The organism is Kitasatospora sp. NE20-6 (assembly GCF_045862635.1).
The window spans coordinates 56,436-109,727 of the sequence record NZ_BPRL01000039.1 but is presented as its reverse complement, the minus strand read 5'-3'; the positions used below and the strand labels follow the sequence as shown (position 1 = coordinate 109,727).

General features: G+C 75.9%; 49 protein-coding genes, 3 tRNA genes, 1 pseudogene and 1 riboswitch (1 of these 54 cut by a window edge). Of the genes and pseudogenes, 26 read left to right on the top strand and 27 right to left on the bottom strand.

Features of this window, described 5'->3' with window-relative positions; translation table 11 throughout:
* Nucleotides 1-291: 291 nt before the first annotated feature.
* Nucleotides 292-1,563: pseudogene (locus SNE206_RS25360) on the bottom strand (PP2C family protein-serine/threonine phosphatase); the annotation flags it as partial.
* Nucleotides 1,564-1,745: 182 nt separating this feature from the next.
* Nucleotides 1,746-3,155 carry an NAD(P)/FAD-dependent oxidoreductase gene (locus tag SNE206_RS25355; RefSeq protein WP_407915795.1) on the bottom strand — a complete coding sequence of 470 codons (1,410 nt, stop codon included), beginning with the start codon at nucleotides 3,153-3,155 and terminating at the stop codon, nucleotides 1,746-1,748.
* A gap of 409 nt (nucleotides 3,156-3,564) precedes the next feature.
* Here SNE206_RS25355 and SNE206_RS25350 point away from each other — a divergent pair, with 409 nt between their 5' ends.
* Nucleotides 3,565-4,422 carry a TetR/AcrR family transcriptional regulator gene (locus SNE206_RS25350; protein ID WP_407915800.1) on the top strand — a complete coding sequence of 286 codons (858 nt, stop codon included), beginning with the start codon at nucleotides 3,565-3,567 and terminating at the stop codon, nucleotides 4,420-4,422.
* 301 nt (nucleotides 4,423-4,723) lie between these two features.
* Nucleotides 4,724-6,679 carry a sigma-70 family RNA polymerase sigma factor gene (locus SNE206_RS25345; protein ID WP_407915794.1) on the top strand — a complete coding sequence of 652 codons (1,956 nt, stop codon included), beginning with the start codon at nucleotides 4,724-4,726 and terminating at the stop codon, nucleotides 6,677-6,679.
* A 37-nt stretch (nucleotides 6,680-6,716) separates the two neighbouring features.
* Here SNE206_RS25345 and SNE206_RS25340 read toward each other — a convergent pair whose 3' ends face one another.
* The 3 genes from SNE206_RS25340 to SNE206_RS25330 form a co-directional block, all read right to left on the bottom strand.
* On the bottom strand, nucleotides 6,717-7,415 hold the full coding sequence (locus SNE206_RS25340; RefSeq protein WP_407915793.1) for a DsbA family oxidoreductase: 699 nt from the start codon (nucleotides 7,413-7,415) through the stop codon (nucleotides 6,717-6,719).
* Nucleotides 7,416-7,609: 194 nt separating this feature from the next.
* Nucleotides 7,610-8,113, bottom strand: coding sequence for a universal stress protein (locus SNE206_RS25335; protein WP_407915792.1), 504 nt, complete (start codon nucleotides 8,111-8,113; stop codon nucleotides 7,610-7,612).
* 111 nt (nucleotides 8,114-8,224) lie between these two features.
* Nucleotides 8,225-10,369, bottom strand: a complete 2,145-nt coding sequence (locus SNE206_RS25330; RefSeq protein ID WP_407915791.1) for an asparagine synthase-related protein — start codon at nucleotides 10,367-10,369, stop codon at nucleotides 8,225-8,227.
* A gap of 791 nt (nucleotides 10,370-11,160) precedes the next feature.
* Between SNE206_RS25330 and SNE206_RS25325 the strand changes: the two genes are divergently transcribed.
* The 8 genes from SNE206_RS25325 to SNE206_RS25290 all read left to right on the top strand — a co-directional run bounded on the left by SNE206_RS25325 (nucleotide 11,161) and on the right by SNE206_RS25290 (nucleotide 20,021).
* A complete protein-coding gene (locus SNE206_RS25325; RefSeq protein WP_407915790.1) occupies nucleotides 11,161-12,582 on the top strand; it encodes an MFS transporter in 1,422 nt (473 codons plus the stop codon).
* Between the two features lie 90 nt (nucleotides 12,583-12,672).
* Nucleotides 12,673-12,766 (top strand) — tRNA-OTHER (locus SNE206_RS25320).
* Nucleotides 12,767-13,136: 370 nt separating this feature from the next.
* A complete protein-coding gene (locus tag SNE206_RS25315; RefSeq protein WP_407915789.1) occupies nucleotides 13,137-14,717 on the top strand; it encodes a TROVE domain-containing protein in 1,581 nt (526 codons plus the stop codon).
* 75 nt (nucleotides 14,718-14,792) lie between these two features.
* Nucleotides 14,793-16,028 carry an L-2-hydroxyglutarate oxidase gene (lhgO, locus tag SNE206_RS25310; protein WP_407915788.1) on the top strand — a complete coding sequence of 412 codons (1,236 nt, stop codon included), beginning with the start codon at nucleotides 14,793-14,795 and terminating at the stop codon, nucleotides 16,026-16,028.
* 81 nt (nucleotides 16,029-16,109) lie between these two features.
* Nucleotides 16,110-16,940, top strand: a complete 831-nt coding sequence (trmB, locus tag SNE206_RS25305) for a tRNA (guanosine(46)-N7)-methyltransferase TrmB (protein ID WP_407915787.1) — start codon at nucleotides 16,110-16,112, stop codon at nucleotides 16,938-16,940.
* Between the two features lie 117 nt (nucleotides 16,941-17,057).
* The gene (locus tag SNE206_RS25300; RefSeq protein ID WP_407915786.1) at nucleotides 17,058-18,359 is read left to right on the top strand and encodes a PrsW family intramembrane metalloprotease; all 1,302 of its coding nucleotides are present in this window, start codon (nucleotides 17,058-17,060) and stop codon (nucleotides 18,357-18,359) included.
* A 46-nt stretch (nucleotides 18,360-18,405) separates the two neighbouring features.
* Nucleotides 18,406-18,479, top strand: a tRNA-Met gene (locus SNE206_RS25295).
* 534 nt (nucleotides 18,480-19,013) lie between these two features.
* Complete coding sequence (locus SNE206_RS25290; protein WP_407915785.1) at nucleotides 19,014-20,021, top strand: hypothetical protein; 1,008 nt, start codon at nucleotides 19,014-19,016, stop codon at nucleotides 20,019-20,021.
* Here SNE206_RS25290 and SNE206_RS25285 read toward each other — a convergent pair.
* From SNE206_RS25285 to SNE206_RS25275, 3 genes are all read right to left on the bottom strand, one after another.
* Nucleotides 20,005-20,793, bottom strand: a complete 789-nt coding sequence (locus SNE206_RS25285) for a hypothetical protein (RefSeq protein WP_407915784.1) — start codon at nucleotides 20,791-20,793, stop codon at nucleotides 20,005-20,007. The genes SNE206_RS25290 and SNE206_RS25285 overlap by 17 nt on opposite strands.
* Nucleotides 20,794-20,877: 84 nt before the next feature.
* On the bottom strand, nucleotides 20,878-21,597 hold the full coding sequence (locus SNE206_RS25280) for a sensor domain-containing protein (protein ID WP_407915783.1): 720 nt from the start codon (nucleotides 21,595-21,597) through the stop codon (nucleotides 20,878-20,880).
* A gap of 104 nt (nucleotides 21,598-21,701) precedes the next feature.
* Entirely contained in the window at nucleotides 21,702-22,298 is a 597-nt protein-coding gene (locus SNE206_RS25275; protein ID WP_407915782.1) for a GNAT family N-acetyltransferase, read from the bottom strand.
* 80 nt (nucleotides 22,299-22,378) lie between these two features.
* Here SNE206_RS25275 and SNE206_RS25270 point away from each other — a divergent pair, with 80 nt between their 5' ends.
* Nucleotides 22,379-23,269 (top strand): hypothetical protein, encoded by an 891-nt coding sequence (locus SNE206_RS25270; protein WP_407915781.1) that lies wholly within the window; start codon nucleotides 22,379-22,381, stop codon nucleotides 23,267-23,269.
* A gap of 10 nt (nucleotides 23,270-23,279) precedes the next feature.
* On the opposite strand, the gene SNE206_RS25265 is transcribed toward SNE206_RS25270, so the two are convergent.
* Nucleotides 23,280-24,056, bottom strand: coding sequence for a M23 family metallopeptidase (locus tag SNE206_RS25265; RefSeq protein ID WP_407915780.1), 777 nt, complete (start codon nucleotides 24,054-24,056; stop codon nucleotides 23,280-23,282).
* Between the two features lie 11 nt (nucleotides 24,057-24,067).
* Nucleotides 24,068-24,228: riboswitch (cyclic di-AMP (ydaO/yuaA leader) on the bottom strand.
* Nucleotides 24,229-24,451: 223 nt separating this feature from the next.
* Here SNE206_RS25265 and SNE206_RS25260 point away from each other — a divergent pair.
* The gene (locus tag SNE206_RS25260; protein WP_405012102.1) at nucleotides 24,452-24,742 is read left to right on the top strand and encodes a YiaA/YiaB family inner membrane protein; all 291 of its coding nucleotides are present in this window, start codon (nucleotides 24,452-24,454) and stop codon (nucleotides 24,740-24,742) included.
* Nucleotides 24,743-24,773: 31 nt separating this feature from the next.
* On the opposite strand, the gene SNE206_RS25255 is transcribed toward SNE206_RS25260, so the two are convergent.
* Nucleotides 24,774-24,995, bottom strand: a complete 222-nt coding sequence (locus tag SNE206_RS25255; protein ID WP_407915779.1) for a tautomerase family protein — start codon at nucleotides 24,993-24,995, stop codon at nucleotides 24,774-24,776.
* A 174-nt stretch (nucleotides 24,996-25,169) separates the two neighbouring features.
* On the opposite strand from SNE206_RS25255, the gene SNE206_RS25250 reads away from it, so the two are divergent.
* From SNE206_RS25250 to SNE206_RS25210, 9 genes are all read left to right on the top strand, one after another.
* Nucleotides 25,170-25,355 carry a hypothetical protein gene (locus SNE206_RS25250; protein ID WP_407915778.1) on the top strand — a complete coding sequence of 62 codons (186 nt, stop codon included), beginning with the start codon at nucleotides 25,170-25,172 and terminating at the stop codon, nucleotides 25,353-25,355.
* 192 nt (nucleotides 25,356-25,547) lie between these two features.
* Nucleotides 25,548-25,973, top strand: coding sequence for a PaaI family thioesterase (locus tag SNE206_RS25245; RefSeq protein WP_407915777.1), 426 nt, complete (start codon nucleotides 25,548-25,550; stop codon nucleotides 25,971-25,973).
* Between the two features lie 195 nt (nucleotides 25,974-26,168).
* Nucleotides 26,169-26,384, top strand: a complete 216-nt coding sequence (locus tag SNE206_RS25240) for a hypothetical protein (RefSeq protein ID WP_407915776.1) — start codon at nucleotides 26,169-26,171, stop codon at nucleotides 26,382-26,384.
* 213 nt (nucleotides 26,385-26,597) lie between these two features.
* On the top strand, nucleotides 26,598-27,959 hold the full coding sequence (locus SNE206_RS25235; RefSeq protein ID WP_407915799.1) for a sensor histidine kinase: 1,362 nt from the start codon (nucleotides 26,598-26,600) through the stop codon (nucleotides 27,957-27,959).
* Nucleotides 27,940-28,356, top strand: coding sequence for a roadblock/LC7 domain-containing protein (locus tag SNE206_RS25230; RefSeq protein ID WP_407915775.1), 417 nt, complete (start codon nucleotides 27,940-27,942; stop codon nucleotides 28,354-28,356). The genes SNE206_RS25235 and SNE206_RS25230 overlap by 20 nt, the downstream gene beginning before the upstream one ends.
* Nucleotides 28,353-28,721 carry a DUF742 domain-containing protein gene (locus SNE206_RS25225; RefSeq protein ID WP_407915774.1) on the top strand — a complete coding sequence of 123 codons (369 nt, stop codon included), beginning with the start codon at nucleotides 28,353-28,355 and terminating at the stop codon, nucleotides 28,719-28,721. Before SNE206_RS25230 ends, SNE206_RS25225 begins: the two co-directional genes overlap by 4 nt.
* A complete protein-coding gene (locus SNE206_RS25220; protein ID WP_407915773.1) occupies nucleotides 28,699-29,301 on the top strand; it encodes a GTP-binding protein in 603 nt (200 codons plus the stop codon). Before SNE206_RS25225 ends, SNE206_RS25220 begins: the two co-directional genes overlap by 23 nt.
* On the top strand, nucleotides 29,298-30,716 hold the full coding sequence (locus SNE206_RS25215; RefSeq protein WP_407915772.1) for a cytochrome P450: 1,419 nt from the start codon (nucleotides 29,298-29,300) through the stop codon (nucleotides 30,714-30,716). Before SNE206_RS25220 ends, SNE206_RS25215 begins: the two co-directional genes overlap by 4 nt.
* Nucleotides 30,608-31,789 (top strand): cytochrome P450, encoded by a 1,182-nt coding sequence (locus SNE206_RS25210; protein ID WP_407915798.1) that lies wholly within the window; start codon nucleotides 30,608-30,610, stop codon nucleotides 31,787-31,789. The genes SNE206_RS25215 and SNE206_RS25210 overlap by 109 nt, the downstream gene beginning before the upstream one ends.
* Nucleotides 31,790-31,841: 52 nt before the next feature.
* Here the strand turns inward: SNE206_RS25210 and SNE206_RS25205 are convergent, their stop codons facing one another.
* The 5 genes from SNE206_RS25205 to SNE206_RS25185 all read right to left on the bottom strand — a co-directional run bounded on the left by SNE206_RS25205 (nucleotide 31,842) and on the right by SNE206_RS25185 (nucleotide 37,038).
* A complete protein-coding gene (locus tag SNE206_RS25205; protein ID WP_405012112.1) occupies nucleotides 31,842-32,426 on the bottom strand; it encodes a TetR/AcrR family transcriptional regulator in 585 nt (194 codons plus the stop codon).
* Between the two features lie 94 nt (nucleotides 32,427-32,520).
* Nucleotides 32,521-34,779 (bottom strand): YhgE/Pip family protein, encoded by a 2,259-nt coding sequence (locus SNE206_RS25200; RefSeq protein ID WP_407915771.1) that lies wholly within the window; start codon nucleotides 34,777-34,779, stop codon nucleotides 32,521-32,523.
* Complete coding sequence (locus SNE206_RS25195; RefSeq protein ID WP_407915770.1) at nucleotides 34,766-35,569, bottom strand: ATP-binding cassette domain-containing protein; 804 nt, start codon at nucleotides 35,567-35,569, stop codon at nucleotides 34,766-34,768. The genes SNE206_RS25200 and SNE206_RS25195 overlap by 14 nt, the downstream gene beginning before the upstream one ends.
* Nucleotides 35,570-35,667: 98 nt before the next feature.
* On the bottom strand, nucleotides 35,668-36,492 hold the full coding sequence (locus SNE206_RS25190) for an isocitrate lyase/phosphoenolpyruvate mutase family protein (RefSeq protein WP_407915769.1): 825 nt from the start codon (nucleotides 36,490-36,492) through the stop codon (nucleotides 35,668-35,670).
* Nucleotides 36,493-36,558: 66 nt separating this feature from the next.
* Nucleotides 36,559-37,038: a carboxymuconolactone decarboxylase family protein gene (locus SNE206_RS25185; RefSeq protein ID WP_407915768.1), complete on the bottom strand. Its 480-nt coding sequence runs from the start codon at nucleotides 37,036-37,038 to the stop codon at nucleotides 36,559-36,561.
* 49 nt (nucleotides 37,039-37,087) lie between these two features.
* Between SNE206_RS25185 and SNE206_RS25180 the strand changes: the two genes are divergently transcribed.
* Nucleotides 37,088-38,509: a PLP-dependent aminotransferase family protein gene (locus tag SNE206_RS25180; protein WP_407915767.1), complete on the top strand. Its 1,422-nt coding sequence runs from the start codon at nucleotides 37,088-37,090 to the stop codon at nucleotides 38,507-38,509.
* A gap of 68 nt (nucleotides 38,510-38,577) precedes the next feature.
* Here the strand turns inward: SNE206_RS25180 and SNE206_RS25175 are convergent, their stop codons facing one another.
* The 9 genes from SNE206_RS25175 to SNE206_RS25135 form a co-directional block, all read right to left on the bottom strand.
* Nucleotides 38,578-38,727: a DUF6126 family protein gene (locus SNE206_RS25175; RefSeq protein ID WP_407915766.1), complete on the bottom strand. Its 150-nt coding sequence runs from the start codon at nucleotides 38,725-38,727 to the stop codon at nucleotides 38,578-38,580.
* Nucleotides 38,728-38,770: 43 nt separating this feature from the next.
* Entirely contained in the window at nucleotides 38,771-39,361 is a 591-nt protein-coding gene (locus SNE206_RS25170; RefSeq protein WP_407915765.1) for a helix-turn-helix domain-containing protein, read from the bottom strand.
* A 60-nt stretch (nucleotides 39,362-39,421) separates the two neighbouring features.
* The gene (locus tag SNE206_RS25165) at nucleotides 39,422-41,155 is read right to left on the bottom strand and encodes a pyruvate dehydrogenase (RefSeq protein ID WP_407915764.1); all 1,734 of its coding nucleotides are present in this window, start codon (nucleotides 41,153-41,155) and stop codon (nucleotides 39,422-39,424) included.
* A 133-nt stretch (nucleotides 41,156-41,288) separates the two neighbouring features.
* A complete protein-coding gene (locus SNE206_RS25160) occupies nucleotides 41,289-43,685 on the bottom strand; it encodes a glycoside hydrolase family 65 protein (protein ID WP_407915763.1) in 2,397 nt (798 codons plus the stop codon).
* Entirely contained in the window at nucleotides 43,682-44,431 is a 750-nt protein-coding gene (locus tag SNE206_RS25155) for an HAD family hydrolase (protein ID WP_407915762.1), read from the bottom strand. The genes SNE206_RS25160 and SNE206_RS25155 overlap by 4 nt, the downstream gene beginning before the upstream one ends.
* A gap of 97 nt (nucleotides 44,432-44,528) precedes the next feature.
* Nucleotides 44,529-45,305 carry a VOC family protein gene (locus tag SNE206_RS25150; RefSeq protein WP_407915761.1) on the bottom strand — a complete coding sequence of 259 codons (777 nt, stop codon included), beginning with the start codon at nucleotides 45,303-45,305 and terminating at the stop codon, nucleotides 44,529-44,531.
* A 189-nt stretch (nucleotides 45,306-45,494) separates the two neighbouring features.
* Nucleotides 45,495-46,067 carry a class IV adenylate cyclase gene (gene cyaB, locus SNE206_RS25145; RefSeq protein ID WP_407915760.1) on the bottom strand — a complete coding sequence of 191 codons (573 nt, stop codon included), beginning with the start codon at nucleotides 46,065-46,067 and terminating at the stop codon, nucleotides 45,495-45,497.
* A 90-nt stretch (nucleotides 46,068-46,157) separates the two neighbouring features.
* Nucleotides 46,158-46,233, bottom strand: a tRNA-Lys gene (locus SNE206_RS25140).
* A 120-nt stretch (nucleotides 46,234-46,353) separates the two neighbouring features.
* Nucleotides 46,354-47,058, bottom strand: a complete 705-nt coding sequence (locus tag SNE206_RS25135; RefSeq protein ID WP_407915797.1) for a DNA polymerase beta superfamily protein — start codon at nucleotides 47,056-47,058, stop codon at nucleotides 46,354-46,356.
* Nucleotides 47,059-47,177: 119 nt separating this feature from the next.
* On the opposite strand from SNE206_RS25135, the gene SNE206_RS25130 reads away from it, so the two are divergent.
* The 4 genes from SNE206_RS25130 to SNE206_RS25115 all read left to right on the top strand — a co-directional run bounded on the left by SNE206_RS25130 (nucleotide 47,178) and on the right by SNE206_RS25115 (nucleotide 50,872).
* Nucleotides 47,178-48,395 (top strand): DNA glycosylase AlkZ-like family protein, encoded by a 1,218-nt coding sequence (locus SNE206_RS25130; protein WP_407915759.1) that lies wholly within the window; start codon nucleotides 47,178-47,180, stop codon nucleotides 48,393-48,395.
* Nucleotides 48,396-48,529: 134 nt separating this feature from the next.
* Nucleotides 48,530-49,276 carry an SDR family oxidoreductase gene (locus tag SNE206_RS25125; RefSeq protein ID WP_407915758.1) on the top strand — a complete coding sequence of 249 codons (747 nt, stop codon included), beginning with the start codon at nucleotides 48,530-48,532 and terminating at the stop codon, nucleotides 49,274-49,276.
* Nucleotides 49,277-49,386: 110 nt separating this feature from the next.
* Nucleotides 49,387-50,175 carry a tyrosine-protein phosphatase gene (locus SNE206_RS25120; RefSeq protein ID WP_407915757.1) on the top strand — a complete coding sequence of 263 codons (789 nt, stop codon included), beginning with the start codon at nucleotides 49,387-49,389 and terminating at the stop codon, nucleotides 50,173-50,175.
* Between the two features lie 241 nt (nucleotides 50,176-50,416).
* The gene (locus SNE206_RS25115; protein WP_407915796.1) at nucleotides 50,417-50,872 is read left to right on the top strand and encodes a very short patch repair endonuclease; all 456 of its coding nucleotides are present in this window, start codon (nucleotides 50,417-50,419) and stop codon (nucleotides 50,870-50,872) included.
* A 52-nt stretch (nucleotides 50,873-50,924) separates the two neighbouring features.
* Here the strand turns inward: SNE206_RS25115 and SNE206_RS25110 are convergent, their stop codons facing one another.
* The 3 genes from SNE206_RS25110 to SNE206_RS25100 form a co-directional block, all read right to left on the bottom strand.
* Nucleotides 50,925-52,091, bottom strand: coding sequence for a low temperature requirement protein A (locus SNE206_RS25110; protein WP_407915756.1), 1,167 nt, complete (start codon nucleotides 52,089-52,091; stop codon nucleotides 50,925-50,927).
* 88 nt (nucleotides 52,092-52,179) lie between these two features.
* Nucleotides 52,180-53,037, bottom strand: a complete 858-nt coding sequence (locus SNE206_RS25105; RefSeq protein WP_407915755.1) for a TIGR02452 family protein — start codon at nucleotides 53,035-53,037, stop codon at nucleotides 52,180-52,182.
* A gap of 139 nt (nucleotides 53,038-53,176) precedes the next feature.
* Nucleotides 53,177-53,292 carry the 3' end of a DEAD/DEAH box helicase gene (locus SNE206_RS25100; RefSeq protein ID WP_407915754.1) on the bottom strand. 2,158 nt of this gene lie beyond the right edge of the window, so 116 of the gene's 2,274 nt are visible here — the last part of the coding sequence; the start codon falls outside the window, past its right edge — the gene reads right to left on this strand; its stop codon occupies nucleotides 53,177-53,179.

Sequence of the window (53,292 nt, the reverse complement as noted above, 5' to 3'; positions counted from 1 at the left end):
TGCTCTTTCCCGACTCGCTTTCGACTTCTTTCACCGGAACCGGCCTGACGGCCTGTCCGACGTTTCAAACCTTAGCCGATCCCCGCTCCGAAAAGCGAATCCGACCGCAACCCATATAAACGCGCACGCCGAATTCGCACAGGGACGCGACAAGACACGGCCCTGCCCGGGAATCGGGAAGTGATGGTTCAGAGGATTGGCCGCCGCGGGACCGTCCGTGCAGAGTGCGCGTCCGGTGCTCCCAGGCAGGCAGCTCGAAGAACTTTACACACGTTCCTCGTCCGGTTCAAGTGGCAGCTGGAAGGCGAGCACCGCGACGTCGTCGTCGTGCTCGGCGGTGACCCCCATCGCCCGGAGCAGGCGGGCGCAGACGACGTCCGGAGCTCCGACCGCGCCGGCCAGGGTGCGGGCGAGGAGGTCGAGGCCGTGGTCGATGTCCTCGTCGCGGCGCTCGACCAGACCGTCCGTGTAGAGGACGCCCGTCGTTCCGGGCAGCAGCTTGAGGGTGTGCGAGACGTGGCTGCCCTCGCCACTGCCGGTGCCGAGCGGGGGGCCGTTCTGCTCCTCGGCCTGGAGCACGCTGCCGTCCGGGCCGCGGAGCAGCAGGGGCAGGTGTCCTGCGGAGGCGTAGACGAGCGTGCCGGGCATGGGATCCCAGACGGCGTACGTGCACGTGGCGATCTGGTTGGCGTCGATCTCCATGGCGAGGCCGTCGAGCAGGGCCATGACCTCGTGCGGGGGGAGGTCGAGGCGCGCGTACGCACGGACGGCGGTGCGGAGCTGGCCCATGACGGCGGCGGCGCGGAGGCCGCGGCCCATGACGTCGCCGATGACGAGTGCCGTGCGCCCGCCGCCGAGGCGGATGACGTCGTACCAGTCGCCGCCGACCGCGGCGTCCGCGCCGCCGGGCTGGTAGGTGGCGGCGACCCGCAGGTCGGCGGGCTGTTCGAGCTTCTGCGGGAGGAGGCTGCGCTGCAGGGTGACGGCGGCTTCGCGCTGCCTGCGCTCCGCTTCCCGGACCCGGCCGGCCGCCTGGACCTGGTCGGTGACCTCCGCCGCGTAGATGACGAGGCCGGCGGGCGGTCGCGGACCGGTGGCCGGAACACGGTCGCCGCAGGCGCCCGCGGCCGCAGGTGCGAGGGGGACGACGGCGACGTTGTAGTAGCGGTTGGCGCCGGGGCCGACGACGCAGCGGGCCTTGACGCTGCGGGGCCGCACGCTGCGCAGCGCCTGGTCCATGAGGGGGAGGACGCCGAGGGCGGCCAGCTCGGGGAGGCCCTCGGCCGCGGGCAGCCCGGTGGTGCGCTCGCCGAAGAGCTCGCGGTACGCGTCGTTGGCGTAGCCGAGCTGGTGGAGCGGGCCGTAGGTGACGGCGACGGGGGAGGGGAGGCGGTCGAGGACGTCGCGGAGTTCGTAGAGCTCGTGGACCTCGCGGAGGCCGAGGGCCGCCGCGGTGTCGTGGCCTCGGGGGCCTGGCAGGGCGACGGGTTCGGTGGACGCCGGGGGCAGGGCGACACGCCGCGGGGCTCCGGCGAGCCGCGCGCTCCAGCGCATGAGGTTCAACGTCGGCCGCTTCCTCGGGGTGTGGGGACGGGTCGGGCGTGTCGACCGGCCGTCACGCGACGTGTCCACGATGGCACGTGTGGTGATGGCCGCTCCGGCTGATCCTGTCAGGCGGACGTGTGGTTGCGGAAGTCGTATCGTCGCCGGCCCCGTGTTCGCTACGCGGGGTGCCCGCGTCGTCGTCAGCGGTGTTCCGGAAAGCCCGACTCGAACTCCGCCCGGGGGTGCTCCACCGCGCCGAGGGAGACGACCTCGCGGGTGAACAGGGCGCCGAGCAGCCAGTCGGTGAGCACCCGGACGCGGCGGTCCGCGCTGGGCAGCCTGCGCAGGTGGCGGGCCCTGTGCAGCCACCAGGCGCGGCGGCCGGTGACGCGGCCGCGCCGGGTGTGGGCGACGCCGCGGCCGATGCCGAGGGAGGTCGAGCAGTGGATGCGGTCGGGGTGGTAGTCGGCGGGGGTGCGGCGGTCGAGGTCGGCGAGCAGGTTGTCGGCGAGCAGCCGGGCCTGGGCCAGTGCGTGCTGGGCGTTGGGGGCGCAGAGGGCGCCGTCCGCGGTGGTGTCCGGCACGGCGGCGCTGTCCCCCGCGGCCCAGGCGCCCGCCAGCGGGGCGCCTCCGGGGCCGCGCACCTGGAGGGTCGGCAGGCAGCGGATCCGGCCGTCGGTGTCGAGCGGGAGGTCGGTGTCCCGGAGCAGGGGGGCCGGGCGGGCACCGGCCGTCCAGACGAGGGTGCGGGCGGCGAAGCGGCTGCCGTCGGAGAGCGTCATCAGCCGGTCGGCGGCGGATTCCAGGGTGGTGCCGAGGCGGACGTCGACGCTGCGTTCGCGGAGCTCGGCGAGGGTGTGGTCGGCCAGGTCGGCGGGCTCCTCGGGGAGGATGCGGCCGGTGGCCTCGACCAGCACCCAGCGCAGGTCGTCGGCGGTGAGGTTGTGGTAGCCGCGGACGGCGTGCCGGGCCATGTCCTCGAGTTCGGCCAGGGCGCCGACGCCGGCGTAGCCGCCGCCGACGAAGACGAAGGTCAGGGCGGACTGCCGGAGTTCGGGGTCGCGGGTGGAGGAGGCGAGGTCGAGCTGTTCGAGGAGGTGGTTGCGGAGGGCGACGGCCTCGCCGACGGACGCGAAGCCGAGGCCGTGCTCGGCGAGTCCGGGGACCGGGTCGGTCCGGGAGACCGATCCGGGGGCCACCACGACGTGGTCGTAGGGGAGTTCGGTGACGGTGCCGGTGCCTCCGCGGGGGGCGGTGTCGATCCGGGCGGTGCGGGTGGCGTGGTCGATCCGGGTGACGCGGGCGGTGAGGACGCGGCACTGCGGGAGGAGCCGGCGCAGCGGGACGACGACGTGGCGGGGGTCGATGCTGCCGGCGGCGACCTCGGCGAGCAGCGGGTGGTAGGTCAGGTAGGGCTGGGGTTCGACGACGGTGATCTCGGCGTCCCCGTTCCGGAGACGGGCGGCCAGGGCGTGCTGGAGTCCGAGGGCGGCGGCGGTGCCGGCACATCCGCCGCCGACGATGAGAATCCTGATGGGGCACCTCCTGCCGCCCGTGGGCCGCGTCGGGGTTGTGTGACCTGATTCACGTCCGTCGAGTACGTCCCCCAATGACGCACTGTCCGGGGGGGTCTTGTCCACAGCGCGAACCGGATCCGATGGCCGGAGGTGGTGTTCGGGGCCGGATTCGGGCCGGGGCGGGGCCGGGTCCGGCCGGTCGGGGGTGCGGGTCGGGGTGCGGGTCGGGGGTGCGGTGGGTCGTGCGGTGGGGTCTGCGGCGGCCGGTCGGCGGCGAGAGGTCTACTTCTGCCACGAACTCGCCTGAACTATGGTCGGATTGTGTCCCGTCAAGGTCGCGGTCGATCGATCGGCCGGTCGACTGGTCGGCGGCGATGTGGGGAAGGTGTAGTCCGCACCCGTGCGCGACGGACGCCGTGTGGACGCGCCGGGGGGTGCGACCGGTTGGGGCGGGCTCCTGAAGGGGTCCGCGGGGGAGGGTGAAGTGACGGATCAGGACCGCATGTCGGGTGGCGTGGTGTCGCCGGTGCACGGACGGGGCGGGCCGGTTGCCGGCGCCGTGCCGGAGCAGCGCGGCCCGGCCGGTGCGGAGCTGCTGGCTGCCGGTGTCCCGGTGGTGTCCGGGCGGCCCGGCCGGTTGCGGGTGGACGCCCGGCGCAACCTGGAGAGCGTGCTGCGGGCGGCACGTGAGGTGTTCGGCGAACTCGGCTACGACGCGCCGATGGAGGAGGTCGCACGGCGGGCCGGCGTCGGTGTCGGCACCGTGTACCGGCGTTTCCCCAGCAAGGAGGTGCTCGTCCGGCGGATCGCCGCGGAGGAGGTCGCCTGGCTGACGGGACAGGCCCGCGAGTCGCTGTACGGCGGCGGGGCGCCCTGGCAGGCCCTGGCGGACTTCCTGGGGCGGGCGGTGGAGTCGGGCGCCGGGCGGCTGCTGCCGCCGGAGGCGTTCCGGTACGCGGCCGAGGCGGGCCGGGTGCCCGGGCAGCGGGGCGCGGACGGGCGTGCGGCGGAGGGGGCGGCGGAGCTGCCCGGGTCCGCCGCGGCGGACTCCGATCCGCGGCTGCTCCTGCAGTTGGTGGCGGCCCTGGTGGCGCGGGCGGGTGCGGCCGGAGACCTGCGTCCGGGGGTGACGGTGTCGGACGTGGTGCTCGTGCTGACGGCCGCGGTGCCGGTGCACGCGACCTCCGCCGGTGCGCAGCCGGTCCCGGACGAGGCGGCCGGGTCGCGGGCGGCGGAGTCCGGGGCGGACGCCGGAACGGATGCCGGAACGGTCGGCGGTCAACCCGGCAACGCGCCGCGGGAGCGGCTGCTGCAGATCCTGCTGCAGGGTCTGCAGGGCCACCGGGCACCGGAGTTGTGATCTGCCGGACCGGTCCGCGGGCTGCCCGTACGGGTGGGTCGCGGTGGTCCCGGCTACCGGCTGACGCCGTGCTATGCCATTCTTTGCCCGTGCTTGGAGCCATTGTCCCGTTGCGTGCCATTCCGGCGGCCCGCTGCCGGCGGGTGGTCGCCGGCGCCGTGGCCCTGCCTCCTGCGGCCCGGCGTCCTGCCGGCCCGGCCGGGCCTCGATCCGGGGCTGTGGCCGACGCAGTGACGGGGGGCGCGAGGTGATCGCGGACGAGCCGGGCGAGACCGGTTCCGGGCCTGTGCCGTCGGGTCATGTGCCCGACCAGGCGGGTGCCCCGCTGCGGGAGTCGCTGGTCGGCCGGGTGCCCGGTCAGGCCGCGGCGGGCCGGGGCGGGGTGACGCCGGAGGCGTTCGTCGGCGAGGAACTGCCCGTACGGGCCGTGGTGCCGGCCCCTGCGGATCCGGTGGACGGGGAACGCCCGCCTTCGGATGCCGAGTTGACGGCCCGGGTGCGTGGCGGGGACGACTCCGCGTACGAGGAGATCTACCGGCGGCACGCCGAGCCGGTCCGGCGGTACGCGCGGACCTGCTGCCGGGACAGCTTCACCGCCGAGGACCTGGCGGGCGAGGTGTTCGCCCGGACCCTGCAGGCGCTGAAGGCGGGCCGCGGACCGGAGTTCGCCGTCCGTGCGTACCTCCTGACGGCGGTGCGCAACGTGGCCGCGGCCTGGGCGCGCAGTGAGCGGCGCGAACAACTCGTCGACGACTTCGGTTCGTTCACCCGGAGTGCGGGCGCCGGCATCGACTACGACCTCGCGGACCCCGGCGCGGACGCCTGGGCGATGGCGCTGGCCGACCAGCGCATGGTGATGCGGGCCTACGCGGAACTCCCCGAGGAGGACCGGGTGGTGCTGTGGCACACCGAGGTCGAACGGGAGTCGCCGAAGACCGTCGCGGTGATGCTCGGCAAGACCGCCAACGCCACGGCCGTGCAGGCGCACCGGGCGCGGGACAGGCTGGCCGCCGCCTTCCTGCAGGCGCACGTCTCCGGGAGCCAGGAGCAGGGCTGCGCGGCCTACGCGGGCCGGCTCGGCGCCTACGCGCGCGGCTCGCTGCGCAAGCGGGCCTCCGCGGAGGTCGGCCGGCACGTGCAGGGGTGCGCCCGCTGCACGGCGGCCTGCCTGGAGCTGACCGACATCAACCACAGCCTGCGTGCGGTGCTGCCCGGCGGTGTGCTGGTCTGGATCGGGGCGGGGTACACGGCGGTCGCCGTGGCCGCGGTCGGTGCGGGTGCGGTGCTCGGCGGGGCCGCCGTGGCGGGGGCCGCGGCGGGTGCGACCGCGGGCGGCGCCGCCGGCGGTGCCGCTGCGGGCGGGAGCACGGGTGGTGGTGCGGCCGGTGCGATGGCCGGTGAGGGGCTGGGTGTCGCCGCGAAGGCGGGCATCGCGGCGGGTGTCGCGCTGGCGGCGGCGGCCGCCGCGGCGTACGCGCTGAGCGGTTCGGCGGCTCCGCCCCGCGTGGCCGCGGCGCCCGTGCCGGCGTCCGTGCCTGCTCCGGCGCGGCCGACCGTGGCTCCGCCGCCGTCCCCCGAGCCGTCTCCCGAGCCGTCGGCGAGTCCGGCGCCGGAGGCCCCGCGGGTGCTGCCCGCGCCGGTGCCGAGCCCGGCACCGGCCCGGACGGCGAGCCCTCCCCCGCCCGCCCGCACGGTGCCCCCGCGGGTGCCCGCGGAGCCGGCGCCCGCGCCGTCCGCCACCACCCCGGAGCCCGAACCCACGCCGACGCCCACCCCGGAGCCCGAGCCGAGCCCCACGGTCACGCCGCCGGAGCCGTCCGCGTTCTGGCTGGACGACCTGCCGTTCGGCGCGGCGGGCCGACGCGACCTGGTGGACGGCACCCCGAGCATCCGCCAGGGCGGCGGGGCGCTGGCCCGGCGGTCCGTGCTGTGGATGGCCGGTCGGCGCTACCGGCACGGCCTGGCCGTGCAGGTGCCGTCCCGGGTCACCGTCGACCTCAACCGCAGGTGCACGTCGTTCGACGCGGTGGCGGGACCGGACGACGTCGCGGTCGGCCGGGGCGGTGTGGTCCTGCGGGTGGTGGGCGGCGACGGCACCGTGCTGTGGAGCTCGGGCACCGTCCGGACGGGCGACGCGCCGGTGCGGGTGCACGCGCCGCTCGCCGGTCAGCGGTCGTTCCGGCTGGTCGCCGAACGGGTGGGCGGCTGGGCCCTGGTCGACGTCGCGGACTGGGCCGAGGCCAGACTCACCTGCTGAGGTGCTCCGGCCGCGGCGCCCCGGCGGGCCGGGGCCGTCAGACCGCGCAGGCGCCGTCCGCGCAAGCCTCGCCGTCGTCCGCGACGGCGACGGGGACGAGTGCTCCGGTCTCCTCGGCGACCTGCTGCAGGACCCGCAGGAAGGTGTCGGCCTCCTGCCCGCCCTGCACCGCCCACCGGCCCTCGAAGACGAAGGTCGGCACGGCGGAGATGCCGAGCGCCTGCGCCTCGGCGAGCTGGGCGCGGACCTCGTCCGTGCCCTCGTCGCCCGCGAGGTAGGCGGCGACCCGGTCCCCGTCCAGCCCGGCGGCGACGGCGACGGCGGCCAGCTGCGTCCGGTCGCCGATGTCGACGCCGTCGGAGAAGTGCGCCTTCAGCAGCCGCTCCTTGAGCTCGCCCTGCACCGCCGCGCCGTACTCCGTCTCCGCGAGGTGCAGCAGCCGGTGGCCGAGGAAGGTGTTGGCGTGCAGCGCGGTGTCGAAGTCGTACGTGATGCCCTCCGCGCGGCCGAGCTCGGTGACCCGGGCGTCCATCGCGACGGACTGCGGGCCGTACCGTTCGGCGAGCCAGGCCCGGTGCGGGGTGGCCTGCTCGGAGGCCTCCGGGACGAGCTGGTAGGGCCGGTAGACCACCTCGACGGCGTCCTTGCCCGGGAAGCGGTCGAGCGCCTGCTCGAAGCGGCGCTTGCCGATGTAGCACCAGGGGCAGGCGATGTCGGAGTAGATCTCGACCTTCATGACGGTGGGGCTCCTGTTCGGTGGGGTCTCCCGGCTGTCCCCGGACGGGCCGGGCACGGCTCTCGGGGTTGAACGGTCAACCGTTCGCCCCGCATTCCCCGGCTGCCCGAACCGGCCCCAGGCCCCAGGCCCCAGGCCCCCGGCCCCGGCTCCCGGCCGCCCGGCGGACCGCCCCGCAGCAGCCGCCGGAAGGCTCAGCCCGCGGTCGGCGCCGGGACGACCAGCACCGGGCAGTTCGCGTGGTGCACGGCGGCCGTGCTGACCGAGCCCAGCAGCAGCCGGGCGAAGCCGCCGTTGCCGCGCGTCCCGATCACCAGGGTGTGCTGGCCCGCCGTGGCGGCGAGCAGCACCTCGATGACGCTGCCCAGCACCACGTGCAGCACGAGTTCGCCGCCGTACGGCCGGACGCGGGCCGCCTGCACGGCGTCGACCGCGCGGCGCAGCCCGTCCGCCATGCTCGCGACCAGCAGGTCGATGCTCTGCCGGACGAGTTCGACCATGCCGGGCGGGTAGCCGGTCGGCGACGGGTTGACCACCGCGAGGACGTACAGCGGAAGGCCGAACAGCTCGGCCTCGGTCATGGCCCGGTCGAGCGCCCAGAGCGAGCCGTCGGAGCCGTCGCAGGCGGCCAGGACGCCGGGGCGGGCCGCCGAGGGCGGCTCGCGGAGCACGGGCAGGGGAACCATCGCGGCGGCCACCCGCCCATGATGCCCGCCGCCGTACGCCGGACCGGCGCGGACGCGCCGGGCCCCCGGCCGCCGCGCCTGTGCGCCGCGCCCGTGCGGCACGCCGGGGCGGCGGCGGGTCCGTCAGGCCGGCCGGGCGAGGGCGGGGCGCGGCGCCGGGGGCAGGCCCGTCCAGCAGGAGCCGTGGCGGCGGGCGGCGAACCGGCGCAGCCAGAGTTCGGTGGCGACGAGGTCGGCGAGCCCGGCGAGGGTGCCGGGCGGGAGGTCGGCCGCGGGTTCGGCGGCCGCGGCGAGGGTCTTGCGGACGGCCGGCAGGTCGACGAGGCCGGCCTCGGCGAGGAGCGGCCGGTCGAAGAGCTCGGCGAGCCCGTCGGCGGCGAGGCGCAGGCCGCTCCGGGCGGCCCCGGTGCGGTCGGGCCGCGGGCCGCGGCCCCAGTCGGCGGGGAGGTCGGTGCGGCCCGCGCCGGTGAGGACGGACCGCAGCAGGGCGTGGCGGGCGCCGGGCTGCAGGCGGATGTCGTCGGGGAGGAGCCGGGCGGCGCGGACGACCTGGTTGTCGAGGTACGGCGCGTGCAGGCGCTGGCCGCGCTGTTCGGCGGCCTGGACGAGGGTGCGGTAGGCGGCGGCGTGGCGGTGCAGGGCGAGCCGGGCGCGGCGGGCGCCGGGCGGTTCGGCCGGGGCGGGGCCGCGGGCGGCGGTGCGCAGGCGCTGGGCGACGGTGGTCAGGGCCTCGTCGGAGAGCCAGCGGGCGGCGGGCCCGGGCACGGCCCAGGCGAGGTCGGCGGCGGAGCTGGCCCCGGCGGTGTCGTGCGGTTCGTCGAAGTGCCGGACGGTCAGCCGGACGGCGAGGTCGTCGAGGGAGTCGGCGTGGACCGCGCGGGCGAGCCGGTGGGCGGCGCGCAGCACCGTGACGGGGGTGCGGATGGTGCCGGTCAGGGGGCCGGCGAGGGCCCGGTCGGCGCCGGCGAGGGCGGCGACGGGGGCGAGGAGTTCGCGGGCCCGGCCGGTCCGGAAGAGGTCGGCGAGCCGGGCGGGGTGTCCGTCGAGGACCTGCCGTGCGCCGTAGCCGGTGAGGTGGTCGGAGCCGCCCGCGCGGAAGCGGGCGCAGAGGTGGGCGGCGGCGGTGAGGGCGGGGCCGGGTTCGTCGGTGAGGGGTCCGGCGAGCGGGTCGTCGGCGACCTCGGCGTAGGGCAGCCCGGCGGGGACGACCACGTGGTGGATCCGGGGCACGTCGACGACCGGGGCGAGGCCCTCGGGGCCGGCGTGCGTGACGGCGGCGAGGGTTTCGGCGGGCTGGTCGGCGGCCGGCTCGGGAAGGGCACGGGCCCAGGAGCCCTTGACGGCGCCGGTGCGCGGTGCGGGCACGGCGGTCTGCCGGGCCGGTGGCGCGGTGGCGGCCGGGCCGGGCGGCACGGCGGCGGCGAGCAGGGCGAGGGTGGCCGAGGCGGTGCCGTACGAGAGGTCGACGCCGAGGCGGGGCCGCTCGGGGGGCTCGGGGGCGGCCGCGGTGGTGCGGACCCGGCAGCGGACGGCTTCGAGCAGGGTGCGCGTGAGTTCGCGGACGGCGGGGGCGTCGTCGCGCCGGGAGGGCCCGGGGTCCTGCTCGTAGCCCGCGAGGTAGGGCCGGCCGCCGCGGATGCCGAGCGAGTGGCCGGGGGGCACGCGGAGCACGCCGGCGTACGGGGTGCCGTGGCCGAGCGCCTCGGGCGATTCGGGGCAGGCGAGGAGGGCGGCGAGGTGGCCGGTGTCGACGGGGGCGCCGATCAGGTCGGCGAGCGGGAGGGCCGCGGTGGCGTAGGCGGTGCCGCCCTGCCAGGGGGTGTGGAAGACGGGCTGTGCGCCGGCGAGGTCGGTGAGCAGCACGGTGGAGCGGGTGCCGGTGCGCAGGACGACGGTGTAGCTGCCCGGCCAGCCGGTGAGGTGGCGGACGGCTCCGCCGCGGGCGGCCGCGAGGCCGGCGGCGAGTTCGGCGTCGGTGGCTCCGCAGCGGCCGAGGACGGCGAGGCGGGTGGTGGCGGGGGTGTCGGTGTCGGCGCCCGGGCCGTGCTGTCCGGCGGCGCCGACGGCGGGTGCGGGGCCGGTCGTGACGACGGGGTCGGCGCCGGGGCGCAGGGTGACGAGGCGGATCTCGTCGGGGCGCCAGTCGCCGACGGCCCACAGCGGGCCGGGGCCGTTCCAGAGCGTGGTGGCGGCGAGCGGCCGGACTCCGCCGAGGGGCGGCCCGCCGTCGCCGGTCGGTGTCCCGCTCCAGCCGGTGAGCCACCGCATCGCGCCTCCACCTGACGAGGGTCGGGCGCACGGGTATCGAGGGCGCCGCAGGAGACATCGTGCCACCGGTCGGGCGGGGTGTGACCCGGGTTGCGTGAGTGAATGCGGCCGGTTCGGCCGGTGAGCCCGCGTCAGGTCCGCTTCCCGGGCGGCGGCGGGGCGGTGGCGGGGCGTCGGGCGTACCGCTGCGGCCGGTTCCGGGGCCGCACCGGCCGGGCGCCGTACGCACGCCGTACGTGCCCTCGCGCGCGCCCGTCGGTGGTTCCGCGCGGCCCGCCGGCGGACGGGCCGGGCGGGCCGCGGCGGCTCCCCGGCGGACCGGACCGCCCCCTCCGAGGCCCGGGCCGCGCCTGCGCCTCGTGGCATGGACATCAACGGATGGCCGAAAGGCGTCGCACTGCCCGGGAGGGCATCCGCATGCCCTCCCGGACCCACCGCTGCCCGCGGGGATGGCGGCAGCGGTTCCCCCGGCCCGCCGGGTCCTCGACGGCGGGCCGATCCACAGGGTCCAGCGAATCGCCGACCTGCCGCTGCGGCCAGGGGGCACGGACGGGCGCACGTCGGCACGGGACCGGAGCACGGGAGTCCGGGACGCCGCGCGGCGGAGGGGGCCGTTCCGCGGCCCGTGCGGACGGACCGTCGCCGACAGGCCGTTCGGGCGCGCTATCCCGCCATCCGGAATGCAGCCTCTTAACCCTCGGAACCCGTCCGACTACGCTAGGTGCAGTGGGTGGCCTTATCGTGCGGGCCGCCTTCCGCGCACGACCTCGCCAGGGGGTGCCACCGCCACCATGACCGCCAGCTCACGAGGGCCGAACGAACGGCTCGGCGCGCTCCTCTCCCTCGCCCAGATCAGCAACGCCGGCCTGGCCCGCCGGGTCAACGACCTCGGAGCGCAGCGCGGCCTGACGCTCCGGTACGACAAGACATCGGTGGCGCGGTGGGTCACCAAGGGCATGGTGCCGCAGCGGCCGGTGCCCCACCTGATCGCGACGGCGCTCGGCAGCAAGCTCGGCCGGCCGGTGCCGCTGGAGGAGATCGGCCTCGGCGACACCCAGCCGACCCCCGAACTGGGCCTGGAGTTCCCGCGCGAGGTGCCGGAGGCGGTGCGGTCGGCGACGGAGCTGTGGCGGGTCGACCTCGACCTGCGGCGCGGCCCGGGCGGCGGCCGGTGGAGCGACAGCCTGGCGGGCACGTTCTCGGTGTCCGCGTACGCGACGCCGGTGTCGCGCTGGCTGATCACGCCGGCCGACGGCTCGGTGGCGCGGGAGCCCGCGGTGGCCGACCGCTCGGGGTACCGGGTGGGTCACTCGGATGCGGCGAAGCTGCGCGAGGCCGCCCAGGAGGCCCGCCGGTGGGACTCCAAGTACGGCGGCGGGGACTGGCGTTCGTCGATGGTGCCGGAGTGCCTGCGGCTGGAGGCGGCGCCGCTGCTGCTCGGCTCGTACAGCGACGCGGTGGGCCGGGCGCTGTTCGGCGCGACGGCCGAACTCACGCGGCTGGCCGGGTGGATGGCGTTCGACACCGGGCAGCACGAGGCGGCGCAGCGGTACTACATCCAGGCGCTGCGGCTGGCGCGGGCGGCGGGTGACGTGCCGCTGGGCGGGTACGTGCTGGCGTCGATGAGTCTGCAGGCGGTGTACCGCAACTTCCCCGAGGAAGCGGTCGACCTCGCGCAGGCGGCGCTGGAGCGCAACCGCGGCCTGGCGACGGCGCGCACGATGAGCTTCTTCCACCTGGTGGAGGCGCGGGCGCAGGCCAGGGCCGGCAACGCGGCGGCCTGTGCGACGGCGCTCGCGGCGGCGGAGGGGGCGCTCGACCGTGCCCGCACCGGTGACGCCGACCCGACCTGGATCGACTTCTACACCTACGACCGGCTGGCCGCGGACGCCGCCGAGTGCTTCCGCGACCTGGGCATGCCGTCCAAGGTGCGGCAGTTCACCCGCGAGGCGCTGGCCCGGCCGACGGAGGGCTACGTGCGTTCGCACGCGCTGCGGCTGATCGTCTCGGCGATGGCCGAGGCCGAGGCGGGCGACCTGGACGCCGCGGTGGCGGCCGGCGAGCGGGCGGTGGAGGTGGCCGGCCGGATCTCCTCGCAGCGCAGCAGGGAGTACGTGCTGGAGATGCTGCGCCGGCTGGCGCCGTTCCAGGACGAGCGGCGGGTGCGCGAACTGACCGAGCGGGCCCGGCTGGTGCTGGCCGGCACGCCGTAGCGGGCGGGCGCACCCGGGCACGGGCGGGCAGACCCGGGTGCGCCGTGGACGCGTCCCGGGTGCGCCGTAAATCGGATGCGGCGGTGGGCGGCCGGTGGCTAACGTCGTCCTCGTCCAGGTGCGCAGGCAGGGGTTACTTCCACTGTTAATGGGCAGGTCGCGGGTTCGAGTCCCGTCACCGGCCCCGGGCCGGTGTAGCTCAGTCAGGCAGAGCAGCACACGTCACCTCCGCCGCTCCGGTCCTCTGGACACCTCACATCTGCATACGACTTGCCACCTCCCGGTGCGCAGGCTCCGGCTCCTTCCTTCCACGAAACCGCCGGCGCCGCTTTCGATCTCGGGGGGCACCGCGCCGGGGCGTCCGGTGCGCAGGCGGGGGTTCCTTCTGGTTCGGGCGGTTCCGGGTTCGAGTCCCGGCCGGTCCGTGCGCGAGCACGGCCGGTAGCTCAATCGGCAGAGCACCTGACTGTCACCTCCACCGGGGCCGGCCACCGCGCCGGCACGATCTCGGACGCCCCTGCGCGGCCTGCCTCCCCTCAGGGGGAACCACTGCCATGTCCCGTTTCAACGTCCGCCGTCCGAAGACCGCCCCGACCTCGCCCGTGACCACGTCCGGGCCGCGCACCGCGAACCACGCGGGCGGCGCGGGCTTCCTGCGCGACGAGAAGTCCGAGCTGTTCCTGCTCGCCGTCGGCAACCTGGTCGGCCAGGACACCTTCTACGAGCGCGGCGGCGACCGCGACGACCGCTTCACCGCGCTCGTCCGCTCCCTCGCCGTGGGCGACCCGGAGTGGACGCTCGGCCTGCTGCGCTGGCTGCGGGACGGCGCCGCGATGCGCACGGCCTCGCTGGTCGGTGCCGCCGAGTTCACCCGCGCCCGGCTGGACGCCGGGGCCCCCGGGTTCTCCCGGCAGGCGGTCGCCGCGGTGCTGCAGCGCCCCGACGAGCCGGGCGAGCTGCTCGGCTACTGGACCTCGCGGTACGGCCGCGCGCTGCCGAAGCCGCTCAAGCGGGGTGTCGCGGACGCCGTGCAGCGGCTCTACAACGGCCGTGCGCTCCTCAAGTACGACACCGCGTCGAAGGGTTACCGCTTCGGTGACGTGCTGGAGCTGACGCACCCGTCGCCGCATGCCGAGAAGCCGTGGCAGGGGCCGCTGTTCCGGTACGCGCTGGACCGGCGGCACCGTCCGGACGAGGCCGTGCCGCCGGTCGGCGACACGCTGCTCGCCGCCCACCGGGCGCTGCTGGCGCTGCCGGTGGAGCAGCGCCGCGCCGTGGTGACCGGCCCGGGCGGTGCCGGGCGGCTGGCGGAGGCCGGGATGACCTGGGAGGCGCTGGCCGGCTGGCTGCAGGGCCCGCTGGACGCGGCGGTCTGGGAGGCCGTCATCCCCTCGATGGGGCCGATGGCGCTGGTGCGCAACCTGCGCAACTTCGACCAGGCGGGCGTCTCGGACGAGGTCGCGGAGCAGGTCGCGCGGCGGATCGCCGACCCGGCCGAGGTGGCCCGCTCCCGGCAGTTCCCGTTCCGCTACCTCGCCGCGCACCGGCACGCCCCGTCGCTGCGCTGGGGCCACGCCCTGGAGCAGGCGCTCGGGCACTCGCTGGCCAACGTGCCCGCGCTGCCCGGCCGCACCCTGGTGCTGGTCGACCGCTCCGGCTCGATGTTCGACCGGCCGAGCGCGCAGACCCAGCTCAACCGGGCCGACAGCGCCGCCGTGTTCGGCACCGCGCTCGCGCTGCGGGCCGCCGGCGCCGACCTGGTCGAGTTCGGCTCCACCAGCCGGACGATCCGGATCGGCCGGGCCGAGCCGGTGCTCGGTGTGCTGCAGCGCTTCTCCTCCCTCGGCGGCACCGAGACGGCGAAGGCCGTCGAGGCGCACTACCGCGGGCACGACCGCGTCGTCGTGGTCACCGACGAGCAGGCGTACGGCGGATGGGCGGGCAGGGATCCGCTCGCCGCGGTCCCGGCGCAGGTCCCGGTCTACACCTGGAACCTGGCCGGCTACCGGGCGGGCCACGCGCCTTCGGGCGGCGCCCACCGCCACACCTTCGGCGGCCTCACCGACGCCGCGTTCCGTCTGATCCCGCTGCTGGAGGCCGGCCGCGACGCCCACTGGCCGTGGGAGCAGGTCTAGGAGTGCCTCCTCGACCGTCCCCGCCCGCCGTGGCACCATCGCAGCGGGCGGGGGCAGCCGAACGGAGGGGCCGAAGTGCGGTACGACGTCGACGTCCTGGTGGTGGGGGGCGGCATCGTGGGGCTGTCCACGGCGTACGCGCTGACCCGGGCACGGCCCGGCATCGCGGTGGCGGTGCTGGAGAAGGAACCGGCCTTCGCCGCGCACCAGACCGGCCGCAACAGCGGGGTGATCCACAGCGGCGTGTACTACCGGCCGGGTTCCCTGAAGGCCCGGTACGCGACCGGCGGCGCCACCGAGATGGTGGAGTTCTGCCGCGAGCACGGCATCGCCCACGAGGTGACCGGCAAGCTGATCGTGGCCACCGCCGAGGCCGAACTGCCGCGGCTGGCGGTGCTCGCGGAGCGCGGCCGGGCGAACGGCATCCCGGTCGCCGAGCTGGACGCGGCGGGCATCGCCCGGTACGAGCCCGAGGTGCGCGGGGTGGCCGGGCTGCACGTCGGCACCACCGGCATCTGCGACTTCCCGGCGGTCGCCCGGCGCTACGCGGAGCTCGCCGGGGCGAAGGGCGCCGTGCTGCGCACGGGCACCGAGCTGCGGTCCGCCGCCCGCCGGGCGGACGGGGTGACGGTGCGGACGTCGGCGGGCGAACTGCGCTGCGGGGTGCTGGTGAACTGCGCCGGCCTGCACAGCGACCGGGTGGCGCGCGCGGTGGGCGACGATCCGGGGGTGCGGATCGTGCCGTTCCGCGGCGAGTACTACGAGCTGGCGGCGGACCGCCGGTCGCTGGTGCGCGGCCTGGTCTACCCGGTGCCGGACCCGGCGTTCCCGTTCCTGGGCGTGCACCTGACCCGGGGGGTGCACGGCGACGTGCACGTCGGGCCGAACGCCGTGCCCGCGCTGGCCCGCGAGGGCTACGACTGGCGGACGGTCCGCCCGCGGGACGTGGCCGGCACGGCGGCCTTCCCGGGCACCTGGCGGATCCTGCGCCGGCACTGGCGGTACGAGGTCGGCGAGCTGCACCGCTCGCTGTCGAAGCAGGCGTTCACGGCGGCGGTGCGGCGCCTGCTGCCGGCCGTCACGGCGGCCGACCTGGTGCCGGCCACCGCGGGTGTCCGCGCGCAGGCCGTCGCGCGGGACGGCACCCTGCTCGACGACTTCGCCTTCGCCGGCTTCGACCCGGACGACCCGGCGTCCGCCCGCCGCACCGTGCACGTGCTGAACGCCCCTTCACCGGCCGCGACGGCCTCGCTGCCGATCGGGCGGGAGGTGGCGCGGCGGGCCCTGGCGGCGCTGGAGGCCGGCGGCTGACCGCGGCCCGGTGCCGGGGCCGGGGGCCGTGACCGGCGTCTCTCCGGGGGCGCGGCGGGGCCCTCGTAGAATGGGGCGATTGTGACTGCCACCGCCCCCAGCCCCGAGCTGTCCCCGTCCGCCCGGCTCTCCGCGGCCCCTGCCGCGTACCCGGCGCCGATGTACCCGCACAAGGCCACCGAGGCCCAGCACCGGGAGCGGCGCATCCGCAGCTTCCAGCCGCGCCGCGGCCGGATGACCAACGCCCAGGCCGACGCCCTGGACCGGCTGTGGGAGCAGTACGGCCTGGCGATCGACGGGAGCCCCCTCGACCTGCCGGCCCTGTTCGGCGATCTCCCGGTCACGCTGGAGATCGGCTTCGGCATGGGCGAGACGACGGCCGCGATGGCCGCCGCGGACCCCGCCACCGGCATCCTCGCCGCGGACGTGCACACCCCCGGCCACGGCAACCTGCTGCAGATGCTGGAGCGGGACGGCTCGCGCAACGTGCGCCTGGCCGCCGGCGACGCGGTCATCCTGCTGCGCGACATGCTGCCGGACGCCTCGCTGGCAGGCATGCGCCTGTACTTCGCCGACCCGTGGCCCAAGCCGAAGCACCACAAGCGGCGGCTCCTGCAGCCGCACTTCCTGGAGCTGCTGCTGCCGAAGCTCGCCCCGGGCGCGGTGGTGCACTGCGCGACCGACTGGGAGCACTACGCGGAGCAGATGCTGGACGTCCTCTCGGCCGCGCCCGAGCTGGAGAACCTCCACCCGGAGGGGGACGGCAGCGGCTGGCTGGAGCCGGACGGGCGCCCGGCGGGCAGTGTGCCCGGCTACGCGCCGCGGCCGGCGTGGCGTCCGCTGACGAAGTTCGAGCGAACCGGCATCGCCAAGGGGCACGTCGTGCACGACCTGCTGTTCCGGCGGCGCTGACCCGGGCCGCCGGAGGGGCCCGCTCCGGGATGACGGGTCGTCACCTTCGGTGATCCCCGGTCGACGGATCGTCCCGAGGGCTCCCGCTGCGGTGCACGTCTCACCTACGCTTTCGGCGTGAGCCGTCCCCCCAGCGGCATCCCGTCCCTCGGCATCCCGCCCCTCGGCGCCGCGGCGCACCCCGCCGCCGTACCGCCCGCGCGCCGGTCCGCCCGCCTGCCCGCGCTTCCGGCGCTTCCGGTGGGGCCGGCGGGACCGCGGGCCGGACGCACCGGCACGCCGCCGTCCGGCGCCGTGCTGCGGGCCCTGCGCCGCGCGCGGCGGCACCCGGCGGCCTCCGCCGTGCCGGCGGCCCTGGCGCTGGCCGGCAGCGGCGCACTGATCCTGCACCTGCTGCAGCGCCAGACCGGCACCACGGGCCTGCTGGTCGGCCTGGGACTGTCCCTGCTGCCGCTGCCGTTCGTGCTGGGCTCGGTGGCCTGGCTCAACCAGGCCGCCCGGGTGCCGCTGCGGCACGCACTGTTCTGCCTGGCCTGGGGGGCGTGCACGGCGACGACGGTCGCGATCCTCGCGAACGGCTGGGCCGGCGACTACCTCGCCGCCCACCACGGGACGGGCCGCGGAGAGGCCTTCGGCGCCGCGTTCGTCACCCCGCTCATCGAGGAGCTGTGCAAGGGCGGCGCCCTGCTGGTGCTGCTCGTGCCCGTACGCCGCCGGCCGTCGTGCCGGACGGATCGCACCTGCGCGCTGCTGGCGCCGGACGGGGCGGGGACGGTGCCCCGCCCGCGCGACGGCCGGGGGGCTCCGGCCCTGGCCCGGCTCCGGCCGCACCTGCGGCCGCTGCCGTACTTCCGGCCGCCGGTGCAGCTGCCGCCCGGCGTGCCGCGGCACGCACGCGCCCGTTCGAGCCCGCGCACCCTCGCCGCCGGCACCGTGCTGGGCACCGTCACCGCCTGCGGCTTCGCCTTCACCGAGAACGCCCTCTACCTGGGCCGCGCCTTCACCGGCGACCAGCAGGCGCGGCTGGACTCCCTCGGCCTCGGCGAGCCGCCCACGCTCCGCGACTTCGACACCACCGTGCACACCTTCGTGCTGCGCGTGCTGCTCTCGCCGTTCGCCCACCCGCTGTTCACCGCGCTCACCGGGCTCGGCATCGCGGTGGCGCTGACCAGCGGCCGCCGCCGGCTCGCCCGGCTCGCCGCCCCGGCGGGCCTGGCCGGGGCGGTCGCGCTGCACGGGGCGTGGAACGCCGCGGCGGAGCTCGGCACCGAGGGCTTCCTCCTGGTGTACGGGCTGGTCATGGTGCCCGCCTTCGCCCTGCTGGTGGGCTTCGCCGTGTGGGCCGGCACCCGCCCCGCGGGCCGGTCCGTCCCCCGCGCGCGACCCGGCGGCCCACCGGCCGGCCCGCCCCACGGGTAACGGATTTCCCATCGACGCGGCACTCCCGTAGGGTGGTGTTCACCGACGCGGGGTGGAGCAGCTCGGTAGCTCGCTGGGCTCATAACCCAGAGGTCGCAGGTTCAAATCCTGTCCCCGCTACTCAGTAGCACGAAGGCCCGGCAGATCCGTCTGCCGGGCCTTCGGCCTTTTTCATCGAAAATCCGTTGCCCCTCCCGCGGGTGCGTGCCTAAGGTGGCCGCACACTGAAAGGAGGTGATCCTGAATTGAGTTCCATCAGGATGCGTGAGGTGGCTGCTCGCTAGAGCCGCCCCTGCCTGTGGCAGTAGGAGGCCTGACGGCCTCCGGCGGCAGGCGCAGACCCAAGCAGTCACCCGGCCCGTGGACTCACCGGTACATCCCCGGTGCCTCGCGCGTGCGGCCCTCAGGGGCGGCACGTCGAGGAGACAGTCCACGGGCCGTCTGCATGTCCGGGCCCGGCCGCCCACCGTCCGCCGTACGCCGCCCGTCGCGGGCCCGTCGTCCGCCGTCCGTCGCGGCCCGCCGCCGGGAACGGCCCCGGCCGGCGACCTCCCGGAGTGATCGGGCGGTCCGCTACAGTCACTGCGGACCGTCGGACCGTGGGTGGGGAGTGGCTCGGTGGAGCTGGAGCACGGGGGGCAGCCGGGACCGGCTGTGAGGTACGGGCTGGCCGGGGTGGTCGGTGCAGGGCTCGTGGGGCTGGTGCTGCACGCCCTGGCGAGCGAGCACGGTGTGCGGGCGCTCGGCGGAGGCCTGATCGTCGCGGCGACCTTCGCGGTCGGCGGCGGCCTGCTCGGCTTCCTGTTCGGCATCCCGAAGCTGCTGACCAGCGGCGCGGCCGCGGACCCGGACGACCGGGGCGCGACCTCCACCGCGGGCTACGCCCCGAACACCAACCTGGAGCAGGTCTCCGACTGGCTCACCAAGATCCTCCTCGGCGCGGGCCTCACCCAGATCGGCTCCCTTCCGCACCGGCTGCGGCAGCTGGGCGACGCGCTCGCCCCGGCCGTCGGCGGCGGGTCGGGCGCCGCGGGGTTCGCCGCCTCGCTCGCCGTGTACTTCACGATCCTCGGCTTCCTGGCGGGCTGGCTGCTGACCCGGCTGCTGCTGGCCCGGGCGCTGTCGGCCGCCGACCGGCAGACGCTCGCCGACTCGGTGAACCAGACCGTGCTGGCGGCCGAGACCCTCAACTTCAGCCCGCAGCAGGTGCGCGACCTCTTCGGCACGGGCGTGGAGGGCCTGCGGGTGCAGGCCCTCGCGCTGCTCCAGGGCAAGCCCGACCCCGAGAACGTCGACCTGGTGGTGGCGGCGATCGACCGGCACCTGTCGCCGTTCGAGCTGCTGCAGGCGCTGATGGCCGCGCGGGCGATGGCGGCGCAGTCGTCGCTCTCCGCCGAGCAGCGGGCGGCGCTGCGGGCGGCGGTCGCCTACAAGGTCCGCAACACCCGGAACGTGCCGCCGTACTCGCGCCGGAAGTCGGTCGCGGACGAGATCCTGCGGGTGCTGCCGGCCCCGGCCGCGGCCGCAGAACCCACTGAACCCACCGGGCCGTCCGGGCCTTCCGGTTCTGCAGCGCCGCAGGCCGCCGGGACGGCGGAGGCGCCCGCCGGGCCGGTCGTCCCGGCCCAGGTGCAGGCACCGGACGTCACCACCACGTCCTGAGGCCCGGGGCCGCAACGGCCCTTGTCCCGGTCGGCGCACTTGTCCCGGCCGGCGCACTTGTCGCGGACGGGCGGATGCCCGCCCGGCGGCGTACGGCCCGTCCGCGTACGGCCCGCAGGCGGAGGATCCGCCGGGGCCGTCCGGCCACCCGGTGCACCTCGATCCCGCTGGCCACCCCGTGCCGGCCGAGCTCGGCCCGCAGGGCGTCCAGCTGCGGGCAGCGGCGGCCGGCGCCGTCGTGCAGCGGGTGCACCCGCACCTCACCGGCCGGGTCGGTGACCCGGACGAGTTCCAGCAGGGCGTCGCGCCGGCCTTCCGGGGTGAAGTGCTCCGGGTGCGCGAAGAGCAGGTACGAGCTGAGGGTGAGGGCGAACACCCCGTCGGCGAACGGCAGCTGCGGCAGGGCCGCGGCGACGTACCGCTCCGGGTGGGCGGTGCGGTCGGCGGCGAAGAGCGTCCGGGCCCGGTCCCAGCTGCGCAGGTACTTCTCGGGGTGCAGCTGCGGGCGGGCCGGGTAGAGCCGCGGGCTGGTGCGCATCGCCTCGGCCATGACGTCGCGGCCGGTGCGGGCGAGGGCCAGCAGGTCGGCCGGCGGCAGCGCGTAGAGCGGGTCGGCGGCGACGACCTCGCAGCCCAGGGCGCGGGCCTCGGCGGCGAGCGCGGCGGCGCCGCCCGGGCAGTCCAGCACGGGGCCGGGCAGGCTGTGCAGGGCGGCGCGGGTGAGACCGAAGAAGCCGCAGTACTCGTCGAGGGGGCGGGACGTCACCAGCACGGCGGGCTCCCTCGGCGGGCGGCGGGGGTACCGGCCCATCGGACCACGGGCCGCGGGGGTGCGCATCCGCGGCCCGGCCGGGGTTCAGCGGGCGGCGAGCAGGCCGCGGGCGGCGGCCCGCTGCACCGCGGTGAGCCCGCGGACCAGTACGGGGGTGAGCAGGACCAGCAGCAGGCCCACGGCGGAGAGCGCCGCGATCTGGGCGGGCGAGGTGACGTAGTACCGGTGGTGGCCGCTGCCGTTGGTGTAGTCGTAGAGCTGGTAGCCCGGCCAGTCGGTGTAGCGGGCGAAGACCCAGTGGTAGAGCGGGTAGAGGGCGACCACCCAGCCGGTGACCAGGAAGGTCAGGGTGACGGTGAAGGTCAGCACCGCCCACGGGAACATGAGCACCTGGTGCAGGGCGGCCCGCCAGCCGGCGCCGTCCGCGAGGCGGGCGGTGATCCCGCCCCACACGCCCCGCCGGGTCGGCCGGACGGGCTCCGGGGCCGCGAGCGGGGTGCCCAGCAGGACGCGGACGCGGTGGAGCTCGAAGGCGCCGAGGCCGCGCGCGACGATCGTCAGCAGGGCGAGGAGCGGCAGTCCGGTGACGGTGGGCAGCAGGCCGGTGCCGACGGAGAAGAGCGTCACCGTGAGGACGAACCCGGCGATCGCGAGCGGCAGCGAGCTGAGCGCGAAGCCGATCTCCCGGTAGGTCACGGCGGAGAACGGTGCCCGCAGGAACCCGGGCCGGCGCGGGGTGTCCGTCGGGTCGGCGGCGTGGACGGACACCGGCCGGGCGGCGGCGGGCAGTGGCTGGGCGGTCATGGCGAGGTCCCCTCGGTGGTGTCGCGGTGTGACGACGTCCACGGTGCCGGAGCCGGCGGCCGGGGGTAATCCGGCCTGCTGCCCGGTCCGGGGTGGGGCTCTCCCTACCCCCGTGCTGCGGACGGCCGCCCCCACTCGTCCTCCAGCAGGGAGAACAGCAGCGAGTCGTGCCAGGCCCCGCGCAGGTGGAGGTCGTGGCGGATGCGCCCCTCGGGCCGGAACCCCGCCCGGGTGAGCACCCGCACGGAGGCGGTGTTGGCGGGGTCGACGCGGGCGGCGAGCCGGTGCAGACCGAGCGTGCCGAAGGCGAACCCGCACAGCAGCGCGGTGATCTCGCCCGCGTAGCCGTTGCCCCAGGTGTCGCGGCGCAGCGCGTAGCCGAGGGAGGCGGCACGGTCGCCTTCGAGGCCGAGGACGGCGTTGCCGACGGGCGCCGGGTCGTGGCCGTCGGCACGGAGGGTGACGGCCAGGCGGTAGGCGGTGCGCGGTTCCTGCCGGGCCTCGTCGAGGTAGAGCTCGATCTGGTCGGCGCACTCCTCCTCGTCCTGCGACTCGAAGGGCAGGTACCGGGCGGTCTCCGGGTCGCCGAACACCGCGTGGAGGGCGGCGACGTCGTCCGGGGCGAGGCGGAACTCGCGGACGGCGAGGCGGGGGCCCTCCAGGTGGACCGGGTGCACCGTGCGGACGGGGGCCGGGGTCATGGCGGCCGACCCTACCCTGCGGGCGGCCGACAGGGCGGCCGGGCCGCGCGGCAGGGGGCGCACCGGCTACCGTACGGGGCGTGGACGACGAAGACCTGCAGCTCATCCCCCGTACCCGCACCGAGGAGCTGCTCGCCTGGGCGGAGGCCGAGGGCCTGCCCCCGGTGCCGGAGGAGGCCGTACGGGCGGTGCTGACGCTGCTCGAACTGGGTGGCGCGCCGCTGCACGACGGCTGGCCCGAGCTGGGGTCGGCGGTGGTGGAGCAGCTGCTGCACGAGCGGCTCCACCTGTACGTGCAGCCCTGGGCCGGGCCGGAGGCGTACGGGGCGGCGGTGCGGCTGCTCATCGACCGCCAGCGGGCTGCGCGGCGGCTCAACGCGAAGCGGTGGGAGCGCCTGCACGCCGAGGCGGAGTGGCAGGGCGAGCTGCTGGGCACGCTGCTGCGCCGGCCGCAGCTGCTCACCTGGCCGCGGCTGTACACCCTGCTGCTGCAGGCCGACGGGGTGGAGACCGGCGACGTCGACGCGGTGCGGGACTGGCTGGACGCGTTCCGCGCGCTGGCGCCGGAGGAGCGCGTCGCGGCGTACGCGGCCCTGGTGGACGCCGGCACGCTGGACGCCATGGAGGACGCGGACGGCGGGCTCGGCTGGGGGCCGGCGCACCTGCTGGCGATCGGCATGGCCACGGACGGCGCGCGGCGGCTGCTGGAGTACGGGCTGATGCGGCGCAGCTACCGCAATCTGGCCGGGCTGACCGCGCTGGGCGAGCCGATGCCGCCCGAGCTGTCGGGCGGGTTCGAGGAGTTCGAGCAGGTGGCGGAGGACGGCGCGCTGTGGCTGTGCGGCGACTGGACGCTGCCGGGCCTGCCGGAGCTGCTGCTGTGGGAGTACCCGGACCTGGCGCCGGAGCCGGGCACGGCCGAGCTGCAGGCCTACGCGGACGCCGCCCGGGACGAGCCGGGCGGCGTGTAGGCGGGGGCCGTTACGGCTGGACGCCGTGCGAGCGGAGCCAGCCGAGCGGGTCGACCGGTGCGCCGCCGCCGGGCCGTACCTCCAGGTGGAGCCTGGCGGTGGTGACGGTGCCGGTGGCGCCGACCGCGCCGAGGACGGCGCCGCGCTCGGCGCGGCCGTCGGTGGCGGCGAGGCGGGAGAGGTGGCAGTACCAGATCTCGGTGCCGTCGGGCAGGGTCTGGACGACGCGGTAGCCGTACGAGCCGGCCCAGCCGGCGGAGGTGACGGTGCCGGCCGCGACGGCGGTGACCGGGGTGCCGGCGGGGGCCTCGAAGTCGAGGCCGGTGTACAGGTGGGCCCAGGTGCTGGACTGGCCGTACGGCGTGCCGAGGGTGTAGCCGGTGGTGGGCAGCGCGAGCGCGGCGTCGTCGACGGCGGCCTGGGCGGCGCGGCGGGCCTCGGCCTCCTGCGCGGCGGCGAGCCGGGCGGCCTCGTCGGCGGCGGTGCGGCGGTTGTCGGCCTGCTGCTGGATGCGGGCGGCGAGGGCGAGACCGGGATCGGCGGCGGTGTCGGCGGCCTCGTCGGGCGCGGACACGGCGGGTTCGGCCGCGGCGGCGGGGCCTGCGGCGGCGGCGGTCAGGCCTGCGGCGCCGAAGGTGGCGGCCATGGTGGCCGTGACGCCGAACAGCGGGCTGGTGCCCCTGGTCTGACGGGGCATCCGGTGGCGGGCCTGGTCGGCCTGCTCACGCGGGTGGTCGAGGAGCTGGGTGGCTGCGGCGGTGGGCTCCGCCGAGTGCGTCGACGCCACGGAGGCGCACTCCTTTCCTTCCCTCTCGCCGACCGGGTTAGCTGACGGGTTCGGAGCAGGAAGGTCTCCTACGGCTGGGCCTGGGCCCGGCCGATTCACCCCAAGGAACGTGGTTCCCCGGCTCCCGGGCCCACCGGCGAAGGCAGACCGCGGGATTGAGCGACACGCGCACGGTGCCGAGTCGGTACGGCGTTGCCGACCGCGCTGCGTTATCAAACGTTAATGCTATGCCTGCCTTGATTCCAAGCGCCTGAGCCGGTTGATTCGTTCGGTCTACGCGAGGAATGGGCGATTTGCGATGGTTTGCCAGGGGGCCGGTCACGGAGGGTGAACGAGCTGCGAAGCTGAGTACCCGTACTCATGCCGGTCGGGCCCGCCTCCGGGACGCTGCCGTCATGAGCGCACCGATCCAGTCCCGCACCACGGCCGCCTACTACGCGCAGGCCGTCCTCTCGTTCGCCCTCGCGACGGCCGCCCTCGCGATCGGGATCGCCTACCTGCCGGTCGACGCGTGGATGCGCGCCTTCCTGGCCGTCGCCCTGCTGTACGTGATCACCTCGGCGTTCACGCTGGCGAAGGTCGTCCGCGACCGCCAGGACGCCGGCGCGATCACCTCCCGGGTCGACCAGGCCCGGCTCGACCGGCTGCTGGCCGAGCACGACCCGTTCAAGGTCGACGGCATCTGAGCCGACGGGCACCCCGCCGGGCCGACCGCGCTCAGTCCGCGGCACCACCGGGGCCGGCGGCCGTCCGGGCCCGGGCGGCGAGGGTCTCACCGCCGATCGCCCAGTTCTCGGCGGGCACCTCCTCGATGGCCACCCAGATCTTGTCCGCGGCCAGGCCGGTGGCCCGGGCGTAGGCGTCGGTGAGGGCGCGGGCGATCTCGGCGCGCTGCTCCTCGGTGCGGCCGGCCAGCTGCTTGACGGTGATGAAGGGCACGGGGTCTCCCGGTTCGGCGGTGCGGCCGGTCCACCGGCCGGGCGCACGGTACCGCAGGGCCCGCCGGCACCCCGCGGACGGCGGCGGACGGCGGCGGACGGCGGCGGACGGGCCGCCCGCACGCCGGCGGGGGCCGGGCCGTGACCCCCTGCCGCGCCGCGCGTTGTGCAGGGCATGAAGAAGCGCAGCATGCTCGCCTTTGCCTCCCTCGCCGTCGGCGTCGTCGCCTCGCTGACCGCACCCAGCGCCCACGCGGACGGGCAGCAGCACCGCATCGGCGACGCCAGGGCCGTGACCGGCAGCGAACTGCCCGACACCGGTGCCGACGACCGGGCGGACGGCGACGCCGACCTCGTCTGACTCCTTCCCGCGGGCGCCCACGCCCGCCCCGGGGCCCGTACGCCCCCGGCACCGAGGCCCGCGCCGCCGCGCGGGCCTCGGTGCTTTCCTGCGCCGGGGCGCCCCGCCGGCCGGGGCGAGGGTTGACGCCGGGCCGGTCGCCGACGGAGGGTTCAGGGAGCCCCGCCCGCACCCGCGCACCTGGACCGCCGCATGGAAACGCTCACCGACCGGCTCCGCAGCAACCTCACCGGTCAGCCGCTGCTGGCGACCCTCGGCGTCGAGATCGTCGAGCTGGCCCGCGGCCGGGTGGTGCTCGACCTGCCCGTCCGCCCCGGGGTGACCCAGCAGAACGGGTTCGTCCACGCGGGCGCGATCTCCACCCTGGCGGACGCGGCGGCCGGTGCGGCCGCGCTCTCCCTGATGCCCGAGGGCAAGGACGTGCTGAGCGTCGAGTTCAAGCTCAACCTGCTCAGCCCCGGCGTCGGCGAGCGGCTGCGGGCGACCGGCACCGTCGTGCGCAGCGGACGCACCATCACCGTCGTGGGGGCCGAGATACGGTCCGTGACCGCCGGGGTTCCGGGCAAGGAGGTCGCGCTGCTGCAGGGCACGATGATCGCGGTCGACTCCGCCCCGTGACGGCGGTCCGGGCGATCCGGGTGGGCGATCCGGGTGGGCGATCCGGGCGATCGGTACCGATTCGGGTGGGTTCCGAGACCGTCCCGTCGCCGAACCGCGACAAGAATTGCAGTCCTGCGGGGTAGGTGTCGCAGGGACGGCACGAGCCCGGTCCGCCTCCGGCGGCATCCGGCAGGAGACGAAGGACGTGGAGAGATGACGCAGACGGCCCGGACGGCTCCGCCCGCCACCGGATTCATCCCGGGACAGCGCCCGTCGGTCGAGCCTCCGTCCGCGGGCTCCGGGGCCGTCCGGGCCGACGGCGTCGGCGCGACGCTCCGCCGGGCCTTCGCGGTCGCCCGCGGGCTGCGCAGTCTGCGGCCGGTGGCGGCGCGTCCGCCGGAGCCGTACGGCGAGGTCGACGGTCAGTGAGGACGGCCCGCGGCCGGTGACGTCCGGGCTGTCCGGCGGGGTTCCGGCGCAGGTGGAGCGGGTGGTCCGGACCCGGGTCCGGGAGGTCGGCCCGGCGTCCGGGGTGACGGTCCGCCACCTGCCGGACGCGAGCCGTTGACGCGTGCAGCTCACCAATCCTGCGATCTGTTCACACTTTCGTAGGATCATCATCTTAGAATTCGCCGCGTGACGATGACTCAGTGGTGCGCGGCGGCAGCCGTTGTCCTCGCCGTCCTCGCGGTGCTCAGCGCCGCGCGCTACCGGGCCGTCGGGCTCACGCTGCGCCGGCGCCACGCACAGCAGCAGGACGAACTCGAATCCCTGCACGCACAGTTGGCGTCCGAACTGGCCCGGAGCAGCGCCGAACACGCCGCCGCCCGGCAGGAGCAGGACCACACCGCCGCCACCCAGCGCGCCTTCCTCAGCGTGGCGCGCCGCATCCTCGTCATGGCCCACGACCAGCAGGCCGGCCTCGACGAGATGGAGCGCACCCACGACGACCCGGCCCTGCTCGAAGGCCTCCTCAAGGCCGACCACGCCGCCGCCCAGCAGGCCCGCCTCGCCCAGACCCTCGCGGTGCTCTGCGGCGCCCGCGCCGGACGCCACTGGCCCGAACCCGTCTCCCTGGAGGACGTGGTGCGCGGCGCGCAGTCCCGCATCCTCCCGTTCCAGCGGGTCGTGGTGCGCAGCCGGCTGGAGACCGCGGTGATCGGCGCCGCCGCCGAGGCGCTCATCCACGCCGTCGCGGAGCTCCTCGACAACGCCACCCGCTACTCCCCGCCCAGCACCCAGGTCTTCGTCACCCTGCTGCCCGTGCACAACGGCGCCGTCGTCGAGATCGACGACGCCGGCGTCGGCATGCCCGAACAGGCCGTCGAGAAGGCCGCCGCCGCCCTCGCCGGAGGCGGCGGGCTGGAGGTGTCCCGGCTCGGCGAGGTGCCGCAGCTGGGCCTCGCCGCGGTCGGCCGACTCGCCGAGCAGTACGGCTTCCGGGTCACGCTCAGCTCCGCCCCCTCGCCGTACGGCGGCGTGCGGGTCGTCGTGCTGCTGCCCGGCGCCCTGCTCACCGACCCGCTGCCCGAGATGGGCGGCCCGGGCGCCCCGGCCCCGTACGCCGCGGCCCGGCCGTCCGCGGACCGTCCGCGCGCCCACCGGCCGCTCCCCGACGACACGTCCGCCGACCGCGCCCGCACCCGGCCCGACACCGTGGCCGCGGGCACCGCGGCAGCCGCGGCGGCCGACGCGGACGAGGCCGCCACCACCGCACCGGACGGCCCCCTGCCGCGCCGGTCCAACCGCCGGCACGCCGCCCCCGCGGCCGCCCGGCCGGACACCGTACCCGCCGCCGTCCCCGAACCGCCGCGCTCGGCGCGGGAGGCACAGGCGTTCATGGCGCTCTTCCAGGCCGGCACCGCGAGCGGACGGTCGGCCACCCTGCACCACCAGCCCCCCGGCTCCCCGGCCGAGCCCCCCACCGGGCCGGCCGGCACGCTCCCCGCCTCCCCCCAACAGCCCCTGCGGGCAGGAGACTCCTATGACCACCAGCAACCCTGACCTCGGCTGGCTCCTCACGGACATCGCCACCGTGCCCGAGGTGCAGCACGCCGTCGTGGTGTCCAACGACGGCCTGGAGATCGGCCGCAGCTCCGACATCGGCCGCGACGACGCCGAACGGCTCGCCGCGGCCTGCTCCGGCCTGCAGTCGCTCGCCCGCGGCGTGGCCCAGGGCTTCGGCGGGCGCACCAGCGCCACCCGGCAGATCGTCGTCGAGTACGGCGGCGGCTACCTGTTCATCGTCGCCGCCGGTGCCGGCACCCACCTCGCCGTCGTCACCGGCGAGGCCGTCGACGCGGGCCTCGTCGCCTACCAGATGCAGGTGCTGGTCGAGCGGATCGGCGCCCACCTGACGAGTCCGCCCCGGGTCGAGCAGCCGGCCGGGGACGCGCGATGAGCGGCCCCGTCCGGCCGTACGTCATCACCGGCGGACGGAGCCGGCCCAGCCGCAACGTGCTCGCCCTGGAGAGCCTGGTCTCCGCCGTGCCCGGTGCCGACACCTCCGGCGCCGAGCTCAACCGGGAACACCGGCGCATCCTCGCGCTCTGCGGGAGCCTGCTCGCCGTCGCCGAGATCTCCGCCCACCTGCACCTGCCGCTCAGCGTCGTGAAGGTGCTGGTCGGCGACCTCTGGGACCTCGGCGCCGTCCACGTCCTGCCCCCGGCGACCGCCGTCCACCGGTCGCCGGACGTCCCGCGGGCCGAGCGCCTGCCCACCGCGCTCCTGGAGGAGGTGCTCGTTGGCCTCCGCCAGCTCCGCTGAGCCTTCGTACCTGCCCGCCACCGTGCAGAGTGCCGTCAAGGTGCTCGTCACCGGCCCGTTCGGGGTCGGCAAGACCACCCTCGTCGGCTCGCTCAGCGAGATCACCCCGCTGCGCACCGAGGAGACCATGACGACGGCCGGCGCCGGCATCGACGACCTCACCGGCCGCGAGGGCAAGACCACCACCACCGTCGCCCTCGACTTCGGCCGGATCACCCTCAACCCGCGGCTCGCGCTCTACCTCTTCGGCACCCCGGGGCAGCAGCGGTTCTGGCCGCTGTGGGAGGACCTGTCCCGCGGGGCGCTCGGTGCCCTCGCCATCGTCGACAGCCGGCGGATCGGCGAGAGCTTCGACGTGCTCGGGCAGTTGGAGGAACAGGGCATCCCGTTCGCGGTGGTCGTCAACCTCTTCCCCGACTCCCCCCAGCACCCCGAGGACGAGCTGCGCACCGCGCTCGACCTGCTGCCCGACGTGCCGATCCTGCACTGCGACGTCCGCGACCGGCAGGCCGCGTACGACGTGCTGATCGACTTCGTCGCCCACCTGCACTCCACGTCCGTCCTGGAGCTCCAGACATGACCACGCCCCTGCCCGACGCCGGTCCGACCCCGCCGCCCGGCTGCCCGATGCACCGGGGCGCGGCGGCGCCGCTCTTCGGACCCGCCGTCGCCGACGACCCGCACGGGCTGTACGCCCGGCTCCGCGCGGAGCACGGGCCGGTCGCCCCGATCGAACTCGAACCCGGCGTCGAGGCCTGGCTCGTGCTCGGCTACCCGGAACTGCTCGAACTCACCCGCAACGAGCAGCTGTTCTCCAAGGACTCGCGGCGCTGGCGGGTGCCGAAGGAGGGCCGGCTCGCCGCCGACTCCCGGCTGCTGCCGATGACCTCCTGGCGGCCCACCCTGCTCAACCTGGACGGCGCCGAGCACCAGCGGCTGCGCGCCGCCGTGGCGGACACCCTGGCCCGGATCGACCACCGGCAGCTGCGCGCCACCACGGAGGCCGCCGCCAACGCGCTGATCGACAGCTGGGGGCCGGACGGCACCGCCGACCTCATCGCGCAGTACGCGCGGCGGCTGCCGCTGCTCGTCTTCACCCAGCTGCTCGGCCTGCCCGCCGAGGCCGGGCCCCATCTCATCGAGCTGATCAGCCACTTCGTCGACAGCAGCGAGAAGTCCGTCCGGGCGAACGCGGAGTTCCAGGCGATCCTGGTCGACCTCGTGCGCCGCCGCCGGGAGGAGCCCGGCGCCGACCTGACCTCCTGGCTGCTCGCGCACGACGCGGGTCTGAGCGACGAGGAGGCGGTGCACCACCTCGTGGTGATCCTCGTCGCCGGCAACGAGACCACCATCAACTGGACGGGCAACACGCTGCGGCTGCTGCTGACCGACCGCCGCTTCCGCAACACCCTGGCGGGCGGCCGGCTCAGCGTCTCCGACGCGCTCGACGAGGTGCTGTGGCGCGACCCGCCCACGCAGAACTTCCCCGGCCGGTGGGCGACGGGCGACACCGTGCTCGGCGGCCAGTACATCAGCGCCGGCGACATGCTGGTGCTCGGCCTGGCCGGCGCCAACGCCGACCCCGCCGTGCACGGGCCGGACGGCATCGGCGGCAACCGCGCGCACCTCGCGTGGGGTGCCGGGCGGCACGTCTGCCCGGCCCAGCACCCGGCCCGGCTGATCGTCGAGACGGCGGTCGAGACCCTGCTGCACCGCCTGCCCGACCTCCAGCTCGCCGTACCGGCACCCGAGCTGGCGTGGCGCCCCTCCCCGTGGTCGCGCGCCCTGGTCGATCTGCCGGTGCTGTACAGCGCGTTCACCCCGCCCCGCCCCACCGCCCCGCACGAAAGGCCGACATGGACACCGCCGCCCGTCCCGCCCCCGTCATCCTCGACCCCTTCGGCCGCGACCAGCACGGGGAGAACGCGCGGCTCCGCGAGGCCGGCCCTGCGGTCCTGGTGGAACTCCCTGGCGGGGTGGTGGTCTGGGCGATAACCCACCACGACACCCTGCAGGAGCTGCTGGCCGACCCGCGGGTCGGCAAGAACCCGCAGCTCTGGGAGACGTTCCGGGAGGGCCGGCTGCCCAAGGGCTGGCCGCTGGTCAACTTCGTGACGGTGCCCGGCATGATCACGGTCGACGGCGCCGACCACCGGCGGCTGCGCGCCCTCGTCACCCAGGCGTTCACCCCGCGCCGGATCGCCGAGCTCGCCCCCGCCATCCAGGCCCGCACCACCCGCCTCCTCGACGGACTCGCCCTGCTGGAGGGCGACTTCGACCTGCGCGAGCACTTCGCGTACCCGCTGCCGATGCAGGTCATCGGCGAGCTCCTCGGCCTGGAGGCCGCCCAGCAGGACGAGCTGCACGCGCTCTCCGACACGCTCGTCAGCAGCTCGGCCACCCCGGAGGCCGCGGTCGCCGCGCAGCAGGGGCTGTTCGCCCTGCTCGGCTCGGTGATCGCCGCGAAGCGGGAGCGTCCCGGTGACGACCTCACCACCGACCTCATCGCCGCCCGCGAGGCCGACGACCGGCTCACCGAACAGGAACTCGTCGGCACGCTGCTGCTGATGCTCGTCGCCGGCCACGAAACCACGCTCAACCTGATCACCAACGCGGTGCGCGCGCTGCTCGCCCACCCGGAACAGCTGGAGCTCGTCCGGAACGGGCAGGTGACCTGGTCGGCGGTGGTCGAGGAGACCCTGCGGTACGACTCGCCCGTCGGTCAGTTCCCGCTGCGCTACGCCGTCGAGGACATCGCGGTCGGCGACGTGGTGATCCGCCGCGGCGAGGCGCTGCTCGCCTCGTACGCCTCCGCCGGCCGGGACACCGGCCACTTCGCGGACGCGGACCGCTTCGACGTCACCCGGCACGCGGGCCGCCACCTGTCGTTCGGCCACGGCCCGCACTTCTGCCTCGGCGCGGGACTCGCCCGGATGGAGGCGGAGACCGCACTGAGCGGCCTGTTCGGCCGCTACCCGACCCTGGCCGCCGCGGACGGGCCCGCCCCGGAGCCGATCGCCTCGTTCGTCTCCAACAGCGTGCGGACGCTGCCGGTACGGATCGCCTGACCGCCCGGCCGCGGCCCGGCGGCGCGTTCGGCCGCCGGGCCGGGCCGCCGGGTCAGGCCGGGGTGATCCGGCCGTGCACCAGCCGGACGAGCGCCGCGTGCACGTCGTCCGCGGTGCGTTCCGGCTGGAAGGCCAGCCAGTCGAGGGCGACCACGAGCACCATGCCGAACAGCGCGGACGCGGTGAGCTGGGTGTCCAGGTCCGCGGAGAGCTGCCCGGCCCGGACGGCCTCGTCGAGCACCTCCGCGACCACCGCGACCGCGCCGTCCCGCATCAGCCGCAGCGAGTCGTGCCAGGTGCGGTTGGTGCGCCACGTCTCGGCGACGAAGAGCTGCGCGAACGCCGGGTAGGCGGCGATGAAGTCGAGGCCGGCCCGCATCATCGCGTCGACGCCCTCGATCGGCGGCCGGCCCTCGGCGGCCTTCCGCAGCGAGTCGGTGAGCAGCCCGGTGCCGTGCCGCAGCAGGCCCTCGAACAGCTCGGTCTTGCTGGCGAAGTTGTAGTAGACCGTGCCCTTGGCGACCTGCGCGCGTTCGGCGATCTCGTCCACGGTGGTGGCCGAGAAGCCCTGTTCGGCGATGAGGGTGACGGCGGCCTCGTACAGCTTCTGCCGGGTCGCGCTGCGGCGATCGCTCATGGGTGCTTCCGGGTGGGTGGGGGGATCGGGCCGGGCGGGCGGATCGTACCGCGCACCCGCCGCGGCCCGGCGGACCGCAGCGGCGGGCGGGCCGTCAGAGCGACAGCTCGGGGTGCAGGCGGGAGACCGTCCAGACCTGCCGGCCACGGGCGGTCAGCACGGTGAGGGCCAGCGCCCCCGCCCAGAACGCCAGCAGGACGAGACTGCCGGTGCGGACCACCGTGAGGTCGCCGCCGCTGATCAGCCGCCGCAGCCCGGCGACGACGTACGTCATCGGCAGGTACGGGTGGATCGCGTTGAAGAAGCCCGGGCTGGACTCCACCGGGTAGGTGCCGCCCGCCGAGGTGAGCTGCAGCATCAGCAGGGCCAGCGCGAGCAGCCGGCCCGCCGGGCCGAACCGGGCGTTGATCCACTGCATGACGGCGGTGAAGGCGAGCACGGTGAGCGCCAGGTAGGCCGCCACCCCGGCGGGGCGGGCCGTCTCCAGGCCGAGGCCGAAGTGCAGCACCGCGAGCAGGGCGGCGGCCTGCCCGAGCCCGAGTCCCGCCGCGGGCAGCCAGCCGGCGAACGCCACCCGCCAGGCGGGGCCGTTGGCGGCCAGGCCGCGCGGCGAGAGCGGCCGCAGCAGCATGTACGTGACCATGGCGCCGACCCACAGGGCGAGCGGGACGAAGTACGGGGCGAAGCCGGTGCCGTAGTCGGGGGCCTTGTTGAGCTCCTGACGGGCGAGGGCGACGGGGTCGCTCATGGCGGCGGCCCGGGCGGCCCGCTGGCCGTCGGTGTAGTCGGGGATCGCGTCCGTGCCGTCGCGCAGTCCCGCGGCGAGGCGGTCGGCGCCGCCGGCGAGTTCGCCGAGCCCGTCGTCGAGGCCGGCCGCGCCGGTGGCGAGGCGTCCGGCGGCGGAGTCGAGGGTGCCGGCGCCGTCGGAGAGCCGGTGGAGACCGCCGGTGAGGCTGCGGGCGCCGGTGTCGAGCCGGCCGAGGCCGGTGTCGAGGGTGCGCACGCCGGTGAGGGCCTGCGCGGTGCCCTGCCGGAGCCGGTCGGCGCCGTCGGCGACCTGGTGGGCGCCGTCGTCGAGCCGGTGGACCGCGGCGACCCGGGCGTCGAACTCGGCCGCGAGGTCGAGGCCGGCGAGCTGCCGGGCGAGCTTCTCGACGGTGGCGGCGTCGGCGGCCAGGCCGTCGAGCGCGGGTGCCACCTGCCGGACGAGGGCGTCGGCGCGTTCGGCGGTGGCGACGAGCCGGTGCCCCAGGTCGGAGAGGGCGGCCGCCGACCGGCAGTCGACGGCGCTGCCGCCCGGGGCCGGGGCCCCGCCGGGGCAGGCCCGCTCGTACGCGGTGTCGATCCGGGCGGAGAGGGCGCGGGCGTCGGCGAGGACGGCCGCGGACCGGCCCGGCAGGTCCTTCAGGCCGAGGGAGACCTCGTGGGCGGCGTCCGCGGTGGCCCGGGCGGCCACGCGGATCTGCTCGGGGTAGGCGTGCAGCAGCGGCGAGAGCTGACGGGCCGGCGGGTCGATCCGGTCGGTCAGCTGCCGGGTGCCGTCGGCGACCTGCCGGGCGCCGGTGGAGAGCCGGGCGAGGTTCTCGTCGATGCGGGTGATGCCGTCGGCGAGGTCGCCGCTGCCCTCCTTGGCGCGGTCGAGCCCGGCGGAGAGTTCGGCGGCGCCGGTGGCCGCCCGCTGCGTGCCGGTGGCGAGCTGCCCGGCGCCGGCCTTGGCGCGGGCGCTGCCGTCGGCGAGGGCGGCGGCACCGTCCTTGGCACGGGCGGCCCCGGCGTCGAGCCGGCCGGCGCCGTCGGCGGCCTCCCGGGTGCGGTCGTGGAGGTCGGAGAAGCCGAGGAAGATGCGGTCGTAGAAGGCGGCGGACGCCTTGGCGGAGGCGGCGGCCCGCACCTCGGCGAAGACGGTGCGGGAGATGGAGCCGACGATGTAGTTGTTGGAGTCGTTGGTGCGCACCTGCAGGGTGCCGTGCCGGGGGCTGTCGCCGTCGCTGCCGGCGATGGCGGCGCTGAAGTCGGCGGGCACGGTGAGCGTGAGGTAGTACCGGCCGGTGGCGAGGCCCTTCGCGGCGTCGTCCGCGGTGGTCTCCTGCCAGCCGAACGTGTGGCTCTGCTTCAGCTTCGCGGCGAGTTCGTGCCCGGCGTCGACCCTGGTGCCCTGCGCGGTGACGGCGCGGTCCTCGACGACGAGGGCGACGGGCAGCCGGTCGAGACGGCCGTACGGATCCCAGAACGACCAGAGGTAGAGCGCGCCGTAGAGCAGCGGCAGCAGGAGGAGGGCGGCCATCGCGGCGCGCGGCAGCCTGCCGCGGGCGAAGCGGCCGAGCTCCAGCCGGGCCAGGTCAAGCGTGCGCATCGGTGGTCTCCTCGTCGGACGCCGCGGGCTCGTCGGACCGGTCGCCGGCCGGGTCGCCGGCGGTGGCGGTGGCGGTGGCGGTGGCAGCAGGACGTTCGGGCGCGGCTGTGGGCGCGGTGTGCACGGTCAGGTCGGCCCGTTCGGCGGCGTGCGCGGTGTCGGTGGTGGCGACGACCACCGTGGTGCCGGTGTCGGCGACGGCGCGCAGGAGGTGCCAGGCGGCGTCGCGGTCGGCGCCGTGCAGGCGGTCGTCGACGTCGTCGGTGCAGATCAGGCGGGGTTCGCCGAGCAGGGCGAGGGCAAGGCCCAGGCGGAGCCGGTCGAGGGCGTCCAGCTCCCCCGCGGGGGTGCGGAGGCCCTGCGGGAGCCGGTCGGCGGGCAGCCCGGCGGCGGCGAGGGCGCGGGTCGTGCGGTCGGCCGTGGCGCGGCGGGAGGGCCGGGCGAAGGAGCGGCCGTGCAGGTGGATCCGTTCGCGCAGGTGGGCGCCGACGTCGAGCACGGGGTCGGGGTCGTTGACGCCGGGCACCGGTCCGAGGGCGGCGATCCGGCGGACGGCGGCGGCCCGGCCGGGCAGGGCGAGGCCGTCGATCTCGGCGTGGCCGCTGCTGGGGCGCATTCTTCCGGCGAGGGTGAGCAGGAGCGAGGTGCGGCCGGATCCGGCGGGCCCGGCGACGGCGACGAGCGCGCCCGGGGCGGCCTCGAAGCCGATGTCGCGGTAGACGGGGCCGCGTGGGCCGCGCAGTGACAGTGCGTCGGCGCGGACCGCGGCTCCCGCGGTGCGTTCCCCCATGACGTCCCCCCATTTTTAGACTGACTGGTCAGTCTAAAGAGTAGGGCGGGAACGCGGCGCGGCCCGGCCGAACCGGCCGGGCCGCGCTGTGAGATGGGTTACGCCGGGTGCGCCTGACCCCGCATCAGCGCGTTCGCCTCCCCGTACGTCAGCGAGGTCGCCAGCCCCGTGTACCCGCCGGTGCGGTAGAGCTCGCCCGCCGCCTCGCGGAGCGTGCCGTACGCGGCCAGCGCCGCCGCCGGGCCGAACGAGATCCGGGCCGCCCCGGCGGCGGCCAGCTCCGCCACGGACGGCGCGCCGGGCCCGGCCATCACGTTGAGCGGCGCCGGGATCGCGGCGGCGAGCGCCGCGACGGTCGCGATGTCGCGGACCCCGGGGACGAAGACGCCGTCGGCCCCCGCCGCCAGGTACTCCTTCGCCCGGCGGACGGCCTCGTCGAACCGCTCCTCCGGCGCGCCCAGGCCCAGCAGGTACCCGTCGGTGCGCGCGTTGACGTAGAGCGCCGTACCGGCCGCGTCGGCGGCGGCGCGCGCCGCGGCGATCCGCTCGGCGTGCTCGGCCGCACCGCGGGTGCCGTCCTCCAGGTTGACGCCCACCGCGCCGGCCGCGAGCACGGCCGCGACCGTCCGCCCGACCTCGGCGGCGCTCCCGCCGTACCCGCTCTCGATGTCCGCGGTGACCGGCACCGCGACCGACCGCGCGACCCGGGCGACCAGGGCCACCGCGGCGTCCCGGTCGAGCCCCTCGCCGTCGGGCACTCCGAGCGTCCAGGAGGCGGAGGCGCTGGCGGTGGCCACCGCCGGGGCGCCGGCCTCCACCACCAGGCGGGCGCCGAACGCGTCCCACACGTTCGCGAGCACCAGCGGGGTGCCGGGGCGGTGGAGGTCGTGGAACCGGCGGGCGAGATCCTGCTGCGTCGTCATGAGTACCAGCCTGTCGAAGGGCGGACCGCCGGACCGGCGGTTTGCGGACATGGACGGAAGGCGGCCTCAGCCCTGCTTGGGGGCCGGGCTGAGGCGGGTGGCGATGGCGATGCGGTTCCACGAGTTGATCGCGATGATCAGGGCGATCAGCTGGGCGAGCTCCTGCTGCGCGAAGTGCTTGGCGGCCTCGTCGTAGACGGCGTCCGGCACGTGCCCCCGGGTGACGAGCGTGACGGCCTCGGTGAGGGCGAGGGCGGCCCGCTCACGGGCGGTGTACCAGGGGGCCTCCCGCCAGGCCGGGAGGGTGGCGATGCGGTGCTCCTGCTCGCCGATCCTGCGCGCGTCGGTGACGTGCATGTCGAGGCAGAAGGCGCAGCCGTTGAGCGCCGAGGCGTGGATGCGGACGAGCTCGGCCAGGATCGGGTCGATGCCGGCCCGGGCCGCGCGGTCGAGGTCGACCATGCCGCGGTAGAACTCGGCGGCCTGCTCGGGCATCGAGAGGCGCTGGACGGGAGCGGGGACGTAGGCGGTGTCGTTCGTCGTCATGCCATCACCCTAGGAACGAAGTGGCCCCTCCCTGTGGTTCATTGGGCGCATGGATTCCTGGGCCACTTTCGGCGGCGACCTGCACCTCGACCTGACCGCGGGCCGCACCCGCGGCCTCGGCCTGCGGGCGGCACTGGAGGACGCGCTGCGCGAGGCCGTCCGCACCGGCCGGCTGGCCCGGGGCACCCGGCTGCCGTCCTCGCGGGAGCTCTCCCGTGATCTCGGCATCGCCCGCAACACCGTCGCCGAGGCGTACGCCCAGCTCGTCGCCGAGGGCTGGCTGGCCTCCCGCCAGGGCTCCGGCACGGTCGTGGCCGACCGCGGCACACCGTCCGACCCGGCGCCCCGGACGGTCGCGCCGCGCAGCCCCGCCGGCCGCCACGACCTCCTGCCGGGGCGGCCGGACCTCTCGCGGTTCCCGCGGTCCGCCTGGCTGGCCGCCGCCCGCCGGGCGCTGGCCTCCGCGCCGCACGAGGCGTTCGGCTACACCGACCCGCGCGGCCGGATCGAACTGCGCCGGGCCCTCGCCGACTACCTGGCCCGGGTCCGCGGCGTGCGGACCGACCCGGACCGGCTGGTGGTCTGCTCGGGGTACACGCAGGGCCTCGGCCTGCTGTGCGAGGTGCTGCGGGCGCAGGGGCACGGCAGCGTCGCGGTCGAGGAGTACGGGCTGCCGCTGCAGCAGGCGGTGATCGACGCCAAGGGCCTCGCCGTGGTCCCGCTGCCCCTGGACGGCGCCGGGGCCCGCACCGACCTGCTGCCCGGCACGGGCGCGGCGGCGGCCGTGCTGACGCCCGCGCACCAGTTCCCGACCGGGGTGGCGCTGCGGGCGGACCGCCGGGCGGCGGCGGTCGCCTGGGCCCGGGGGAGCGGCGGCCTGGTCGTCGAGGACGACTACGACGGCGAGTTCCGCTACGACCGGCAGCCCGTCGGGGCGCTGCAGGCCCTCGACCCCGAGCGGGTCGTCTACGCGGGCACCGCCAGCAAGAGCCTCGCCCCGGGGCTGCGGCTGGGCTGGCTGGCGCTGCCGGGATCCCTGGTCGGCCCGGTGGTCCGGCAGAAGGAGCTCGCCGACGGGCAGCACGCGGTGATCGACCAGCTCACGCTGGCCGAGCTGATCACGTCCGGGGCGTACGACCGGCACGTGCGGCGGAGCCGGCTGGTGTACCGGCGCCGCCGGGACCGCCTGGTGGCGGTGCTCTCCGAGAGGGCGCCCGAGGTGCGGGTCACCGGCATCTCGGCGGGGCTGCACGCGGTGCTGGAGCTGCCGCCCGGCTCCCTCGACGAGGAGGAGCTGGTGCGGCAGGCCGCGTGGCTCGGGCTGTCCCTGAACTCCGTGGGCTGGTGCCGCGCACCGGCGGCGGGCCCGGAGCCGGAGCGCCCGGCGTCCCTGGTGATCGGGTACGCCACCCCGCCGGACCACGGCTTCGAGGCCGCGCTGGACGCCCTGTGCACGCTCGTCCGGCTGTGAGGCCGGGCGGGCCGGGCATGTGCCCGGGCGGGCCCGGGCGGTCCCGGGCAGCAAAGGTGGTCGGCCGGTCAGCCGTTCTTCCGGGCTCCGATCTCGAAGAGGAGGATCACGAAGCCCGCGAAGACGTGGGTGGCGACCATGTAGATCGCGGCCCGGATCCAGACCCGGCGGTCGGTGCGCCGGCCGGCGTCGGTGGTGGTGGCGGTGGGCTGGGCCATGTCCGTCTCTCCTGGTGTGTCGGGTCGGATGCGGGGCGTCGGGTCAGATGCGGGGGGTGTCGCCGAGGCAGAGCGCGCCGCCGGGGCTCTGCAGCAGCGTGTGCAGGAAGAGCAGCTCGACCCCGCCGGGCGGTTCGGCGGCGATGCAGTGCGGGGTGAGCGAGTCGAAGTGCGCGGAGTCGCCCGCGTCGAGCAGGTGGACGCGGTCGCCGAGGGTGAGCCGCAGCCGTCCGTCCAGCACGTACAGCCACTCCTCGCCGGGGTGCACCCGGACGACGGCGTCCTGCACCGCGGGCGGCACCTGCACCCGCAGGGCCTGCAGGGCCCGGCCCTGCGCCCCGGCGCGCCGGTATCCCCAGCCGCCGGCGACCCCGGGCTCGATCGCGCCGCCGCGCACCACCGGGTCGGGTTCGCCGGGCTGTTCGCCGAGCAGCCCGGCGACGGTGGTGCCGTACGCACGGGCGAGGCCGAGCAGCACGGGCAGTGACGGCTGCCGCGCCCCGGTCTCCAGGCGGGACAGATACGCTGGGGAGAGGCCCACCCGGGCCGCCGCGCCCTCCAGCGTGAGCCGCCCGGCGAGCCGGTGCTCCCGCAGTCTCGCGGGGAGGCCCGCGACCTCCTGGTCGTCCGTCATGCGACCAGTGCACACCCGCCTCTGCCCGAGGGGCAAGCTCCTTGCCTCAGAGGCAAGGAGTCACGGCCGCGGGATGTTGCGCAGGTTGCTGCGGGCGAGGTCGATCATGCGGCCCACGCCCCCGGAGAGCACGGTGCGGCCGGCGGCGAGGGCGAAGCCCTTGAGCTGGGCGGCGGTGATGTGCGGCGGGACGGAGAGCGCGTTCGGGTCGGTGACGACGTCGATCAGCGCCGGCCCGGGCCGTTCCAGCGCCTCGGCGAGCACCTCGCGGACCCGGGCGGGGTCGGTGACCCGTTTGGCGGGGATGCCCGCGGCGCGGGCGATCGCGGCGTAGTCGACGTCGCCGTTGTCGGTCCCCCACTCGGGGTAGCCGCTGACGAGCATCTCCAGCTTGATCATGCCGAGGGCGCCGTTGTTGAAGACCACGGTCTTGACCGGCAGCCGGTGCTTGGCCACGGTCAGCAGCTCGCCGAGCAGCATGCCGAGTCCGCCGTCACCCGACATGGAGACGACCTGCCGTCCGGGGAAGGCCAGTTGGGCGCCGATGGCGTGCGGCAGCGCGTTCGCCATCGAGCCGTGCAGGAACGAGCCGATCACCCGGCGGCGCCCGTTGGGCGTGAGGTAGCGGGCCGCCCACACGTTGCACATGCCGGTGTCGACGGTGAACACCGCGTCGTCGGCGGCGACGTCGTCGAGCACCGCGGCGACGTACTCGGGGTGGATCGGCGTGTGCTTCTCGATGTCCCGGGTGTACGCGCCGACGACGGTCTCCAGTGCGCGGGCGTGCCGGGCCAGCATGCCGTCCAGGAACGACCGCTCCGTGCGCCTGGTGAGCAGCGGCAGCACCGCCCGCAGCGTGGCGGAGACGTCGCCGTGCACGGCGAGTTCGAGCGGCACGCGCCGCCCGAGCCGGGTGGCGTCGTGGTCGACCTGCACGACGCGGCGGGTCGGCAGGAACGAGTCGTACGGGAAGTCCGTACCCAGCATCAGCACCAACTCGGCCTCGTGCAGTGCCTCGTGGCAAGCGCCGTAGCCGAGCAGCCCGCTCATCCCGACGTCGTACGGGTTGTCGTACTGGATGTGCTCCTTGCCCCGCAGCGAGTGCCCGACCGGGGCCTGCAGGGTGTCGGCGAGCCGCATGACCTCCTCGTGCGCGCCGCGCACCCCCGCGCCGCAGAACAGCGCGACGGTGGAGGCGGATTCGAGTGCCTCGGCGAGCGCCTGCACCTGGCTCCAGGGCGGTGCGGCGACGGCCTGCTCGGTGAGGAACCGGCCGGTGCCGGTCGGCCCCGCGGCGGGCAGCGCGGCGATGTCGCCGGGGAGGACCAGCACCGCCACCCCGGGCGACCCCAGCGCGTGCTGCACGGCGGTGCGCAGCAGCCGGGGCAGCTGGGCGGGGCTGGAGACCATCTCGCAGAAGCCGCTGCAGTCGGTGAACACCCGCTCGGGGTGGGTCTCCTGGAAGAACCCGGAGCCGATCTGCGCGGACGGGATGTGCGAGGCGAGCGCGAGCACGGGCACCCCGCTGCGCTGCGCGTCGTACAGGCCCTGGATCAGGTGGGTGTTGCCGGGGCCGCAGGAGCCGGCGCACACCGCGAGACGGCCGGTGAGCTCGGCCTCCGCGGCCGCCGCGAACGCGCCCGCCTCCTCGTTGCGGACGTGCACCCAGGAGATGCCCTCGGCCCGGCGGATCGCGTCGACCACCGGGTTGAGGCTGTCGCCGACCACGCCGTAGACCCGCTCCACCCCGGCCTGCCGGAGCACCTCCACCATCTGCTCGGCCACACTGCCCACGGGCCACCGCCTTCCGTGTCGGGTCACACCTCACGGCCACCCTGCGGGACGGCCCCGCGGCGGGCCTCCCGACGGCGGCGAACGAGTGGCGTCACCCCGCAGGCCTCACCCCGCAGGTGTCACCCGACAGGTGTCACTCGGCTGCCAGGTGCTCCACGGGCGCGGTGTGCACCCCGGCCTGCGCGTGCCGGCGGGCGGGCTCGCGGCCGGGCGGCTGCACGCACCGCTCGGACGGCACCTCGGCGACCGTGGTGGGCCGGCGGACGGGCGCACCGGCCTCGACGTCCAGCACCTCGCCGTCGTGCAGCACCTGCAGGCTGCTCCCGCGCTTCAGGGTGTAGCTGGTGGTGGCGTGCGTGATCTCGACCCGCAGCAGGCTGTCGCGGACGGTCAGCGCGAACGACAGGCGGCGCAGCCCGGAGGGCAGTCTCGGCCGGAAGGAGAGCCGGCCGCCGCGGTCGCGGAGCCCGCCGAATCCGGCGACCAGGGCGATGCAGGCGCCCGCGAGGGAGGCCATGTGGAGGCCGTCGCGGGTGTTGCCGCCGAGGTCGTGCAGGTCCATGAGGGCGGCTTCGGCGGTGTAGTCGTAGGCGAGGTCGAGCTGGCCGACCTCGGCGGCGATGACGGCCTGGGTGCACGCGGAGAGCGAGGAGTCGCGGACGGTGAGGCGCTCGTAGTACGCGAAGTTGCGGGCCTTCTGCTCGGCCGTGAACGCGTCGCCGCGCACCTGCATGGCGAGCACCAGGTCGGCCTGCTTGACGACCTGTTTGCGGTAGAGGTCGAAGTACGGGTAGTGCAGCAGCAGCGGGTAGTTCTCGCCCGGCGTGCTGTCGAAGTCCCACAGCTGGTGGTCGGTGAAGCCGTCGGCCTGCGGGTGCACGCCGAGGTTCTCGTCGTACGGGACGAACATCGCGGAGGCGGCGTCGCGCCAGGCGGCGGCCTCCTCGGTGTCGACGCCGAGCGCGGAGGCCTCCAGCGGGTGCCGGGTGGCGGCCTCGGCGGCGGCCCGGAGGTTCGTCTGGGCCATCAGGTTGGTGTAGACGTTGTTGTCGGCGACGGCGCTGTACTCGTCGGGGCCGGTCACCCCTTCGATGCGGAAGCGGCCGACGGCGTCGTGGTGGCCGAGCGAGCGCCACATCCGGGCGGTCTCCACGAGCAGTTCGAGGCCGTAGGAGCGCTCGAAATCCTGGTCGCCGGTGGCCTGTACGTAGCGGACCACGGCGGCGGCGATGTCGGCGCCGATGTGGAAGGCCGCGGTGCCCGCCGGCCAGTAGCCGGAGCACTCCTCGCCGCGGATGGTGCGCCAGGGGAACACCGCACCGGCCAGGCCGAGCTGGGTGGCCCGTTCGCGGGCCATCGGCAGCGTGGTGTGCCGCCAGCGCAGCGCCTGGTCGACGGCGGACGGCAGGCAGTAGGTGAGCACCGGCAGCACGAAGGTCTCGGTGTCCCAGAAGCTGTGGCCGTCGTAGCCGGGTCCGGTCAGGCCCTTCGCCGGGATGGCGCGCTCCTCGCTGCGGGCTCCGGCCTGCAGGACGTGGAACAGCGCGAACCGTACGGCCTGCTGGAGTTCGACGTCGCCCTCGACCTGGATGTCGCTGCCGGCCCAGAAGTCCGACAGGTAGGTCTTCTGCTCCGCGACCAGGCCGTCCCACCCGGTGTAGCGGGCCGCGGTGAGCGCCGCCTCCACCTGGTCGCGGACGGCGGGCAGCGAGCGGGTGGCCGACCAGCCGTACGCCATGAACTTCACCAGGCGCAGCTTCTCGCCCGGGCGGAGCACGGTGGTGACGCTGATCCGGCACTGCTGCTCGGACGCCTCGGCGGTGGCCTCGAAGCGGTCCGGGCCCTCGATGAGGTGGTCCATGCCGGCGGCGACCCGCAGGCCGCTGTAGCGGGTGCGGTGCACGAGAACGGCTTTGGTGCCGGAGGCCTCGTGCGACTCGGGCATCAGCGGCGCCTCCAGGACGGCGGCCGCCCGGGGGTCGCGCTCGCCGTCGGGGAGTTGCTCGTTGGCGACGAGTTCGGACTGCACCACGATGCGGACGGGCCCGTCGACCGCCTCGATCGTGTAGTCGATGGCCGCGACGGCGCGCTGGGTGAGGGAGACCAGCCGGGCGGAGGAGATCCGGATGGTCCGGCCCGCCGGGGAGGTCCACTCGGCCTGGCGCCGCAGCAGTCCGTCACGGAAGTCCAGGCTCCGCTGGTGGCTGCGGAGTTCGCCGTAGCGCAGGTCGAGCGGCTCGTCGTCGACCAGCAGCCGGATGATCTTGCCGTTGGTGACGTTGATGACGCTCTGCCCGGACTCCGGGTAGCCGTAGCCGCTCTCCGCGTACGGCAGCGGGCGGAGCTCGAAGACGCCGTTGAGGTAGGTGCCGGGCAGGCCGTGCGGCTCGCCCTCGTCGAGGTTGGCGCGCAGTCCGATGTGGCCGTTGGAGAGGGCGAAGACGGACTCCCCGCGGGCCTGGCCGGCCAGGTCGAGGCCGTGCTCGACGACCCCCCAGGGATCGATGGCGAAGGCGTCCTGGCCGGTCACGGCGCCTCCCCGGCGAGGAGGTCGGCGAGGTCGCGGACGACCGTGTCGGCGCCGTGCGCACGGAGTTCGCCGGCCTGCCCGACCCGGTCGACCCCGACGACGCAGCCGAAGCCGCCGGCCCGCCCGGAGGCGACCCCGGCGAGGGCGTCCTCGAAGACCGCCGCGTGCGCGGGCTCCACGCCGAGCAGGCGGGCGGCCGCGAGGTAGGTGTCGGGCGCGGGCTTGCCGGCCAGTTCCTCCCGGTGCGCGACGACGCCGTCCACGACGACCTCGAACAGTTCGTCGATGCCGGCGGCGCGCAGCACGTCGCGGCAGTTGGCGCTGGAGGAGACGACGGCGCGCGGCAGACCGGCGTCGCGCAGCCGGTGCAGGTAGGCGACCGAGCCGGGGTACGCCCGGACCCCCCGCTCCTTGATCATCGCGAGCACGGTGACGTTCTTGGCGTTGCCCAGGCCGCGCACGGTGCGGGTGCCGGGGGCGTCGTCGTCGGAGCCCTCCGGCAGCCGGATGCCGCGTGACGCGAGGAAGGCGCGGGTGCCGTCCTGCCGCGGCCGGCCGTCCACGTAGGTGTCGTAGTCGGCGGTGGCGTCGAACGGGACGAACGGCGTGCCGTCACGGCCCGCCTCCTCGCGCAGGAAGGAGTCGAACATGTCCTTCCACGCGGCGGCGTGCACGGTCGCGGTCTGCGTCAGCACGCCGTCCAGGTCGAACAGATACGCACGGATGGTGTCCGGAAGCCCCAGCATGGATGTCAGTCTTGCCCGTACCGCCGCGGATAAGCCGCCCATTCGCGGACCGGCGTGTTGGGCACCGGGCGAACGGGCGGCACCCTGCCGCGGGACGTCAGCGGGCAGCAGTGATCATCGCGAAGACCGCGCCCTGCGGGTCGGCGACCAGGGCGATCCGGCCGACCGGGGCGTCGAACGGCGGCGCGAGCACCGTGCCGCCCCTCTTCACCAGCGCGTCGACCGTGCTGTCGGTGTCGTCGGTGGCGAAGCAGACCTGCCAGTGCGAGGGAGTGCCGGGCGGGTCGTCCTCCAGGCCGACGAGCCCGCCGACCGGCCGGCCCGCCACGTGGATGCCGTGGTGACCGGGCATGCCCTCCAGCGGGGCGACCTCGACGCCGAACGCCGCGGCGTAGAACGCCGACGCGGCCGGCACGTCGGAGGTGTGCAGGTCGTTCCAGGTCAGCGCGCCCGGCTCGTTCACCACCTGCGCGCCGATGAACCCGACCGGCTGCCACACGCCGAAGACCGCGCCGGTCGGGTCGGCGGCGACCAGCATCCGGCCGGTGTCGCCGACGTCCATCACCGGCATCAGGGTGGTGCCGCCCGCCGCGCCGATCGCGGCGAGCGAGGCGTCCGCGTCGTCCGAGGCCAGGTACGTGGTCCAGACGGTCGGCGGGGCCGGCTGGCCCTCCGGGGCCATCTTCGGTGCGATACCGGCGACCGGCCTGCCGTTCAGCGTGCACACCGCGTACCCGCCGAACTCGGCCGGGCCGACCTCGCCCTGCCAGCCGAACAGGTCACGGTAGAAGCCGAGGGCGGCCTGCTGGTCGTCGGCCATCAGATCGACCCAGCACGGGGTGCCGGGCGCGTAGCGGGTGGATACCTCGGGCATGGCGCCTCCCAGGAGGTCGGGGCGGATCCCCCGTGCCGTACGGGGGCGATCCCCGTGGCCCACCCTTCCCGCTGCCGCCACGCCCCGCCACCGGAGCCGCCGGGACGGGCCGCACCGGTGCGCAGCCGTAAGGGCGCAGCCGTAGGGGGCAGTCGTCAGGGGTGTGCAGCTGTAAAGGGCGCGCAGCCGTCAGGGGCGGGATCCGCGCACGGCGGCGACGGCGTCGGTGTACTGCCCGGCCGTCAGGTCGTCCTCGGCGATGCCGAGGCCGGCCAGGACCGTCCGTACGACGGCCAGGGCGGCCGGGAGCCCGGCCTCGTCGGCCGCCGCGGTCTCGACCTCCAGGAAGGTGCCGTCGATCTCCGGCACCCGGACGAGGGTGGCGAGCAGGTCGCGGCCGTCCGCGGTGAAGGCGTAGTTCCGGCACCGCTTCTCGAAGGCGAGCCGCTCGACGAAGCCGAGGCCGCGCACGATCCCGTGGGCGGCGCCGGCGTCCTCGACGCGGGTCTCGGCCTCCGGCTTCGAGCCGGACGCCGCGTCCACCCGGGCGCCCTTGTAGGTGAGGACGGTCCGGGTGCCGTCCGGGCCGTGCACGGTGCGGATGCGCAGTTCGCGGTCGGCGTCCATGAGCGAGCCGTCCGGTGCGTCGTAGTAGGTGTCCCGGTAGACCTCGGACCGGCCGGGCCCGTACGCGTCCTCCAGGCGCCGGAGCACGCCCCCGGGGTCGCGGACCACCGCCTTGAGTTCGGCCTCGATCGCCATGGCTGCACCTCCGTCGGACCACCCGCCCGGCAGCGGACGACGAGAGCCCCCGTCGGCGGGTCGACCGCCGGTGGGGGCTCTCGTCGTGCGTGGTGGGCCGCCAGGGGTTCGAACCCTGAACCTACGGATTAAAAGTCCGCAGCTCTGCCAATTGAGCTAGCGGCCCGCCGGAGTGCGAGGACGGTACCGTCCAGCGCTCGCCGGGGCAGATCCTACCCGGTGATCCCCCGCGCACCGCCAGGGGATTGTGCGCCGCGCCGGGCGGCCCGGCGCGGGCGGGCCCCGGTCAGGCGGCGGCCTCCAGGTGGACGGCCCGCACGCGGCGCAGCCAGGCTTCGGCAGGGCGCTCGTCCGGTGCCTCCGGCAGCACGCCCGGGCGGTCGAAACGCTCCTCGGCGGTGGCCAGCAGGGCCGCTGCGTCGGCCGGGCGGGCCGCGTAGCGCTCGCCGAGCGCCCGGACCCGCTCCGGGTCGGCAAGCCGCACCGCGACCTCGCCGGTCTCGTGCAGGGCGAGGCCCTGCTCGACCAGCCGCACGAGGTGGCGGGCGTGCTTGGCGCTGCGCACCCGCGAGACCGGGTCGTCCGGGTCACGGGTGCTCAGCTTGCGGAACTGCTGGGTGGCGTAGCCGAGATAGGAGTTGCGGACGGCCCGCGCACTGAGGAAGGAGCGGCGTACGGCGATCAGCTCGTCGCCGAGCGGGGTGCGGACCTCGTACAGCTCGTCGGGCAGCCAGACGAGTTCGGAGGCCGTCGGATTGCAGCTCAGGGCGAGGCGGCACCACTTGCCGGCCTCGTGGAGGGTGCGGTCGGGCGCGGTGGTGACGTGCGACTCGGACGGCCGGTGCAGGCCGTGGAAGTCGACGGTGGGCGCGGCGAAGAGACCCAGGCGGTCGATGTCGGAGCCCGCGTGCGCGAGCCCGTACGCGGTGGAGCCGACGATGCCGGACAGCAGGACGTGCACGGGTGGTCTCCGTTCGCCGGACGCGCGCACCGGTCCCCGGCCGGGCACTGCGGGTCCGGGCAGTCTGCCGTGCGGGCGGCGCGCCGCGCGAGCGAATTGCCGGGACGTCGGTCCGCCCGGCCGCCCCGGCGCACGCCGATACTGGGCGCATGGCGAGTGGGCTCATGACGGACAGCGCGATCCCGACGGCGAAGCTCCGGGCCTGGTGGGCGCACCGGCAGTGGCTGGACGGCGGGCCGGAGGGCCCGCACGGGGGCGCGTCCGCCGCCGCGGTGCTGGCGGCCACCGGCTGGGCGCGCTCGGTCGGCGGTGCGGCACCGTACCTGGGTCTGTTCGCGCGGGCCGGGCTGCACCGGGCGGAGGTGGACGCCGCCGTGGCCGCCCTGGAGGTGCACGAACTGCCGTCCGCCCGCGGCTGCACCTACCTCCTGCCGGCGTCCGACTTCGCGCTCGGCCTCGCGGCGGGCGCCGGTGCGCCGGAGAGCGAGATCGCATCGGCCGGCCGGCACCTCGGTGTCACCCGCGACGAGATCGAGAAGCTCTGCCTGGCGGTCACGCAGTTGCTGTCCGCGGAGACGCCGTCGGAGCCCACGGCGATCCGGGAGGCGGCCGGCGGCGCCGTCCGCGCGCTGGGCGACGCGGGGCGCAAGCGCGGCGTGTCCAGCACCCTGCCGCTGGCCCTCGGCCTGCTCCAGGCCCGCGGACAGGTGCGCCGGGTGCCGGTCAACGGCCGCCTCGACCAGCAGCGTTACGGCTACGTCCGGTGGGACCAGCCGGTGAAGGGCTCCGCCGCGGAGCTCGCCGAACGCTACCTCGCCTGGGCCGCCCCGGCCTCCGTACGCCACCTGCGGTGGTTCACCGGGTTCACGGCCGCCACCGCGAAGGCCGCGCTCGCCCCGCTCGACCTGGTGACCCTGCCCGGTACCGAACTCCTGCTGCCCGCCGCGCTGGTGGACGAGTTCGAGGCGTTCGCCGCCCCCGCCGACCCCTCGTACGCGCTCGTCGCCGGGATCGACGGCATCCACCTCCTCCACCGCGACCTGCCGCGCCTGCTCGACCCGGTGGACACCGGCCGCACCCTGCCCGGCGGGCGGGCCGGCCGCGGCTTCGGCAGCGAGTCCGACCCGCGGACGCACGTCGTCGTCGACCGCGGACGCATCGTGGGCCTGTGGGAGTACGACACCGAGCGGCGCGAGATCGTGCACCACCTGTACGTGCCGGCGGACGCCGCCCTGCAGGAGGCCGTCGCGCGCACCGAGGAGTTCGTCCGCGAGGAGCTCGGCGACGCCCGCGGCTTCGGCCTCGACTCGCCGAAGAGCCGCGCCCCGAAGATCGCCGCGATCCGGGCCGCGGCCGGCACGCCCTGACACCGCCTGACCGTCCGCCCTGAGACCGCCCCTGCCGGAGCGCGGGACGCCGCCTGACCGTCCGCCCTGGCACCGCCTGCCGGAGCGTGGGGCGGTGTCCTCCGCAGGCGTACCGATCGGCTACCGTCGGGCCCATGGACGACGTACTCGTGATCACCGGCGCGAGCCGCGGCATCGGCGCCGCCACCGCCGCCCTCGCCGGCGCCCGCGGATACCGGGTCTGCGTCAACTACCGCACCGACGAGGCCGCGGCGGCCGGGGTCGTGGCCGGCATCAGGGAGGCCGGCGGCACCGCGATCGCCGTCCGCGCGGACGTCAGCCGCAGCACGGAGGCCGCCCGGCTGTTCCGCACCGTCGACGCCGAACTCGGCCCGCTCACCGGGCTCGTGAACAACGCCGGCACCCTGGAACAGCAGTCCCGCCTGGACGGCCTCGACGAGGACCGGCTGACCCGGATCTGGGCCGCCAACATCACCGGCCCGTTCCTGTGCGCGGGCGAGGCCGTCCGCCGCATGTCGACCCGCTACGGAGGCCGCGGCGGCGTGATCGTCAACATCGGCTCGGCCGCCTCCCGCACCGGCTCACCCCACGAGTACGTCGACTACGCGGCGTCCAAGGGCGCCCTCGACTCGATGACCCGCGGACTCGCCCTGGAGGTCGCCGGCGAGGGCATCCGCGTCAACGCCGTCCGTCCCGGCCTCATCCACACCGGCATCCACGCGCTCGGCGGCGAACCCGGCCGCGTCGACCGCGTCGCCCCGCAGCTCCCCATGGGCCGCGGCGGCCGTCCGGACGAGGTCGCGGAGGCCGTCCTCTACCTCCTCTCACCCGCCTCCTCCTACTCGACCGGCGCGTTCCTCGACGTCGCGGGCGGCCGCTGACCCCGCCCGGACCGGCCGCCGCCGGGGGATGCGGCCCCCGGGCCGGCGGCCCCCGGCGAGTTCGCCGGAACAGCCCTGACCGGGCCGCCCTCAGCCCTACCGTGGGGCACATGACCGACCGCGAGTTCGACGCCGCCACCACCACCCACGACGCCGACGGCACCGGGATCGGCCCGGTCGACGCCGCGACCCTGCCCGGCCGGCCCGGCCTCGCCCACATCGCCGTCCCGGACGTCCCCAACTTCCGCGACGCCGGCGTGGGCGGGCTCCGCACCGGACAGCTCTTCCGCTCCGGCGCCCTGAGCCTCCTCACCCCCGAAGGCGCCCAGCGTCTCAAGGCGCTCGGCGTCCGCAGCGTCATCGACCTCCGCACATCGGGCGAGCGCTCCCGCTGGCCCGACGAACGCCACGGCCTCGACTACACCGACCACCACCACCCCGTGCTCCCCGACCGCGCCGAGACCGGCATCGAATGGCCCACCACCGGCCTGGAGACGTACGTCTTCATGGCCGAGACCGGCGGCCACGCCATCACCGGCGCCGTCCGCCGGATCGCCGCACCCGGCGGGCTGCCCGCGATCGTCCACTGCGCCGTCGGCAAGGACCGCACCGGCATCACCGTCGCCGTGCTCCACCACCTCGCCGGACTGCCCGACGACGAGATCGTCACCGACTTCCTGCGCTCCAACGCCCACCTCGGCCTCGACCGCGGCCCGGTCACCTACGTCGACGAGAACGGCGAGGAACAGCTCTCCCACCCCGTCGAGACCGTCAACCTCCTCGCCGCCCTCGCCCGCATGCGCGAACTCCACGGCAGCATCGAGGGCTACCTCCTCGCCCACGGCGCCACGCAGGCCGACCTCGACACCGTCCGGGCGGCGCTGACCGGGGACAGCTGACCCGGTCCCGTCTGTCGGCCGGCGGAGCTACCTTGGGAAGATCACCGAACCGTCCTGCCGCCGGAGGGGCCATGGAACGCGACCCAGGACCGTCGTGCACCGCGGTCGGCCCCGGTGCGGGGGTCCGCGGTCGCCCGCCGGGGTTCGGCACCCCGGAGGGCGGGGCCGCCTCCGTCCGGGTCGGGCGGTCCCGGTGAGCACCTCGCACCCCGGCGCCTCGTCCCCGTCCGTCGCGTCCCGCATGAGCCGGCAGCGCCGGAAGGACACGGAGATCGAACTCGCGGTCCGCAGGCTGCTGCACGCCTCCGGCCTCCGGTACCGCGTGGGCCTGCCCGTGCCCCTCATGCGACGCCGCACGATCGACATCGCGTTCACCAGGGCCCGCGTGGCCGTCTTCCTGGACGGCTGCTTCTGGCACGGCTGCCCCGAGCACGCCACCAGGCCGAAGGCGAACGGCGCGTGGTGGGCGGAGAAGCTGGACCGCAACATCGCCCGCGACATCGAGACCAACCGGGCCCTGGAGGACGCCGGGTGGCGTGTGCTCCGCTTCTGGGAGCACGAGCCGGCCGGGTCCGTGGCAGCAGCGATCCGATCCGCGCTGACCGCGCCCCCGGCCGGTGGTGACGGGCCCGCGGCCGACGGCCCGGCCGGGCTTCGTCCCCGTGACCCGGGCTCACCGCCCGCGCGTCGTCACTGACGCTGCCGTCCGGTGCGGCTCCGGCCCGTCTCCCGTGGAGCAGCCGGCCCCGTCACACGAGCACCGGGCCGTCCGGTGCCGCCTCGGACCGCTGCCGTCCGGTGCGGCGCTCCTCGTAGGCGAAGGTGAGGACGAGGATCCCGGCGGTCACCGCGAGCTGGGTGATCGCCGGCAGTGCGGTGCCGAGCGGGACGGTGGCGGCGATGAGGACGGCGGCGGCCAGGCGGGGGAGCACGGGCCCCTGGTCGAAGGCCCGGCGGATGCCCGCGTTCGCGGCGAGGAAGAGGGCGGGCCCGGCGGCGAGGGCCCCGGCCTGCGGCAGCGTGATGGTGTGGGTCGGGTGGGCGACCGCGGACTCGGCACCGGCCGCGAGGAGGATCACGCCGAGCAGCAGCGCGTAGTGGCCGAGGTTGTGGACGCGGATGGCGAGCCGGTTGCGCCGCTCGTCGTCGAGGGCCGCCATGCGGTCGGCGGCGCGCTCGTCGTCGTCGTGGCCGAAGTACGCCCACCAGAGGCCGACGCAGACGGCGAGGGCGCAGACCGCTGCGAGCACCGGGGCGGGGGTGAGCTCGGTGTGCGCGGAGGCACCGACGCCGAGGGCGACCACGGACTCGCCGAAGGCGACGATGACGATGAGGCCGTGGCGTTCGACGAAGTGGTGGGCGTGCAGGTGGAACTGCGGCAGGTCGACGAGGTACGGGTTGGCGAACTGCACGCCCAGCGAGGCCGTCCACAGGAGGAGCTGGACGGTGCCCTGCTGGTAGCCGCCGATCACCACGAGCAGCGCGATGAGCAGGTTGAGCCCGCCCATCCGGAGCACGGATCCGCGGGTCACGCCGGCGGCGGCGAACATGCCGGTGTGCACGGCGATGACCACGAGGTACGCCCAGCCGAAGGCGGCACCGCTGCCGTCGAAGGCGTGCGGCACCGCGAGGGAGATGACCAGGAACGCGGCCATGCCGGTGAGCAGGAAGCCGCGGCGGGGGTGGGTGGAGGGCGGCATGGCGTTGGTGAGCCAGATGAACGCGTCGTACATCCACCAGATGACGGCGAGCATCACCAGCACCCGCACGAGCCCGCCGACGTCGAGGTGGTGGGTGAGGCTGGCGGTCAGCTGGGTGACGGTGAAGACGAAGACGAGGTCGAAGAAGAGCTCCAGCGGGCTGACGCGCAGTTCGGCCTCGCGGCCCGTGGCCGGGGTGCGGGTGTCAGTGGTCACGGGCGTGAGTATGGATCACGACGGACCGCCACGGGCGGGGTTTCGGTCCTCGGTGATCGAAAAGCGATCGGGTACCGCCGGTCGGGCCTCAGGACCGGAGGGTCGTCGTCGGAGCAGGGCCCGGTCCCGCCGACGAGCGGGCCCCGAACCGCTCCTCGAACGCCGCACGGTTCGCGGAGACCGGCGACCTGTCCCAGACCGCGAAGACGATCTTCGTGAACGCCGCGCCGTCCGCCGCCAGGGCCTGGGCGAAGGCGTCCGCCACGACCGCCGGGTCGTTGCGGAACACGCCGCATCCCCAGGCCCCGAGCACGAGTTCCCGTACGCCGTGCCGGGCGGCCACCGCCAGCACGCGTCCGGCGCGTTCGGCGAGCACGGCGGCGACGTCCACCGGCCGTCCGCCCGAACGCAGCGCGAGCTGGCCCGCGTTGGGTGCGGGCGAGGTGAGGAACGAGAGCGGGTACGGCTGCGCGAGGAGGCCGCCCTCCCCGCGGACGACGGGGACGTGCGGCGACCAGATGACCCGGTGGCTGTACCGGAGGTCGGCGGAGGCCCGGTGCGCGGCGTAGTAGTCGGGGGCCTCCAGCAGGCTGCGGTAGAGCAGCGCGCTGCGGCAGAGGTCCTCCTCCTGGGCCTTGGCTCCGCGCAGGTAGCCGCCGCCGGGGTTGCGCGCCGAGGCGAAGTTGAGCACGGCCACGTGCTCGCCGCCGGCGGCGGTCAGCCGCGCACCGGCCTGGATGCTGCCCTCCGCGGTGACCTCGACCGTCCCGGTGCCCGGCCCCGCGGGCACGTGGCCGGGCAGCGGTCCGGGCCCGTACGAGACCGTGCCCGCCCGTGCGGCCGCGAGCTGCGGGCCGATCTCCACGGCCACGCCCTCGCGGGTGCGGTAGCTCCCCCGGTCGGCGATCTCCTCGTTCTCGACCGCCAGCTGATGCATACGACTCATGCCGCCGACGGTACGCGCCGGCGGCCGTCCTCCGCCACCGGTTATTCTCCTCACGAGAAAAACCGGTGGCGGAGGCCGGGAACGCGGACGGGCCCGCCCCACCGAAGTGGAGCGGGCCCGTGCGTACAGCCGTCAGGCGTCAGTTCTTCCAGCGCGGCTTGCGGTCGGCGCCGCCGTTGAAGCCGCCGCGGTCGTCGCGGTCGCGGTTGAACGCGGGACGCTCACGGTCGCCACCGAAGGAACGGCCGCCACGGT

Excerpts from the sequence above, each read along its gene's own strand:
- SNE206_RS25350 (WP_407915800.1), top strand. The coding sequence starts at position 3,565 with ATGTCGGGTGGCGTGGTGTCGCCGGTGCACGGACGGGGCGGGCCGGTT.
- SNE206_RS25340 (WP_407915793.1), bottom strand. The coding sequence starts at position 7,415 with ATGAAGGTCGAGATCTACTCCGACATCGCCTGCCCCTGGTGCTACATC.
- SNE206_RS25330 (WP_407915791.1), bottom strand. The coding sequence starts at position 10,369 with ATGCGGTGGCTCACCGGCTGGAGCGGGACACCGACCGGCGACGGCGGG.
- SNE206_RS25325 (WP_407915790.1), top strand. The coding sequence starts at position 11,161 with ATGACCGCCAGCTCACGAGGGCCGAACGAACGGCTCGGCGCGCTCCTC.
- SNE206_RS25315 (WP_407915789.1), top strand. The coding sequence starts at position 13,137 with ATGTCCCGTTTCAACGTCCGCCGTCCGAAGACCGCCCCGACCTCGCCC.
- SNE206_RS25280 (WP_407915783.1), bottom strand. The coding sequence starts at position 21,597 with ATGACCGCCCAGCCACTGCCCGCCGCCGCCCGGCCGGTGTCCGTCCAC.
- SNE206_RS25275 (WP_407915782.1), bottom strand. The coding sequence starts at position 22,298 with ATGACCCCGGCCCCCGTCCGCACGGTGCACCCGGTCCACCTGGAGGGC.
- SNE206_RS25260 (WP_405012102.1), top strand. The coding sequence starts at position 24,452 with ATGAGCGCACCGATCCAGTCCCGCACCACGGCCGCCTACTACGCGCAG.
- SNE206_RS25250 (WP_407915778.1), top strand. The coding sequence starts at position 25,170 with ATGAAGAAGCGCAGCATGCTCGCCTTTGCCTCCCTCGCCGTCGGCGTC.
- SNE206_RS25245 (WP_407915777.1), top strand. The coding sequence starts at position 25,548 with ATGGAAACGCTCACCGACCGGCTCCGCAGCAACCTCACCGGTCAGCCG.
- SNE206_RS25240 (WP_407915776.1), top strand. The coding sequence starts at position 26,169 with ATGACGCAGACGGCCCGGACGGCTCCGCCCGCCACCGGATTCATCCCG.
- SNE206_RS25235 (WP_407915799.1), top strand. The coding sequence starts at position 26,598 with ATGACTCAGTGGTGCGCGGCGGCAGCCGTTGTCCTCGCCGTCCTCGCG.
- SNE206_RS25230 (WP_407915775.1), top strand. The coding sequence starts at position 27,940 with ATGACCACCAGCAACCCTGACCTCGGCTGGCTCCTCACGGACATCGCC.
- SNE206_RS25225 (WP_407915774.1), top strand. The coding sequence starts at position 28,353 with ATGAGCGGCCCCGTCCGGCCGTACGTCATCACCGGCGGACGGAGCCGG.
- SNE206_RS25215 (WP_407915772.1), top strand. The coding sequence starts at position 29,298 with ATGACCACGCCCCTGCCCGACGCCGGTCCGACCCCGCCGCCCGGCTGC.
- SNE206_RS25205 (WP_405012112.1), bottom strand. The coding sequence starts at position 32,426 with ATGAGCGATCGCCGCAGCGCGACCCGGCAGAAGCTGTACGAGGCCGCC.
- SNE206_RS25200 (WP_407915771.1), bottom strand. The coding sequence starts at position 34,779 with ATGCGCACGCTTGACCTGGCCCGGCTGGAGCTCGGCCGCTTCGCCCGC.
- SNE206_RS25195 (WP_407915770.1), bottom strand. The coding sequence starts at position 35,569 with ATGGGGGAACGCACCGCGGGAGCCGCGGTCCGCGCCGACGCACTGTCA.
- SNE206_RS25190 (WP_407915769.1), bottom strand. The coding sequence starts at position 36,492 with ATGACGACGCAGCAGGATCTCGCCCGCCGGTTCCACGACCTCCACCGC.
- SNE206_RS25185 (WP_407915768.1), bottom strand. The coding sequence starts at position 37,038 with ATGACGACGAACGACACCGCCTACGTCCCCGCTCCCGTCCAGCGCCTC.
- SNE206_RS25180 (WP_407915767.1), top strand. The coding sequence starts at position 37,088 with ATGGATTCCTGGGCCACTTTCGGCGGCGACCTGCACCTCGACCTGACC.
- SNE206_RS25175 (WP_407915766.1), bottom strand. The coding sequence starts at position 38,727 with ATGGCCCAGCCCACCGCCACCACCACCGACGCCGGCCGGCGCACCGAC.
- SNE206_RS25170 (WP_407915765.1), bottom strand. The coding sequence starts at position 39,361 with ATGACGGACGACCAGGAGGTCGCGGGCCTCCCCGCGAGACTGCGGGAG.
- SNE206_RS25155 (WP_407915762.1), bottom strand. The coding sequence starts at position 44,431 with ATGCTGGGGCTTCCGGACACCATCCGTGCGTATCTGTTCGACCTGGAC.
- SNE206_RS25150 (WP_407915761.1), bottom strand. The coding sequence starts at position 45,305 with ATGCCCGAGGTATCCACCCGCTACGCGCCCGGCACCCCGTGCTGGGTC.
- cyaB (WP_407915760.1), bottom strand. The coding sequence starts at position 46,067 with ATGGCGATCGAGGCCGAACTCAAGGCGGTGGTCCGCGACCCCGGGGGC.
- SNE206_RS25130 (WP_407915759.1), top strand. The coding sequence starts at position 47,178 with ATGGCGAGTGGGCTCATGACGGACAGCGCGATCCCGACGGCGAAGCTC.
- SNE206_RS25125 (WP_407915758.1), top strand. The coding sequence starts at position 48,530 with ATGGACGACGTACTCGTGATCACCGGCGCGAGCCGCGGCATCGGCGCC.
- SNE206_RS25120 (WP_407915757.1), top strand. The coding sequence starts at position 49,387 with ATGACCGACCGCGAGTTCGACGCCGCCACCACCACCCACGACGCCGAC.
- SNE206_RS25115 (WP_407915796.1), top strand. The coding sequence starts at position 50,417 with ATGAGCCGGCAGCGCCGGAAGGACACGGAGATCGAACTCGCGGTCCGC.
- SNE206_RS25105 (WP_407915755.1), bottom strand. The coding sequence starts at position 53,037 with ATGAGTCGTATGCATCAGCTGGCGGTCGAGAACGAGGAGATCGCCGAC.